Consider the following 56,633-nt stretch of genomic DNA (forward strand, 5'->3'; position numbering starts at 1 on the left):
GCCGGTCCATCCGCCGTACGGTGCGGCAGGCCCCGCCGTTGCTGCGCTGCCGGTCGTGGACCGGCAGTTGCAGATGCAAGTTCAGCGACCGTGCTGCCAGCGGTACACATCAGCGTGTATTTGACGTGAACGTGGTTGGTCTGGGATTCTCCCGCGCTGCTTTCGCACATCGGACGTGCATGTCTTCCACCGAACCCAGGAATCCCGCATGAGCGTAGACACCGCCGCGAAATCCGTTCCCGAACCGGCGTTGCCGGAGTTCAAGACCACGCTGGGCCATCCGCGCCCGTTGTGGATGCTGTTCATGACCGAATTCTGGGAGCGCTTCGCGTTCTACGGGATCCGCTGGGCGCTGGTGCTGTACATCGTCGCGCAGTTCTTCGAAGGCGACTCGGCCGGCCAGGCCGCAGCCAGCCGGACCTATGGTGCCTATCTGGCGCTGGTCTATGCGGCGGCGATCTTCGGTGGCTACGTTGCCGACCGGGTATTGGGTTACCAGCGCTCGATCCTGACCGGCGCGGTGATCATGGCTGCGGGCCTGTTCATGGTCGCGATGCCCAACAAGGAAATCTTCGAGCTGGGCCTGGCCACGATCATCATCGGCAACGGCCTGTTCAAGCCCAACATCTCCACCATGGTCGGCAAGCTGTACGGCCTGAAGGATGAGCGCCGCGACTCGGGCTTCACCATCTTCTACATGGGCATCAACATCGGCGCGATGATCGCTCCGGTGCTGACCCAGTACCTGGCCGAGAGCGTGTTCGGCACCAAGGCGATGCCGTCGTACAAGATGGTCTTCATCGCCTCGGGCATCGGCATGCTGATCAGCCTGGCCTGGTTCTACGTCGGCCGTGCCGGCCTCAAGGGCATTGGCGCCCCACCGGCCGGTGCCGAGGGCTATGGCCGCATCGTGATGGTGTTCATCGGTGCCATCGTGGCGATCCCGGTCGCCTTCTTTCTGCTCTCCACCGGCGCCACCGCGCTGGCCTGGATCCTGGGCGTGATGTTCATCGCGCTGGCAGTGCTGCTGCTGGTGGAGGGCATCCGTGAAGGCAAGGTCCAGCGTGACCGCGTCATCGCGATGCTGATCATCTTCACCTTCAACGTGATGTTCTGGATGTTCTTCGAACAGGCCGGCAGCTCGTTCACCTTCCTGGCTGACAACATCGTCAACCGCAACCTGGGTGGCTGGGAATTCCCGACTGCCTGGTTCCAGTCGGTCAACTCGGTGGCGATCATCACCCTGGCCCCGATCATTGCCTGGATCTGGATCAAGCTGGGTCGCGCCAACCCGTCGATCCCGCGCAAGTTCGGCCTGGGCCTGCTGTTCAACGGTGCGGCCTTCGCGCTGCTGATGGTGGCGCTGTCGAGCATGGTCGTGGACGGCAAGATTCCGTTCTGGACGCTGTTCATGGTCTACGTCATCCAGTCCGTGGGTGAGCTGTGCCTGTCGCCGATCGGCCTGTCGATGGTGACCAAGCTGGCGCCGGTGCGTCTGGTCGGCTTCGGCATGGGCGGCTGGTTCCTGTCCACCGGCATCGGCAACAACATGTCCGGCATCTTCGCCGGTGTGGTCAGCGGCGAAGGCGGCATGACCGTGGAATCAGCCCTGAAGGGCTACACCTTCGGCTTCTGGGCGTTGATCATTTCCGGCGTGGTGCTGTTCCTGGTCGCCCCGCTGATCAACAAGCTGATGCACGGCGTCAAGTGAGGTCTGCGATGCGCATGAAAGCAGCGGCAATGTCGATGATCGCGGCCGGCCTGCTGGCCGCCTGTTCGCCGTCGTCGGCGCCCACCGCTGCGCCTGCGCAGCCGCTGGATACCTCCGAGCAGAAGCCCCCGGTCGCCGATCCCGGCGAACCGGTGGCCTCGGGCAACACCCCGGCCGCGGCGGACATCGCCGCGATCGCGGCGCTCAACGCCCAGTTCGATCCCGCCCGCGATCCGGTCGCCGATCTGGCCACGGCCAAGGTCGAGGCCCAGCGCGGCGGCAAGCGGATCATCCTGGACGTGGGCGGCGAGTGGTGCCCGTGGTGCCATCTGATGGACGGTTTCATCGAGGGCGATGCGGAGATCCGCAGCTTCCGCGATGCGAACTATGTCTGGATGAAGGTCAACTACAGCGAAGACAACGAGAACGCGGCGTTCCTGTCGCAGTTCCCGGCAGTGAAGGGCTACCCCCACCTGTTCGTGCTCGATGCCGACGGCACGCTGCTGCATTCGCAGTTCACCGGGGAGCTGGAGGCGGACAAGGGGCAGAAGAAGGGCTACGACCGTGGCCGCTTCTTCGCCTTCATGAAGCAATGGGCGCCACCGAAGGCGTCATGATCGAAAAAGCCGCGGATTCCGCGGTTTTTTTTGCGCTCAATTTCTGCGCAGCCCTGCCGCTACCTCCAAGGACCTCATGCCGCGCTGTTCGTGGCGGACAACCGACGGAATCCACGCATGCAGCCGGGCACCAGCGACAGCACCACCGAAGTTTCCCTTGATGCGCCGGCCGGCGTGAGCCTGCCGCCGGTCGATGTGCTGCTCGACGATCAAACCGCGCCGGATGCGCTGGATGCCGAGGCGGAGACCCCGGCGCCGGGCGCTATCCGCTACCGCCTGCCGATGGTGTCCGTGCCGGACAACGTGCTGCTCAAGGCGGCCGTGCAGAAACTGGTCGAGCAGAAGGCGCAGCTGGACGCGCTCGCGCGCCAAGGCACGCTGCCGGGCCTGATTCCCGCCGAGTGGCCGGGCAGTGGCATCCGGGGCGTGGACCTGCAGGGCTTCGTGCTGAGCGTGGTGCCGTTCCTGCAGAACGCAAGCAAGGACGAGACCGCGCCCGCGCGTCTGCCGCTCAAACACGTGCTCGGCGATGCCGGGCGCTGGGATCAGCACGATGTCGCCGAGCCCAAGTCGCTGGCGTTCTTCCTGGCCAGCGATGATCGCGCCAGTGCCGGTGTGAAAGATCCTGCCGAGGCCTACCTGGTCGGTGCGCTCGGCCTGGCGTGGGCACACGAGGGACGCACCCGTCCTGGCTTCCTGCGCGCGATGGGCTACGACAGCATGGCTGCGCGCGTGCATATGCTGCCGTACCCGGCTGCAGCGCAGCTGGCGCTGTACAGCGTCACCGCGCATGGTGTGACCCAGATCTGGTGCGTGATGGACCGCCGCAAGGTGCGGCCCTTGCTGGCGCCCTGGATCAGCGTGCCGCTGCTGACCGCCTATGGCGTGAGCGCCCCCCAGACCTGGCCGACCAGCTTCCCGGCGGTGGATGAGGTGGCCGCGATGCTGGCCACCGCGCGCACCGGCAAGGGGCCGGTGGAGGCGGACCTGACCAAGGTCGCGGCCAAGGTCGCGCAGGATGCATCGGCAGAGACGTGGATGCCGGTCAGTCTGCTCCAGGTCGGGACCTGGTCACCGCGCTGGCGCTACTTCATGGCCGTGTTCATCGGCCTGCCGTCACTGCTGCTGGTGGTCGCTGCACTGGCCCTGCCAGGCGCGATCGAGGCGGCCGCAGTGGCCGCCTCGCTGGGCTTTGCCGCCGGCGCCATCGGCGCCCTGGCCGCGCCGTGGGTGCATGCACGGCGCAAGCACCTCAGCTGAGCCGCAACGACCAACGGTCGTTGCCTACTCGTCCATCCGCTGCAGGCCTTCCCCGGCCAGGCGCAGGATCAGCGTTTCCAGCAGCTGCTCCTCTTCTTCGCTGAGCACGGACATCAGCTTGCGGGTGATATCGATCACCAGCGGGGCGATGGTCTCATACACCTCGAACCCGGCGGCCGACAGCGCCAGCACCGAGCGGCGGCGGTCATCGCCGTGGGTTTCACGCTTGATGAAGCCGCGTTCGAGCAGTCTGGCAACGGCGCGGCTGACCGCGACCTTGTCCATCGCGGTGCGATCGGACACCTCGCTGGCCGACGAGCCCGGATACAGCGCCAGGACCGTGATCACCCGCCACTCGGGGATCGCCAGGCCATAACGGTCCCCGTACAGCTTGGCGATGTTGCCGCTGACGCGGTTGGACAGCACGCTCAGCCGGTAAGGCAGGAACTGCTCCAGATCGAGCAGGGCGTGCGAGGCGCGGATGCTGTGACTGCTGGGATCGGGCGGGCTCATGTTGCGGTGCACCTTGATGGTGGTTTCATGTGAAACTATAACCTACGTTCCGGACTCCGCATTCTCGCGGGTCTGTCTTCCTACCGCACCTGGTTTTTTCCGATGCGGACTGCTTTGGAGCCACAGCATGACCAGCCAAACGAGCACCGCGTCCTTCGCACCCGATCCGGGCATGCAGGTCACCACCTTCGAAAACCCGATGGGCATCGATGGTTTCGAGTTCGTCGAGTTCGCCGCCCCGGCCGGCCGTGGCGCGGAACTGCACGACTATTTCCGCAAGATGGGCTTCACCGCGGTGCTGCGCCACAAGCAGCGTGCGATCACGGTCTATCGCCAGGGCGACGTGAACTTCCTGGTCAATGAGGAGCCGGATTCGTTCGCCTCGGACTTCGCCGAGAAGCACGGTCCGTGCGCCTGCGGCTTCGCCATCCGCTTCAAGAAGCCGGGCGATGAGGTCTACCAGATGGCGCTGGGCAACGGTGCCGAAGCGATCGACTTCAAGCCCGACACCCGCGCCGTCGCCGCCCCGATCATCAAGGGCATCGGCGACTGCATGCTGTACTTGGTCGACCGTTACGGCGCCAGCGGCAGCATGTTCGATACCGACTACGCGCCGATCGAAGGGGTGGACCCGCGCCCGAAGGGCTTCGGGCTGACCTTCATCGATCACCTGACCCACAACCTGTACTTCGGCAACATGCAGCAGTGGTCGGATTACTACGAGCGCCTGTTCAACTTCCGCGAGATCCGCTACTTCGACATCAAGGGCCTCAAGACCGGCCTGGTGTCCAAGGCGATGACCGCCCCGGATGGCATCGTGCGCATCCCGCTCAACGAATCCTCCGATCCGAAGAGCCAGATCAACGAATACCTCGATGCCTACAAGGGCGAGGGCATCCAGCACATCGCCTGCTTCACCGAGAACATCTACGACACCGTGGAAGCGATGCGCGCCCAGGGCGTGGAGTTCCTGGATACACCGGACACGTACTTCGATGTGATCGACATGCGCGTACCCAACCACGGTGAAGACGTCGCGCGCCTGGCCAAGAACAAGATCCTGATCGATGCCGACCCGGAGACGCACCAGCGCAAGCTGCTGCAGATCTTCACCACCAACTGCATCGGCCCGATCTTCTTCGAGATCATCCAGCGCAAGGGCAATGAAGGCTTCGGCGAGGGCAACTTCACCGCGCTGTTCGAGAGCATCGAGCGCGATCAGATCAAGCGCGGCGTGCTGTAAGACGCCTGCGGTAAAGCGTCCGGCATCCGTCGGCGTTACGCTTCAACGGTGGCATCCGCGTTCGCGTGGGTGCCACTGGCTGTACTCCCTTGCCATCCACGCCTCCGGCGGAGCAGGACCATGAACAACCCGATGTCATCGCGCGGCTATCAGACCGGTTTCGGCAACGAGTTCGCCACCGAGGCGGTGCCCGGTGCGCTGCCGGTGGGGCAGAACTCCCCGCAGCGTGTCGCCCATGGCCTGTACGCCGAACAGCTGTCCGGCACCGCATTCACCGCGCCACGCGGCAGCAACCGCCGCAGCTGGGTGTACCGCATCCGCCCGGCGGTGACCCACGGTGAGTTCACCCCCTTTACCCAGCCGCATCTGCACGGCGATTTCGCGCACGGCGCGGTGTCGCCCAATCAGCTGCGCTGGGATCCGTTGCCACTGCCCACCACGCCCACCGATTTCATCGACGGGCTGTACACGATGGGGGGCAACGGCTCGCCCGACGCCCACCATGGCGTGGGTATCCACCTGTATGCCGCCAACCGCGACATGCAGGGCCGCTATTTCTACAACGCCGATGGCGAGCTGCTGATCGTGCCGCAGCTCGGCCGCCTGCGTCTGCTCACCGAAATGGGCGTGATCGAGGTCGAACCGCAGCAGATCGCGGTGATCCCGCGCGGCGTGCGCTTCCGTGTCGAGCTGCCTGATGGCGATGCCCGTGGCTACGTCTGCGAGAACTTCGGGGCGCTGCTCAAGCTCCCCGACCTGGGGCCGATCGGGTCCAACGGCCTGGCCAATCCGCGCGACTTCGAAACCCCGCATGCGGCGTTCGAGAACATCGACGGCGCGTTCGAACTCATCGCCAAATTCGAGGGCCAGCTGTGGCGTGCGGATATCGATCACTCGCCGCTGGACGTGGTCGCCTGGCACGGCAACTACGCGCCGTACCGCTACGATCTGCGCCGCTTCAACACGATCGGTTCGATCAGCCACGATCATCCCGATCCCTCGATCTTCCTCGTGCTGCATTCGCCCAGCGACACCCCGGGGACCAGCAACATGGATTTCGCGATCTTCCCGCCGCGCTGGCTGGTCGCGCAGAACACGTTCCGCCCGCCGTGGTTCCACCGCAACATCGCCAGCGAATTCATGGGCCTGATCCATGGCGCCTACGATGCGAAGGCCGAAGGTTTCGTGCCCGGCGGTGCCTCGCTGCACAACTGCATGAGCGGCCACGGCCCGGACGCGGCGACCTTCGAGAAGGCCTCCGCCGCCGACCTGAGCAAACCGGACGTGATCAAGGACACCATGGCCTTCATGTTCGAAACCCGCGGCGTGATCCGCCCCACCGCACAGGCGATGGACGCGGCGCATCGCCAGCGCGGGTACCAGCAGTGCTGGCAGGGGTTGAAGGCGAATTTCTCGGGCTGACGCGGGCTCAAACCACCGCGATCTGGAACCGCTCGGCATGTTCCTTCGGCAGCACCTCCAGCAACCGCTGCCGCACCCGCTCGGCGTAGCCGGTGGAGGTCAGGCCCGGCAGCGCATCCAGTGAGGCCTGCAGCGCGGCCATGACCGTCTCGTCGCTGCGCGATTGCTGCACGGTGTGGAACAGCGCCGCCGCCTGCGGATGACGCTGCAGTTCCAGGATGTCCAGCAGATAGATGCGGGCGGCCACCAGCGATCGGCGGCGTTCGGTCACCGGCGCCGGCACCGCGGTCGGTGTCACCGCAGGTGCGGGCGCGGCCGGCGCGACAACGGCGGCCTCCGCGACCGCACTCGACACCAGATAGCCGCTCTGGATCAGCTGGATCACCATCGCCGGGGTCTCCGGGCCCACCAGCTGGACCAGCTGGACCAGGTCACGCTGGCCGTCGCACAGGATCAACAGCCGGCGCTGGCGCATGTCCAAGGGCGCGCGGTGGGCCTGCAGAGCGGTGCGGGCGAGGTCGGTCTTCTGCGGTTGCATGGGGGCGGGGTCGATGCGGTGCAGGCCGAGCCTGAGCGCGGCACGTGAAACGCGGATGACAGCGACACTGTGCATGTCGCCCACACAGCGCTCGCGCTAGGCTGCGCCCATTCAACGGGAGGATGCAGGCATGAAACAGCTGGGAAGCGTGATGGCAGTGGGGATGGTGCTGGCCTTGGCCGCGTGCGGGCGCGCGCCGGAAACCCCGTCCAGCGATGCCGAGGCGGCCGTGCCTGCACCGGCGGCGGACACCGCGCCGGCAGCGCCCGCCACGGCGGCACCGGGCACGGTGACGCAGGGACCGGCGCGGCTGGATGGCTACGGTCCCGTGGCGCTGGGCAGCACCTTGGACGAGGTCCGGGCAGCCTGGAAGGCACCCCTGCAGGGCGACGTCGCCGACGACTACTGCCATGCCCTGCGGCCCGAAGGCGCGCAGGCCGAGGACGTGATCTTCATGATCGAAGGCAAGCGTCTGGTGCGCTACGACGTGCGCAACGACCGCATCGTCGCCCCCGGTGGCGGCAAGGTGGGGATGTCGCTGGGCCAACTGCAGACGCTGTACCCGGATCGCGGCGACCTGACCCCGCACAAGTACGATGAGAAGGGCCACAACCTGCGCGTGCGCCCGGCCAGCGAGGGCGGTGCGCTGGTCAACTTCGAGATCAACGGCGATGGCAACGTCACCGCCTGGCGCGTTGGCAAGACTCCGCAGGTGGACTACGTGGAAGGCTGCTCCTGAGCCACCGGCACCGCTCCGGCCACAGCGCCGGGGCGGGCCTTCACTGTTTGGCGTGGGCTGGCCCTAGAATCGGCTCACATCTGTCACCGGGGAGCACCAGATGATCGCTGCCACTGTTTGGTTCGTGCTGGGCCTGGTGCTGTTGGCACTAGGCGGTGACTCCATCGTCCGGGCCGCCTCGGGTCTGGCCCAGCGCTTCGGCGCGTCGCCGTTCGTGGCCGGGTTGCTGCTGGTGGCCTTCGGCACCTCGCTGCCGGAGCTGGTGGTCAACGCCCGTGCCTTCGTGGTCGGCGCGGAAGAACTCGCGCTGGGCAATGCGGTGGGCAGCAATATCGTCAACGTCGGCCTGACCCTGGGCCTGGCGGCGCTGGCCGCGCCACTGCTGGTCCGTGCGCGGCTGCTCTCGCCCTTGCTGGTGTGTCTTGCTGCCGCCAGTGCGCTGCTGATCCTGTTCGGCCTGGATGGGGTGATCGCGCGCTGGGAAGGGGCTGTGCTGTTGCTCGCCTTCGTCGCCCTGCTGGTGGTCCTGCTGCGCCGGGCGAAGCTGGAATCCGAGCCGGTGCGCGAGGCCATCGCCGGCTATGCGATGACCCGCACCGGGCTGTTCCTTAACATGCTACGGCTGCTGTTCGCGGGTGTGTGCCTCTACTTCGGCGCGCGCTGGATCGTGCAGACCGCACCGGTGTTCGGCGCGGGGCTGGGCTGGTCGCCGCTGCTGGTCGGCTTGCTGCCGGTGGCGATCGGCACCGCATTGCCCGAAGTGGCGGCAGCCATTGCCGCCGCCCGGCGTGGTCAGGGCGACATGGTGCTCGGCCACGTGATCGGCTCGAGTCTGTTCAACCTGCTGGTGGTGGTCGGTGGCATGGCCGCCCTGGGGCCGCTGGCGCTGCCCGGATCGTTCGTGAAACTGGAGCTGCCGGCGGCGATCGCCTTCGTGCTGGTGCTCTACCCGATGCTGCGCGGCGATCTGACGATCAGCCGGCGCGAAGGCGCGGTGCTGGTGGTGGCCTTCCTCGGCTGGATCGCGCTGGAGCTGGTGTTGATCCGGGGCAGCTGAACGTCGCACTACGTAGAGCCGACCGTGGGTCGGCTGCCCTCCGTCACGATGCATGCAGTCGACCAGCGGCGGGCGTTACTGGCTGTCGCGGGAAACCGGTGCCTCGGCACCCTCGGTGTCGCCCGGATGACGCGGTTCCGGCGGTGGCAGCTGCTCTTCCTTGGCGGTCTTGTGGCCCGGCAGGTCCGGTCGGGTTTCCATCAGCAGCGACAGCGCCGCCTTGGCCATCATGTGCGCGCTGATCGGCGCGGTGATGAACAGGAACACGGTGATCAGCAGCTCGCGCGGCTGCGGGTCTTCGCCGAGGAAGATGTGATAACAGACCGAGCCGACCAGCACGCAGCCCACGCCCAGCGTGCTGGCCTTGGTCGGTGCGTGCAGGCGCTTGAAGAAGGTGGAGAGCTTCACCAGGCCGAGCGCGCCGACCAGGATGAAGAAGCAGCCGAACAGCAGCAGGATCGACAGCACGATCTGGATGAAGGTGATCATTCGACGATGTCCCGGCGCAGCACGAACTTGCTCAGCACCACCGTGCTGCCGAAGCCGAGCATGGCGATGATCAGCGCCGCTTCGAAGTACACCGCCGAGTTGAGGTACATGCCGAACAACATGAGTTCAGCGATGGCCGTCACCGACAAGGTGTCCAGCGCAAGGATGCGATCGGGCACGGTGGGGCCGCGCAGCAGGCGCCAGGTGGCCAGCAGCATGGCCAGGCCGACCACGTGCATGCACACCACCATCGTGGTCTGGATGAACATGTATCCGGTCATGGGAAAATCTCCATCAGCGGGGCTTCGTAGCGGGATTTGATCTGCCGGATCAGTTCATCCGGATCATCCAGATGCAGCACGTGCACCAGCAGATACCTGCGGTCATCGGACAACGCGGCCGAGACCGTGCCCGGGGTCAACGTGATCATGCTGGTCAGCGCGGCGATGCCGTGGATGTTGGCGATATCCAGCGGTAGCCAGATGAAGCCGGGGTGGATGCGGCGCTCCGGCCCCAGCACCTGGATCGCCACCCGGATGTTGGAGATCAGGATGTCCCACAGGGTCACGAACAGCAGTTTGGGGAGGGGCTTGAGCGAGCCGATCCGCGCGAACTCGCGGTCCAGCCGGGCGGCGAACAACGGCACCACCACGCCGAGGATCATGCCGAGCACGAACTGGCCCAGGGTGAAGCTGTCGGACATCAACAGCCAGAACGCCACCACCATCACGCTCAGCGAGGGCGAGGGCAGGATGCGCTTGTACAGGGAAGGCTTGCGCGTCATGGCTGGCGGATCTCCGGCGTGGTGGCGCGCAGTTCACCCACATAGTCCTGGGGCTGCAGCAGCTGGGTGGCCATGGCATCGGTGTGCTGCATCAGCGGGCCGGCGAACACGCTCATCGCGATGCCATAGCTGAGCAGCAGCGCGGCGGCGAACAATTCCACGGTGCGGGTCGGCGCCTTGCGCGGCTTCGGTGCGCCTTCTTCGACCACCGGCACGCGCCAGAACAGGCGGATGCCGCCACGGGTCAGGCCGACGATCACCATCAGGCTGCTACCCAGCACGGCGGCCCACACCGCCCAGGTGTACTGCGCCGGCATGCCGGCCAGCAGCGCGGCCTTGGCCAGGAAGCCGGACAGCGGCGGCAGGCCCGCGACCGAGACGGCGCCGATCAGGAACAGCACCGCAGGCGTCTCCTTGCCCGGCATCGGCGCGATGACTTCCTTGCGATCGCTGGCACCGCCGCGACGGCGGCGGATCAGATCGGCAATGAGGAACAGCGCGGCGGCCACGAAGGTACTGTGCGGCAGGTAGTACAGGCCGGCCGAGAGGACTTCGGGTGTGCGTACCGAGAAGGCGATGAACAGCGTCGCCGCCGAGACTACCACCAGGTAGGAGATCAGCACGCGCAGGCGCGCCGCAGCGAGCACGCCCAGGCCGCCCAGCACGAGGGTGGCCACACCGGCCCAGAGCAGCCATTCGCTGCCATAACCGGCCATCGGGCCGGCACCCTCGCCGAACCACAGCGTGCTGACCCGCAGCACCGCGTACAGGCCGACCTTGGTCATGATCGCGAACAGCGCGGCCACCGCGGCCGGCGCACGCGCATACGCTTCGGGCAACCACAGATACAGCGGCATCAGCGCAGCCTTGCTGCAGAACACCAGCAGCAACAGCCCCATCGTCGCCTTGACCAGGGTCAGGTGCGAGGCCGGCACTTCAGCGATGCGCTGCGACAGTTCGGCCATGTTGAGCGAGCCCAGCGAGGCGTACAGCAGGCCGAGTGCGATCAGGAACAGGGTCGAGGCGGTGACGTTGAACACCACGTAGTGCAGGCCGATGCGCATGCGCAGGCCGCGCCCGCCGCTGAGCAGCAGGCCGTAGGAGGCGATCAGCATCACCTCGAAGAACACGAACAGATTGAAGATATCGCCGGTCAGGAACGCGCCGTTGAGGCCGACCAGCTGGAACTGGAACAACGCATGGAAGTGCGGCGCGCGGCGGTCCCAGCCCGAGCAGGCGTGCAGCAGGCAGGGGATGGCCAGCAGCAGTGTGGTCACCAGCATCCATGCCGAGAGGCGGTCGGCCACCAGCGCGATGCCCAGGCGCGAGGGCCAGTCACCCAGCAGGTACACCGCGATGCTGCCGTCAGCGGTCTGCGCGAACAGCAGCGCGACGGCCGCGGCGAGCGCGGTCAGCGTGGTCCACGCCACCGTGCGCTGCACCTTCGGCCCGTAGCGGCGATGCTCGACGAACAGCGAGCAGGCCGCGCCGAACAGCGGAATCAGGATGGGCAGGATCACCGCATGGTTCATGCGCCGCCCTCCCGGCCCGCCGCGGTATCGGCGGGGAGTTCTTCTTCTTCGTGCGCGTCCACGTGGTCGCTGTGATTGTCGCTGCGGCTGCGCATCGCCAGCACGATGCTGACCGCGGTCATCGCAAAGGCGATCACGATCGCGGTCAGCACCAGCGCCTGCGGCAGCGGATCGGTGTAATTGCCCAGGTCGCTCTCGATGCCCTCACGCAGCACCGGCGCCTTGCCCTGCACCAGACGGCCGCCGGCAAAGATCAGCAGGTTGGTCGCATACGACAGGAAGGTCATGCCGAGGATCACATCGAAGCTGCGGGCGCGCAGCAGCAGGTAGATGCCGATCGCGCTCAGTACGCCGATGGCGCTTGCCAGGGCCAGTTCCATCAGTGCATCTCCCCGGTTTTTGCCGAACGGCGGGTGGGATCGATCTCGCCTTTGCGGGCATTGCGGGTGCGCGAGGGCTTGATCGTGCCCATCATCGAGAGCATCAGCATCACACCGCCGAACACCACCAGGTACACGCCGGTATCAAAGCCGATCGCGCTGGCCAGCGGTACCTCGCCGATCAGCGGAAGGTGCAGGTCCAGATGGCCGCTGGTCAGGAACGGCACGCCGAACAGCATCGACGCGCAGCCACTGAGGATGGCGATCAGCAGACCGGCACCGATGCAGCGGATGTAATCGAAGCCGAAGCGCGATTCCACCGAGGTGGTGCCCTGGATGACGTACTGGATGAGCAGCGGCACGGCCAGCACCAGGCCGGCGATGAAGCCGCCGCCGGGCGCGTTGTGGCCGCGCAGGAACAGGAAGATCGAGACGGTCAGGGTGAGCGGGAACATGATCTGGGCCAGATCGGCCGGCACCGGCAGCTTGATCGGCGGGCCTGGCATGATCTGTTCCGGCGCCATCCGCGAGCGGCGCAGCATGGCGTGCACCACCAGCGCGGCGATGCCGAACACGGTGATCTCACCGAAGGTATCGAAGCCACGGAAGTCGACCAGGATCACGTTGACCACGTTCTGCCCATAGGCCTCCGGCAACGCACGCGCCAGCAGCTCGCCGGCCATGGTGTTGGGCGGCAACGTCATGGCGGTGTAGGCCATCGCGGCCAGCCCGCCACCGGCGATGATCGCGATCACCGCATCGCGCCGCTTGCGCCAGACCGACTTCTCCGGTGGCGACTGGATCGGCAGGTAGTTCATGCCCAGCAGCATCAGCACCAGGGTGACCATCTCCACCAGCAGCTGGGTCAGCGCCAGATCGGGCGCTGACAGGAACACGAAGGTCAGCGAGACCATCAGGCCGACGCCGCCGACTACCAGCACCGCCAGCAGGCGCTGCCGGTAGACAAACAGCGCGCCCAGCGCGCAGGCCATCATCACCAGCCACAGCGCCCAGCCCAGCAGCGGGATCGGTTGCGGCGAGGGCCAGTTGGGCGAGGCCGGGTTGGCCACGAACGGCGCGGCGGCGACGATGATCGCCACCAGCACCAGCGCCATCAGCATGCGCTGCAGACTGCCGTTGGCCAGGCCCTGGGTGAGGCGGTGGGCGAAGCCGAACACCAGGTCCAGCTGCTTGTGGAAAATATTGCGGCCGATGCTGCGACTGACCACCGCATGCAGGTTGATCAGGCGGCGCAGGCCGAAGTACAGCGCGATACCGCCGATCACGCCCGCGATGCTCATCATCAACGGGGTGTTGAAACCGTGCCAGACCGACAGGCTGTAGGCCGGCATCGCCGCGCCCAGGATCGAGGAGGCGGCCGCGTGCAGCACCGGGGCGATGGTGATCGCCGGGGCGACGCCGACGGCCACGCAGACCACGACCAGGATCTCGACGGGAACCTTCATGAAGCGCGGCGGCTCATGCGGGACGCGGTCCAGATCGTGCGGGCCTTTGCCGAAGAAGGTGTCGTGCACGAAGCGCAGGCTGTAGGCCACGCCGAACACGCCGGCCAGCAGCGCGGCGATCGACATCACCACGCGCATGGTTTCCGGGCCGCCCGCGGTCAGCGCTTCGGCGAACAGCATTTCCTTGGACAGGAAGCCGTTGAGCAGCGGAATGCCGGCCATCGCCAGCGAGGCGATGATCGCCAGCGCGCTGGTGATCGGCATCAACCGGCGCAGGCCGCCCAGCTTGCGCATGTCACGGGTGCCGGTCTCGTGGTCGATGATGCCCGCAGCCATGAACAGCGACGCCTTGAAAGTGGCGTGGTTGAGGATGTGGAACACACCGGCCACCACCGCCATCGGCGTGGACAGGCCGAACAGCATGGTGATCAGGCCCAGATGGGAGATCGTCGAATAGGCCAGCAGACCTTTGAGGTCATGCTGGAAGATCGCGTTCCAAGCGCCGATCAGCAGGGTGATCGCCCCGATGCCGCTGACCGTATAGAAGAACAGATCGGTGCCGGCCAGCGCCGGGTGCAACCGTGCCAGCAGGAACACGCCGGCTTTGACCATCGTCGCCGAATGCAGGTAGGCCGAGACGGGCGTCGGCGCGGCCATCGCGTGCGGCAGCCAGAAGTGGAACGGGAACTGGGCGCTCTTGGTGAAGATGCCGGCCAGGACCAGGAACAGGGCATACGGGTACAGCGAACTGGCGCGGATCAGATCGCCGGCGGCGAGCACGGCATCCAGTTCGAAGCTGCCCACGATGCGGCCGATCAGCAGCACACCGCCGAGCAACGCCAGCCCGCCGCCGCCGGTGACCACCAGGGCCATCCGGGCGCCCTCGCGGGCATCCTGGCGGTGCGACCAGAAGCCGATCAGCAGGAACGAGCTGATGCTGGTCATTTCCCAGAACACCATCAACAGCAACAGGTTGCCCGAGAGCACCATGCCCAGCATGGCGCCCATGAACAACAGCAGGTAGCAGTAGAAGCGGTGGGCGCTGTCGCGGGCGCTGAGGTAGTAGTGGGCGTACATCACTACCAGCGCACCGATCGCCAGCACCATCCCGGCGAACATCCAGGCCAGGCCATCCAGGCGCAGCGAGAAGGCCAGGCCGATCTGCGGTATCCACTCCCCGTAACTGCGGACGATCCCGCCGTCGATGATGGCCGGAGTCATCGTCGCCAACAGCGCCAGTCCTCCCAGCGGAGCGGCCGCGGCTACCCAGGCGGCCGTGGAGCGGGAGGTGCGGCGGAATGAAGCGACGGCCACTGCCATCAGGAAGGGCAGGGCGAGCAGCAGGAGCAGACTAGGATTCATGCAGGGAATGCGGGATTCACGAGCAGGTCGTTCAGTCTAACAGGCAGGCAATTGCTGCCGATACACCCGAATACGCCCTCAATTGCATGTAACGTGCACTGATTCATTTTTTCCGGGCAGCGCATGGCCCCATTCGGGTCCGTCGACGGCCGTATGGAGAGCGGTCAACGACTTTGCCGACTGTGGCCTCCCGGCAACGGTCGAAACGGGTCCGGAACCAGTCGTCGCAGGGGCTGCGGGGGCGTAACGGTGTGCACGAAGATGAACGGTGACCGTCGCTCGAAAGGCCACTGCGGACGATGCTGGACGGTGTGGCGTGGACTGCTGGTGAGCGTCCTCACTCGTTCAGGAAAAACCGGTCAGTAGCGCCAACCCATCCGGCGGTAGAGCTTGGCCAGCACCCACAGCGGGCCGATCAGCAGGTAGACCAGATCGGTCAGGAAGCTCGGCTTGCGGCCTTCATGCTTGTGGCCGATGAACTGCGCGACCCAGGCCACGGCGAAGACGCCCAGGGCCAGCCAGAACAGGTTCACCAGGCCGATCTCGGCTTCCAGCAGCCGGCAGACGCAGCCGCTGACGAAGAAGAACGCCAGCATGCCGTAGCCGAGCGTGCGCGAGAGGCGATTGTAGAAGCACCAGGCGGCGAACATCGCCAGGCCGGCCCAGATCCCGTTCTGGAACCAGGTGATCAGCGGCGGCAGGCACCACAGCAGGGCAATCACCGACCATGCGATCGCCGGGACGGCCACGACGTGGATGCGCTGGTTCAGCGCATTGCGGTGGTCGTCGGAATAACTGGCGAAATAGCGGTCGATCGGGCGTGCGACGGTGGTGGTGGCCATGTTCCCTCCTAGGATCTGCAGAGCATACCGCCGGTAGAGCCGACCGTTGGTCGGTTGCCTTCCATCGGCTGCCCGGCATGGCCCCGGCATCGGAAACCGCGTTCCCCGGCGCAGGGCCGGGGAACGCCGTGCCGGTCAGTCGACCGAGATGCCGGCCAGACGCTGCAGCGCCTCGGCGTACTTGGCGCGGGTGCGCTCGATGATCTCGGCCGGGATGCTCGGGCCCGGGGCGGTCTTGCCCCAGTCCAGCGTCTCCAGGTAATCGCGCACGAACTGCTTGTCGTAGCTCGGCGGGCTGGTGCCCACCTCGTACTCGTCGGCCGGCCAGTAGCGCGAGGAATCCGGGGTCAGCATCTCGTCCATGATGTACAGACGGCCATCGGCATCGGTACCGAACTCGAACTTGGTGTCGGCCAGAATGATGCCGCGCTCGCGGGCGTAATCAGCGGCGAAGGCATAGATGCGCAGGGTGGCATCGCGCACGCGCTCGGCCAGGTCCGCGCCGACCGCCTTCACCATCGCATCGAAATCGATGTTCTCGTCATGGTCGCCGACGGCGGCCTTGGTCGAGGGGGTGAAGATCGGTTCGGGCAGTTGTTCGGCCTGGCGCAGGCCGTCGGGCAGCTCGATGCCGCTGATCTTGCCGGTGCGCTGGTAGTCCTTCCAGCCGCTGCCGATCAGGTAGCCACGGGCGATCGCCTCGACCGGAACCGGCTTGAGCTTGCGGGTGACCACGGCGCGCTTGGCGTACAGGGCCGGATCGACACCTTCGGGCAGCACGCTGGCGACATCGATGCCGGTCAGGTGGTTGGGCATCAGGTGCGCGGTCTTGGCGAACCAGAAGTTCGAGACCTGGCAGAGCATCTCGCCCTTGCCGGGGATCGGATCGGGCAGCACCACGTCGAAGGCTGACAGACGGTCGGTGGCGACCATCAGCAGGTAGTCCCCCGGCGGAGTGCCGGCGGGGAGCCGGTCGCGCGGAATGTCGAAAACATCACGCACCTTGCCGCGATGGCGCAAGGGCAGGCCGGGGAGATCGGATTGCAACAACGTGGTCGGCACGGGCACTCCTGAGGCTTCGTCATGACAGCTGTCCAGGGGACCCGGAGGGCCCGCACAGACAGCGGGCGGCCTAGTGTAAAGCGGGTTGGGCCCGCTGTGACGTAAAATGAGGATCCTTTGTCGCCTTGGCTGCCCAGACCACCATGCGCTGGTACGGAAAACTGCTCGGATTCATCGCTGGCGCCCTGTTGTTCAGGCCCAATCCGCTGTTCGGGGCCGTGGTCGGGCTGTTGCTGGGGCATGCCTTCGATGCCGACTGGTTCCGGCTGAACAGGGAAAACCCCTACCGCGAGCTGGGGCTGACCTCCGAGGCGACCGATGCCGAGATCGACCTGGCCTACCGCCGCCTGATGTCCCAGTACCACCCGGACAAGGTGGTCGGCGCGGCGCCGGAGCTGCGCCAGCAGGCCGAGCGCAAGTCGCGCCAGCTCAATGCCGCCTACGACCGCATCAAGACCCTGCGCAAGCGCTGATTCCGCGCGGCGCCCCCTTTCAACCTACTGAAGGCCCCGGCCATGTCCAACTGCATCATTGCTCCCTCCATTCTGTCCGCCGATTTCGCCCGCCTGGGCGAGGAAGTGGACAACGTGCTCGCGGCCGGCGCCGACTGGGTGCATTTCGATGTGATGGACAACCATTACGTGCCGAATCTGACCATCGGCCCGCTGGTCTGCCAGGCGCTGCGCAAGCACGGCGTAACCGCACCGATCGACGTGCATCTGATGGTGGAGCCGGTGGACCGCATCATTCCGGATTTCGCCGAGGCCGGCGCGACGTACATCAGCTTCCATCCGGAGGCGAGCCGCCACGTGCACCGCACCATCCAGCTGATCCGTTCGCTGGGCTGCAAGCCGGGCGTGGTGCTCAATCCGGCCACGCCGGTGGACATCTTGGACTGGGTCCTCGATGACCTGGACCTGGTGCTGGTGATGTCGGTCAATCCGGGCTTCGGCGGCCAGGCCTTCATTCCGTCGGCGCTGGACAAGGTGCGCGCGATCCGCAAGAAAATCGATGCCAGCGGCAAGGACATCCGCCTGGAGATCGACGGTGGCGTGAAGGCCGACAACATCGGTGCCATCGCGGCGGCTGGTGCGGATACATTCGTGGCCGGCTCGGCGATCTTCAATGCGAAGACCAGCTACCAGGACATCATCGCGCAGATGCGCGGCAACGTCGCCGCGGCGCGGGGCTGAGCCATGGAGCCGGTGGCTGCCGTGATCATCCGCGTGGCCACCGCCGAGGATGCGGGGCTGATCCTGCGCTTCATCCGCGAGTTGGCGATCTACGAAAAGGCCGAGTCGTCGGTGCAGACCGACGAAGCGGGCGTCCGCGCGAGCCTGTTCGGGCCCGATGCCAAGGCGCATGCATTGATCTGCGAAGCCGACGGCGTGGCGATCGGGTATGCGGTGTATTTCTACAACTACTCGACGTGGCTGGGCCGTAACGGGATCTATCTGGAAGATCTGTACGTCAGCCCGGAGCGCCGCGGCAGCGGTGCCGGCAAGGCGCTGCTGCAGCACATCGCACGGATCGCGGTGGCCGAAGGCTGCGGGCGGTTCGAGTGGTCGGTGCTGGACTGGAACGAACCGGCGATACAGTTCTACACGGCCGCAGGCGCGAAGCCGCAGAGCGAGTGGACGGTGTACCGGATGGAAGGCGAGGCCTTGCGGGTGTTTGCCGAAGGCTGAGCATCCGCAGCCAACCCAACACGGTAGAGCCGACCGTTGGTCGGCTGCGCATCTGGCGGGTCAAAAAAAGACCGCACCATTGCGGATGCGGCCCTGAGAATAGCGGGAGGCTGATCCTGCCTCCATCCATCTTCCTTGCTATGGCCTTCCATTCTCCGGGCCCTTGGTGACGCTTTGATGACGTTCACCGGCGGCCACGCCGTCCGCTGCTAGCCTTCGCTTCCCCACTCCCTGGAAGTACCGCATGAGCCGTCCCCATTGGCGTTTGATCCTCAACGGCAAGGCCACCGGCAATGAGGATGTGCGCGAGGCGGTGGCCGCGCTGCGTGAGCGCGGGGTGCAGCTGGAGGTACGGGTGACCTGGGAATCGGGCGATGCCGAGCGTTATGTGGCCGAGGCGATCGCCCACGGGGTCGATACGATCATCGCGGCCGGCGGGGATGGCACCCTCAGTGAGGTGGCCGAGACACTGGCGCACCGGGAAGAGGCCGCCGATGCATTGCCGTCCCTGGGATTGTTGCCATTGGGCACCGCCAATGATTTCGCCACCGCAGCGGAGATTCCCGATGAACCGCTGGCGGCGCTGGAGCTGATCGCCCAGGCGCCAGCGCGCCCGGTCGATCTGCTGCGCATCGATGCCGATGGCAAGGTGTGGTGGTGCGCCAACGTGGCCAGTGGCGGCTTCGGCACCGAGGTCACGGTGGAGACCGATGAGGGCCTGAAGAAGGTACTCGGCGGGTTGGCCTATCTGGTCACCGGGGTATCGCGGCTGGGGCGGATCGATCCGATCCAGGCACGGGTCCGGGCGCCGGGGTTCGAATGGGCCGGTGGTTTCATCGCACTGGGCGTGGGCAACGGCCGCCAGGCCGGCGGTGGGCAGGTGCTGTGCCCGGAAGCGTTGATTGATGATGGTGTGCTGGATATCACGGTGATCCCTGAGCTGAGCGGGGAGGTCGCCTCCACCTTTGCCGCACTCGTCAAGGGCGGCAAGCGTGGCGCGCTGGAGCAGGTGGCCGAACGTGTGCAGGCGCCGTGGATGGAGATCGAGGCCGATGCGCCGCTGACTCTCAATCTGGATGGCGAACCGGTCCAGGCCCGGCGCTTCCGCATCGACTGCGTCCCGGGGCGCGTCAACCTGCATGTGGCGCTGGACAGCCCGCTGCTGTCGCGTGCCTGATGCCATGCGCTGCGCCGGGTTCCATCCGGTGCCGTCAATGCGGTACAGTCGCCGGGTGTCCATTCTGACGACCCCGCATACCCTTTCTTCCGCTCGCCGTTGGTGGCGATGGTGGCCTGTTGCCGTCGTCCGTCCCGCCACCGCCGTTTCCCGGAAGGAAAGTCGTCTTGATTACGCTCGAGCAGTTCCAGCAGCAGGCCGCTGAAGGCCACACCCGCATCCCCGTCGTTCGTGAAGTGCTGTCCGACCTGGACACGCCGCTGTCGGTCTATCTGAAGCTCGCCGACGGCCCGCATACCTATCTGTTTGAATCGGTCGAGGGCGGCGAACGCTTCGGGCGCTATTCCATCATCGGCCTGCCGGCGCGCCGGGTGTATGCCTTCCACGGCCATACCCTGACCATCAGCGAGTCCGGCACCGTGGTGGAAACCCGCGAGGTCGCCGACCCGTTCACTGAGGTCGAAGCGCTGCGCAGCGCTCATTCGGTGCCCAAGCTGGCCGGTCTGCCGGGCTTCACCGGTGGCCTGGTCGGCTGGTTCGGCTTTGAGTGCATCGGTTATATCGAACCGCGCTTGGCCCCGCCGCGTGGCCGCGATGAGCTGGGCACGCCGGACATCCTGCTGCTGCACTCCGAAGAGCTGGCGGTGTTCGACAACCTCAAGGGCCGCCTGTACCTGATCGTGCATGCCGACCCGGGTCAGCCCGGTGCATGGGAGGATGCCCAGGCCAAGCTGGATGCGTTGGTCGCCAAGCTGCGTGCCCCCGGCGCCGGCTATCCCGCGCCGATTACCCGCGACGTGCTGGACGAGAACGATTTCGTCTCCGGCTTCACCCGCGAGGGCTTCATCGCCGCGGTCGACAAATCCAAGGAATACATCCGCGCCGGCGACATCTTCCAGGTGGTGCTGAGCCAGCGCCTGAGCGTGCCGTTCAAGGCGCGCCCGGTGGACGTGTACCGCGCGCTGCGTGCGCTCAATCCCTCGCCGTACATGTATTTCCTCGACACCGGCGACGTGCAGGTGGTCGGCTCCTCGCCGGAAATCCTGGTGCGTCTGCAGGACGGTGAAGTCACCGTGCGTCCGATCGCCGGTACCCGCCCGCGTGGCGCGACGGTGGAAGAAGACAACGCACTGGAAGCCGAACTGCTGGCCGATCCCAAGGAACGTGCCGAGCATCTGATGCTGATCGATCTCGGCCGCAATGATGCCGGCCGCGTGTCCAAGGCGGGCACGGTGGAAGTGGGCGAGCAGTTCGTGATTGAACGCTACAGCCACGTCATGCACATCGTCAGCGAAGTCACCGGGCAGCTGCAGCCGGGTCTGAGCTATGCCGACGTGCTGCGTGCAACCTTCCCGGCCGGCACCGTCAGCGGCGCACCGAAGATCCGCGCGCTGGAAGTGATCCGTGAGCTGGAACCGATCAAGCGAAACGTCTACGCCGGCAGCATCGGCTACATCGGCTGGCATGGCGATGCCGATACCGCGATCGCGATCCGCACCGCGGTGATCAAGGACGGCCGCCTGCACGTGCAGGCCGGCGCCGGCATCGTCTACGACTCGGACCCGGGCAAGGAATGGGACGAGACGATGAACAAGGGCCGCGCGCTGTTCCGTGCGGTCGCGCAGGCTGCCAAGGGTCTGTAAGGCCCTGCTGCCCAGATGCATGACACGTGCACGGTTGCGTGCACGCCACTTCCCCATTCAAGACGGACCCTGACCATGTTGTTGATGCTCGACAACTACGACAGCTTCACCTACAACCTCGTGCAGTACCTGCAGACGCTGGGCGCCGAGGTGAAGGTGGTGCGCAACGACGCGTTGAGCGTTGATGAGATCGCCGCGCTTGCCCCCGAGCGCATCGTGATCTCGCCTGGCCCGTGCACGCCGAACGAAGCGGGCGTGTCGCTGGACCTGATCCGCCGGCTCGGCCCGACCACGCCGATCCTCGGCGTGTGCCTGGGCCACCAGAGCATCGGCCAGGTGTACGGCGGCGATGTGATCCGCGCAGGGAACATCATGCACGGCAAGACCTCGCCGATCCGGCATGAGGGCAAGGGCGTGTTCGCCGGCCTGCCGGACCGCTACCAGGCCACGCGCTACCACTCGCTGGTGGTCGACAAGACCACGCTGCCGGCGTGCCTGGAAATGACCGCCTGGACCGAGAACGAGGACGGCTCGATCGAAGAGATCATGGGCCTGCGCCATCGCGAGTATCCGGTCGAGGGCGTGCAGTTCCATCCCGAGTCGATCCTCACCGAGCATGGCCATGCCCTGCTGAAGAACTTCCTGCAGCGCTGAGCGCGCCGCATCTGCATCACAAAGGACCCCGCATGACCTTCTCCGCCCAGGAAGCCCTGCAGCGCACCATCGAGCACCGCGAAATCTTCTTCGACGAAATGGTCGACCTGATGCGGCAGATCATGCGCGGTGAAGTGTCGCCGGTGATGACCGCCGCGATCCTGACCGGCCTGCGCGTCAAGAAGGAAACCATCGGCGAGATCGCCGGTGCCGCCACCGTGATGCGCGAACTCGCGCTGGCGGTGCCGGTGGAGGACAAGACGCATCTGGTGGATATCGTCGGCACCGGTGGCGATGGCTCGCATACCTTCAACATCTCCACCTGCGCGATGTTCGTGGTGTCTGCGGCCGGGGCCAAGGTGGCCAAGCACGGCAACCGCAGTGTCTCCTCCAAGTCCGGCAGTGCCGATGCCGTCGAGGCGCTGGGCGCGATCATCGATCTGCAGCCGGAGGAAGTCGCGCGCGCGATCACCGAGACCGGCATCGGTTTCATGTTCGCGCCGATGCACCACCCGGCGATGAAGGTCGTCGCGCCGGTACGCCGCGAGATGGGTGTGCGCACGATCTTCAACATCCTCGGCCCGCTGACCAATCCGGTGGGCGCGACCAACGTGTTGATGGGCGTATTCCACTCGGATCTGGTTGGCATCCAGGCGCGCGTGCTGCGCGAACTCGGCGCCGAGCGCGCGCTGGTGGTGTGGGGCCGCGACAACATGGACGAGATCTCGCTCGGCGCCGGTACGCTGGTCGGCGAGCTGCGCGACGGCAAGGTGCGCGAGTACGAGATCCATCCAGAAGATTTCGGCATCGCGATGTCGGCCAGCCGCAACCTCAAGGTCGACGGCCCGGAGGAATCCATCGCGATGCTGCGGGGTGTGCTCGACAACCAGCCCGGCCCCGCGCTGGATATCGTGGCGCTCAATGCCGGCGCCGCGCTGTACGTGGCCGGTGTCGCCGACAGCATCGCCGACGGTCTGGCCCGTGCCCGTGCGGTGCTGGCCGATGGCAGTGCGCGATCGCGGATGGAGCAGTACGTCGCCGCCACCCGCCGCATCCGCGGGGCCGTCTGAGCCCGCGTTTTCCGAATTCAGCGGGGCTGGTCGATAATGGCCGGCCTCCAGGACCCCAATGACATGAGCGACATCCTCGATACCATCCTGGCCCGCAAGGCCGAAGAAGTCGCCGCACGCAGGGCCCAGGTGCCGCTTGAAGCACTGATCGCGCGCGTGGAGCAGGCTCCGCCGGTGCGCGGCTTCGCTGATGCGCTGCGCGCCTCGATCACCGCCGGCAACCCCGCCGTGATCGCCGAAATCAAGAAGGCCAGCCCGTCCAAGGGCGTGATCCGCCCGGACTTCCATCCGGCCGACATCGCGGTGAGCTACGAATTCGGTGGGGCCAGCTGCCTGTCGGTGCTGACCGACGTGGATTTCTTCCAGGGCAGCGACGCCTACCTGCAGCAGGCGCGTGAAGCGTGCACGCTGCCAGTGCTGCGCAAGGACTTCGTGATCGATGCCTATCAGGTGTATGAAGCGCGCGTGCTCGGCGCGGACTGCATCCTGCTGATCGTGGCCGCCCTCGACGACCGCCAGCTGGCCGAGTTGTCCGACCTGGCCATGCAGCTGGGCATGGACGTGCTGGTGGAAGTGCACGACATCGACGAGCTCGAGCGCGCCATCCAGGTGCCGGTGCCGCTGATCGGCATCAACAACCGCAACCTGCGCACCTTCGAGGTGTCGCTGCAGACCACGCTGGACATGCGCCAGGCCGTGCCGCGTGACCGCCTGCTGGTCACCGAAAGCGGCATCCTCGGCCCGGCCGATGTCAGCGTGATGCGCGAAGCCGGGGTCAACGCGTTCCTGGTCGGTGAGGCCTTCATGCGCGTGGAAGAGCCCGGCGAGGGCCTGCGTCAGTTATTCTTCAGCGCATGACAGCGATCTACCCAACGCCGCGCGACGACGCCCCGCTGGTGGTCTTCGATTTCGATCACACCCTGTATGACGGCGATTCCGGCAGCCATCTGTTCGCCTGGCTGATCAAGCGCAACCCGCTGCGGCTGCTGGCCGCCCTGATTGCTACGCCGCTGCTCGGCCCGCTGGTGGCCTTCCTGCCCACCCGCCGCCGCGGCATCTCCGGCTATGTCTGGATCGCCACGTTTGGCCTGCATCGGGCGCGCGAGTTCAACAAGGTGATCGACCGCTACGTCCTCAAGCACGAGGCCGATATCCGCCGCCGCCTGCTGCCCGTGGCGCTGGAGGTGTTCGCGCGTCACCGCGCCGCCGGCGACCGCGTGGTGGTCGCTACCGGCGCACCGCCGGAGCTGGCCCGCGCGATCCTGGCCTTCGTGGCGCATCAGGGCGTGCCGGTGATCGGCAGTGAGGTCGGCCCGCTCCTGGGCGCGGTCATCGCCACCCGCCACTGCCACAACGAAGAAAAGATGCGGATGCTGCGCGAGCGCGGCTATGGCGACATCGACGTCGCGTACTCCGACAGCAGCGCCGACCTGCCGCTGCTGCTGGCCGCGGCGGCGCCGGTGGTGGTCAACCCGAAGGCGTCACGGGTGGACTATTTCCGCCAGGTGCTGCCGCCGGGCACCCCCGTGCTCAACTGGGGCTGCGTGGATCGAGCCGGCGATCCGGTCTGATGCCGCGCTGAAATAGCCGGAAAGTGCTTGAAATAGTGTCGCGTCCGGCTCAGCCTGCGCGCCACTGCACGATGGCGTGACCGATCTGGAACAGGCTGATGCTCAGCACCAGCACGCCGACGGCCACCAGCACCCAGCGTTCCTTGACCCTTTTGACCAGGATCGCGGCCACCGGTGCGGCCATCATCCCGCCGATCAGCAGGCCGGCCACGATGTTCAGGTACTGCAGGCCCATGGTCAGCAGGAAGGTGATCGACACGGCGAGGGTCACCACGAACTCGGCGGCGTTGACCGTGCCGATGGTGGTGCGGGCCTGGCCGCCGCGAGCGAGCAGGGTGGATGTCGCTACCGGTCCCCAGCCGCCGCCACCGCTGGCATCCAGCAGGCCGGCCAGGAATCCCAGCAGGGGCACCCGCTTCACTTCCTGGGCCGGCAACAGCCGCCCGGCCGCGCGCAGCAGGATGAAAATCGCCAGCACCAGCAGATACATATAGATAAGCGGGCGGATCACGTCACCGGGTAGCTGGGTCAGCACGTACGCGCCGACCACGCCGCCGACCGCACCGGGCAGGGCAAGGCGCAGGAACAGCCGGCGGTCCACGTTGCCGGCTACCAGGTGCGAGACCCCGGAGGCCCCGGTGGTAAAGACTTCGGCGGTGTGGATGCTGGCGCTGACCGCCGCCGGCGGCAGGCCCATGCTGAGCAGGACCGAGGAGGACACCAACCCGAACGCCATGCCCAGCGCGCCGTCGACCAGCTGCGCGCCAAGGCCGATCAGGATGAACCAATAGAATTCGCTGCCAAGCTCCATGCCAACAGCCTAGCGGCAAATGGGCACGACCCGCGACCGGTCAGCGGGTGCCGTAAAGCACGACGGTCTTGCCGCGGGCATGCAGCAGCCCATCGGTCTGCAGTTTCTTGAGCACGCGGCCGGCCATTTCACGCGAGCAGCCGACCAGCCGGGCCAGTTCCTGGCGCGAGACGCGCAGCTGGGTGCCCTGCGGGTGGCTCATCGCCTCCGGCTCGCGGGAGAGGTCGTGCAGGGTCCGCACGATGCGGTCGGTCACGTCCAGGAAGGCCAGGCGGCTGGCTTTCCTGCTGGTATCGAGCAGGCGCTTGGAGAGCTGCTGGCCGATCGAGTAGAGCAGGCGCGGTGCATCGGCCGAGAGCGGCCCCAGGAACAGCTGATGCAGGCGCTCGTAGCTGATCTCGGCCAGCTCGCACGGGGTGCGGGTGCGCAGGATCACCTCGCGGCGGTCCGATTCAACGAACAGGCCCATCTCACCCACGAACTCACCGGAGCCGAAGTAGCCCAGCACCAGCTCACGATCGTCATCTTCCTCAGCCATTATTGAGACTGAGCCACTGATCACGTAGTACAGGGTGCCGGCTGGATCGCCCGGGCGGAAAACATCAGTACGGGCGGGGTAGCGTCGGCGGTGGCTGTGGGCCAGGAAGCGATCGATTGTTGCGATATCCAGGGCTAATGGACTTGCGGCAAGGCGCACAGTTGACACGTTGAGGCGCTCCGATTGCTCATGAAGAATTCACGGCTATGTGCCGCGAGCTTAACGATCCCAATTGTGAAGGGCAAACCGAACACACCTACTCGTTTCAATGCAAGTTTCGCGTCCGATCACTTTGCCCCATACTTACTTCTTTCCCACCACACACAGGATCGACCGCCGTGGTCAAGCCGTTGCCTCGCCTGAGGTTGCAGGGTTTCAACAACCTCACCAAGGCGCTGAGCTTCAACATCTATGACGTCTGTTACGCCCGCACCGAAGAGGAGCGTCAGCGTTACATCGAATATATTGATGAAGAGTACAACGCCGATAGGCTGACTCAGATCCTGACCGACGTTGCCGAGATCATCGGCGCGAACATCCTGAACGTGGCCCGCCAGGACTACGACCCCCAGGGTGCCTCGGTGACGATTCTGATCTCGGAAGAGCCGGTGATCGACAAAAAGCAGGCCGGCAAGGAGCTGATCTCCGACGCCGTGGTCGCGCACATGGACAAGAGCCACATCACCGTCCATACGTACCCGGAAACCCATCCGCAGGAGGGCATCGCCACGTTCCGCGCGGACATCGATGTGGCCACCTGTGGTGTGATTTCCCCGCTGAAGGCGCTGAACTACCTGATCGAGAGTCTGGAATCGGACATCGTGATCATGGATTACCGCGTGCGTGGCTTCACCCGTGACGTGAAGGGCAAGAAGCACTACATCGATCACAAGATCAACTCGATCCAGAACTTCCTGGCCAAGAACATCAAGTCGCGTTACGAGATGTTCGACGTCAATGTCTATCAGGAAAACATCTTCCACACGAAGATGCACCTGAAGGACTTCGATCTGGACCAGTACCTGTTCGAAGAGAAGGCCAAGAACCTGTCGTTCAAGGAACGCATGAAGATCGAGGCGCTGCTGCGTCGTGAGATCGAAGAGCTGTTCCATGGGCGCAATCTGGCCGAGTAAGGCACTTCGCGATGTCGTCCGGGCCTGGCCCGGGCGGCCTCGTTCAGGCGGGACGGCCCGCCCTGTGGAACCGGCGTTTGCGCAAAACCCGGTTCCACGGCAGCTACCGACGACGGTCCGGTGTGAAAACACCGGGCCGTTTTGCTTTTGTTAACCCTAGGAATTCCCCCATGCCCTGGATCTATCTTCTCGTTGCCGGTCTGTTCGAGATCGGCTTCGCCATCGGAATGAAGTACTCCGACGGCTTCAGCAAGCCGCTTTCCACCCTGGCCACCGTTGGCGCCGCCCTGGTCAGCCTGTACCTGATGAGCCAGGCGATGAAATCCATTCCGGTCGGCACGGCGTATGCGATCTGGACCGGTATCGGCGCGCTGGGCGTGGCGATGCTGGGCATCTTCCTGTTCGGCGACAGTGCCTCGCCGTCGCGGCTGGCGTGCATTGCGTTGATCGTGGCCGGTGTGATCGGCCTGAAGCTGGTCTCGGGGTAACGCCCTCGCATTCGCGCTGGCGCTCCCACGGTTCGCTGAACACCCATACCCCTGCCGCTTCGCGGCGCCCCCTGACTCAGGGGGGAGGCTTTTCACCAGATGCACGCGGCACGGTGGAGGCTTAAAGGCGGTACGCGATGGTCTTCATGACCTTGGAGGCCAGCGCCATCACCGACGGGATCGGTGCGGGCAGCTTCCGGGCGCCGGCATGTTCGGCGTGGTCGGCGTGGCGGGCCTCGTCGATCTTCATTACCTTGATCACCTCACGGCTGCGCAGGTCGGCCGGGGGCAGGGTATCCAGGTGTTCGTCCAGATGCGCTTCGACCTGGCGTTCGGTCTCGACCACGAAGCCGAGGTTCCAGCCATCCCCGCGCAGGCCGGCCAGGGTGCCGATGGTGTAGCTGCCTGCATACCAGATCGGGTTGAACAGGCTGGGGCGGCTGTCCAGCTCGCGCAGGCGCTGGGCGCACCAGGCGAGATGGTCGGTCTCTTCCTGGGCGGCATCGAGCAGGTGGGCACGGGTTTCCGGCTCGCGGGCCACGGCGGCCTGGCCGAAGTACAGGCCTTGGGCGCAGACCTCGCCGACATGGTTGATGCGCATCAGCCCGGCCGCGTGGCGGCGCTCGGGAGCGGCCATCTGCACGTCCGGGGTGGCCTCGGCAGGGTAGGGGCGGCTGGCCGGCGGATTGCCGAACACGGTATCCAGCGCCCGCTGGGCTTCGGTCAGCAGGTGGTCGAGCGGCGTGATCTGGCGGAGCGCGGTCATGGCAGGGGGATGTCGCGACGGGGGACTGTCGATTCTCGCCCCCCGCGGCCGGTGTGCCAAGCCGGGATCAGGGTCAACTTGCATGTGGCGGGGATGGCCAGTACAATCCCGCCTCTTCACAACGCGTGGCAGAGTTCCGGCCGTACTGCGCCGTAATGAGCCCGACCTACTAGAGTTCTTTCATGAGCACTTTCACTGCAAAGTCCGAGACCGTCCAGCGCGACTGGTATCTCGTCGACGCATCCGGCAAGACGCTGGGCCGTCTGTCCACCGAGCTGGCCCGCCGTCTGCGCGGCAAGCACAAGCCGGTTTACACCCCTCACGTTGATACCGGTGATTACCTGGTTGTCATCAATGCAGAAAAGATTGCCGTCACCGGCAACAAGCTGCAGGACAAGCTGTATCACCGTTTCACTGGCTACATCGGCAACCTGAAGACCGAAACTCTGGCCCAGGCGCTTGAGCGCCACCCGGAGCGTGTCATCGAGACCGCCGTCAAGGGCATGCTGCCGAAGGGCCCGCTGGGCCGCGCCATGTACCGCAAGCTCAAGGTGTACTCGGGTTCCGAGCACCCGCACGCCGCTCAGCAGCCTCAGGTTCTGGATATCTAATCATGGCTATCACGCAAAACTACGGCACCGGCCGCCGCAAGTCCTCCACCGCCCGCGTGTTCCTGCGCAAGGGTGCCGGCAACATCACCGTCAATGGCCGTCCGCTGGACGAGTTCTTTGGCCGTGAGACTGCACGCATGATCGTGCGTCAGCCGCTGGAACTGACCAAGAACACCGAAAGCTTCGACATCATGGTCACCGCTGCTGGCGGTGGTACCACCGGTCAGGCCGGTGCGATCCGTCTGGGCATCGCCCGTGCACTGGTCGAGTACGACGAAACCCTGAAGTCCGAGCTGCGCAAGGCTGGCTTCATGACCCGTGACGCCCGTGAAGTCGAGCGTAAGAAGGTCGGCCTGCACAAGGCACGTCGCGCCACCCAGTTCTCCAAGCGCTGATCCATCGCGCCTGGCGTGGGATCCTTCGGGATCCCCCTGGGAGGTATGCAAAAGCCCGGCTTCGGCCGGGCTTTTGTCGTTTCCGGGGGTGGGGGTCCGCCGCGAAGATCAGCTGGCTGTCGGAGGGGGGCTGCGAGGGCTGACGACGCCTCCGGCGGCACTGGCGCGCTCGCCGCTGTTTTATGTGGGGTGTGGCGCGGGTGGTAGTGCCGACCGCTTGCCGGTTGCTTCTGCGGCCCGGTGTCGGCCTGGCGTCGGCCGTGCACCCTCTCTCTGGTGAAACAGCCCCCTTGGAGTACAAGGGGGCGCGCCGTCAGGCGCGGGGATGTGGCAGGGGAGGGCTGGCGCCCACACCTTGCTGCGCAAGGTGTGGGGTCCGGGCGCTTCGCGCCCGGACAAACGCCCAAACAAACAGAAAAGGCCGATCTTTCGATCGGCCTTTTCTGTTTGTTTGGCTGCCCCGGATGGATTCGAACCACCGAATGCCTGAGTCAGAGTCAGGTGCCTTACCGCTTGGCGACGGGGCAAAATGTGCGTGCAATTATTGCACTTTCTCCCTGAAAAACCAAGCGGACTTGGTGGCTATGGGTGGACTCGAACCACCGACCCCAGCATTATGAGTGCTGTGCTCTAACCGGCTGAGCTACATAGCCTCAGGGAGCCGGCAATTCTGGAGATGTATTCGGAATCTGTCAACACTTTTTCACCGCGCTTGTGAGTGGGCAGCGGGCGTGGCACAGTCCCGATCAGTAGATTTTTCTAGGAGTCCGCATCGTGATCGATCCGGACGGCTATCGACCGAACGTCGGTATTGTGCTGATGCGGCAGGATGGGCAGGTTTTCTGGGCACGACGTGTGCGCCGGGATGGCTGGCAGTTCCCGCAGGGCGGCATGAACACCGACGAGACGCCTGTCGAAGCCATGTATCGCGAGTTGCAGGAAGAAACCGGGTTGTTGCCGGAGCACGTTGAAGTGCTCGGGGCGACGCCGGGTTGGCTTCGCTATCGGCTGCCGGCACGGGCCATCCGCCGCAATGAACGGCAGGTCTGTATCGGCCAGAAGCAGGTGTGGTTCCTGCTCCGGCTGGCGGGGGACGAATCCCACGTCACCCTGGACCATACGGACAGCCCTGAGTTCGACCAGTGGCGTTGGGTCGATTTCTGGTACCCGGTCGAACATGTGGTGATGTTCAAGCGGGGCGTCTATGCGCGTGCCCTGCGCCATCTGGCGCCGCTGGCACGGGGGGTGGCCGGGACGGGGGTGGAAACGATGCCCAAGTCCGCCCAGGAAGCCTGGATGCCGGGCAACGCCGCCGGTCACGACCGGCCGCGCAAGCGCACCACGCCCAAGCGCGGTGGCGGCTACTGGCCGCGCAGCAAGGCCAAGGGCGAGCCGGGCGCCGTCTGAGCGATTTCCGGCGGCTCTGAACCGTATCGAGAATGATTCAGGTTCGAAATTGACAACCATTCGCATTTCGATTGGAATAGCAGCAGGCCGATCCGGGCCTGCCTGCCGAGTCCGCACGTGTACGTCTGCATCTGCAACGGGGTTACCGACCATCAGATCCGCGAAGCCGCCCAGAGCGGTGTCGTGAGCGTGTCCGAGTTGACGATGCGCACCGGCTGCGGCGCCACCTGCGGTTCCTGCCTGGACATGGCGGCGGACCTGCTGGCCAAGTTCAGCGCTACCCACGATCTGCCGCTGCCGGTTCTCGGCCTGCAAGCCGCCTGAGCTGGGCCCGCTCCGTTGCGGGCCGCAACTGAGCACGATTCGCGTTCCTTCATGCCTGCGCGCGACGCGCTACAGTGCCCGCGATTCCACGCAGCAGGAGCACGCTCATGAAGGGCGACGCCAAAGTCATCGAATTCCTCAACAAGGTCCTCTACAACGAGCTGACCGCGATCAACCAGTACTTCCTGCACGCCAAGATGCTGAAGAACTGGGGCCTGAAGGAACTCGCCGATCACGAGTACAAGGAATCGATCGAAGAGATGAAGCATGCGGACATCCTGTCCGACCGCATCCTCTTCCTCGAAGGCCTGCCGAACTTCCAGGCGCTGGGCAAGCTGCGCATCGGCGAGAATCCTGCCGAGATCCTGCAGTGCGACCTCAGCCTGGAACGCGATGGCGTGGTCACGCTGCGCGAGGCCGTCGCGTATGCCGATTCGATCGGGGATTACGTCAGCCGCCAGCTGTTCGTGAAGATCCTCGAGTCCGAGGAAGAGCATATCGACTGGCTGGAAACCCAGCTGGATCTGATCGAGCGCATCGGTGAGCCGAATTACCTGCTGACCAAGATCGAAGACTGAGTCAGCCCTGCAGCGGGGCGCGCAGGCGGGCGTGATAGCCGGCCAGCGCGATCCTTGCACGCGCAAACTCGGCGATCAACAGCGCCACCGCCACGGCGGGGCGCTCCAGCGTGCCGGCGCGGGCATCGTGCTCGATCCGCCAGGCCGCGGCCGACAGCGCCATCGCACCTACGTTCGCACTGGCCGATTTGAGACTGTGCGCCAGCGCCCGCAGCTGGTCCAGGTCCGCCGCGACCGAGGCATCCTGCAACTGCCGGATCAACGGCGGGGTGTCATCGAGGAACACTCCGATGATGCGCGCCGTGTCCGCGCCGATCACGTCCAGCAGTTCATCGAGCACGTCTTGGTCGAGTACCGCCGCGGGCGTTTCCTCGCGTGCGGGGGGCGACGGTGCCGGGGTCAACGCCGGTGGCGTGGCCAGTGGCGGCGTCGGAGCGGTGTCATCGGCCATCACGCTGCTCCACCGTGCCAACACGACCTGCAGCGTTTCGCGGTTGATCGGTTTGGACAGGTAATCGTCCATGCCGGCCTGCAGGCAGCGCTCACGGTCGCCGGCCATCGCATTGGCGGTCATCGCCACGATCGGCAGCCGCGCGGCCCCCTGCGCGGCCTCGTGCGCGCGCCAGCGACGGGTGGCGTCGTAGCCATCCACTACCGGCATCTGGCAATCCATCAGCACCAGATCGAACGCCTGGGTATGCAGCGCCTCCAGCGCCTGCTCGCCCTGGGTGGCGGTCTCCACCTCGCAGCCCAGCACCTGCAGCAGCCGCTGTGCGACCAGCAGGTTGACGCTGTTGTCTTCCACGAGCAGCAGGCGCAGCGGGAACTGCGGTAGTGCCGAGGGTGAGCCGGCGTATTCCACCTCGGCCAGCAGGGCGGCCGGGCGCGCACTGGCCACCACCGGGCGCAGCAGCGCGTGCAGCTCGCTATCGGCGGCCAGCCGCGACAGCGCCGGCCCGGGGCCAAGCGCCTCGGGCACGGGTGCCTCATCGCCATACAGCCACAGCAGCTGTGCCTCCGGGTGCCGATCATTGCCGGCCACCGCGTTCTGCAGTGCCTGGGTGCCAAGACGCAGGCCGTCGGTGTCTGCGATCACCCAGGCCAAGACGGGGTCGACGCCGCGGCGCTGCGGTGCGCGCAGGACATCGATCGCCTCGGCGCTGGTCTCCACCGTGTGCAGGCGCAGGTCATGGTGCTGGGTCACCCGCTCGATGCGCTGGACCAGCAACGGGTCGCGCGTGACCAGCAGCGCGCGGCGCGCAGTCAGTGCGGCGGGCAGATCGCCGATCACCTTGAGCAGCGGTATCTCGAACCAGAACGTGGCCCCTTGCCCGGGCGTGGAGTGCACGCCGATGCGGCCATGCATCAGGTCGATGATGCGCTTGCAGATCGCCAGACCCAGGCCCGTGCCGCCATACAGGCGTGTGGTCGAGGCATCGGCCTGGCTGAAGGACTGGAACAGGCGCGCCTGCAGTGCCTCGTCGATGCCGATACCGCTGTCGACGATCTCCAAGCGCAGCAGGTGCTGCGCATTGGTCTCGCCCTGGCGCTGCACGCGCAGCCGGATCTGGCCACGCTCGGTGAACTTGATCGCGTTGACCAGCAGGTTGCTCAGCACCTGGCGCAGCCGCACCGGGTCGCCACGCACCGACAGGCGTACCGCCGGGTCCAGTTCAAGCGAGAGCTGCAGGCCCTTGGGATCGGCGGCGCGCTGCATCAGCTGCACCAGCCCCTCCAGAAGCTCGCGCAGGTTGAAGGTGGTGATCTCCAGGTTCAGGCCCTTGGCCTCGAGCCGCGAGTAATCGAGGATGTCATCTACGATGCGCAGCAGCTGCTGCGAGCTGGTGGCGGCGGTCTGCAGCATCTGCCGCTGGTCGCTGCCGAGCTGTCCGCGGGCGATCAGGTCCAGCATCGGCAGGATGCCGTTGAGCGGCGTGCGGATCTCGTGGCTCATCGTCGCCAGGAACTCACCCTTGGCCAATGCGGCGGCTTCGGCGGCCTGCTTGGCGCCGAGCAGTTCCTGCTCCAGCTGGTTCTGCTGCTGCCGGCGCTGCTGCAGCTGATCGCGCTCGAGCACCAGCGCCTCATTGCGCCGCTGCAGGTTCTCCAGCTGGTCCTGCGCATCACGCCAGCGGCGTACCGCCTGGATACCGGCAATCAGTGCCAGCAGGCCAGTGCCGGCGGCAATGTCGATCCACGGCCCATTGGCACCGATGCGCGCCATCACCGTGGCAGTGGCGCAGACCGCGGCTGATCCGGCAGCGATCCACAGCGCGGCCGGGGTGGGCGAGTGGGCTGGCCGTCCATGGCGCCCCATGCTCAGAGCACCGAGTTCTGGAAGTCGAAGTTCAGTTCGCTGCCGGCGGACTGGACCATGTTGCCCTGGATGAAATCGACCCCGCCGATCCACATCGCGGCCGCTGCCTGCGGGTCTTCGATCTGTTGGCCGATGATGCGCAGCCCGGCGCGGTGCGCCAGATCGATCGCCGCGCGTAGTTCGTCACGCGTCTGCTGGTTGGTGTGGCTGTTGGAGAAGCGCGCGGCCATGCGCACATAGGCCAACGGCAGCTGCGCCATCAACGCATTGGCCTCATCGCCCGGCTCGAACTGGCTCAGGCAGAAGCGCACGCCGGCCGCATGCATGCGGGTGCAGAACTGCTGCAGGGTGACGGTGTGGATCAGCGCATCGGGCAGGCGTACGTCGATGACCAACGCGCTGCCGTCGATCTGCCGGCTCGCCAGCGATTCCAGCAGCCAGTCGCCGAAGGCATCGCGGGCCAGGGTGCGCAGTGACTGCGAGACGAACAGGTGCAGCGGCTGCGCGGCGTGGCGGTACAGATCCAGCAGACCCAACGCGTGATCGAGCACCTGCTGGTCAAGATCGGCGATGCGCCCGGCCGCTTCGGCGGCCGGAATCACCTGCCCGGCGGCCAGCACGCTGCCGTCGGCCTGGCGCAGCCGCAGCAGCACCTGGTACTGCGCCGTGTTGCCACCGGCCACGGCGACGATCGGCTGGTAGGCCAGTTCCAGCTGCCCTTCCAGCAGGGCCAGATGCTCCTGCGCGGCCACATCTTCGCGGCGCACGTAGGCGGCCACGCCCGCGGTCAGCAGGCGGGCCTGCAGGGTGGTGCGTTCGACCGCTTCCAGTGCACTGCCCGCATCGGGGAAGCCCGGCGAAAGCTGGGCATGCCCGACCACGCCGCGCAGGTGGACCGATTCGTCATCGCGGATCACGAAGGCGCGCGTGGACAGCTGCTCGCGCAGCGCATGCGCCATCGCATCCAGGGTGTCCTCGTCGGCATTGCGGGCGAGCACCAGGAAGCTGTTGTCGTTCAGGCGTGCCAACAGGTGGGGCTGGGCGGCATCGGCCAAGCGCTGACCCGCCTGGGTCATCAGCCGCTCGAACGCCGCATACCCATAGCGTTCGCGCAGGCCGAGCGCGCTGGCGATCTCGATGAAGAACAGGCCGCCGCGATCGCGATGGGCGAGCGAGGTGCCGAGCTGCTGCATCACGTGATGGCGCGTGGGCAGGCCGGTCTCGGGGTTGTTCATTGCCGGCGCGCCAGCGTTGCCCGCCTGCGAGGCGGCCTGGGCACGTGCGCGGCGGATCCGGTTGGACACGGCCGCGATCAGATGGCGCGGGCGGATCGGCTTGCTGAGGAAATCATCGGCGCCGCTGTCGAGCACCTCGAACTGGCGCTCCGGATCCGGGTCGCCGCTGAGGAAGACGATCGGCAGCAGCTGCTGGCCGGGTTGCTGGCGGATCAGCGCGGTCAGGCGCATGCCATCCAGGCCGGGCAGATGCAGGTCCATCAGGATCAGATCGGGGCGGTGCTCGGCGATGGCCTGCTGCACGCCCTCGGCATCGCTGTGCACCAGCGCCTCCATGCCGGCACCATGCAGCACGCTCTGCGCGAACAGGGCCTGCGAGCGGTCGTCCTCGACGATCAGTACGCGGTACGGCGAGTCGATCCCGGGCGGGACCATTTGGCTGGCATCGGTGGGCAGCGGCGGCAGCAGCGGTGGCGGGCTGGCCGGTGCTGCATTGAGCGCGATGACATTGCTGGTGGCCACGGGGGCCGGCGCGTCTGGGCGCTGCCAGCGCTGCCAGTGGTCGGCCGGCGGCGTTTCAGCGCGCACGGTGCGCGAGGGTGCAACAACATTGTCGTGAACGGCCATCAGTACTCCCAGTCTGCGCCGCAATTATGCGACGAACGCCCGAGGGCAGGGCGCGCATTACCGCGGCAGGGTTCCCGGTCTGACCTGCGTCTGGCCACTGTCGGCCTGGCGCATCAGCCAGCGCATGCCTTTCCACAACGTCCGCCAGATCATCCACACGATCAAGGCGCCGATCAGGCTGCACGCCACCACCAGGATCAGTGCCAGCCACGGGTGGGCAAGGGCGAGCGCAAGTCCCCCGACCACCACGGTGTCTTCGGCGGCCGAGGCGACCCAGTTGCTGGCCGGTTCTGGCGAGGTATTGAGCAGGGCGCGTGTACCGGATTTGAGCCCGTGGCTGGCCAGCGCGACGCCGGCGCCCGCCACCAGTGCGGTGCCGCTGAGCTCGCCGCTGGGCGAGAGCGTGGCGGCGGCCAGGAACGCACCGGCCGGCACCCTGGCCAGCGTCTGGACCAGATCCCAGGCCGAATCGACCCCGGGAATCTTGTCGGCGAAGAATTCGGCGATGGCCAGCGCCGCCGAGGTGCCCAGCACCCACCAGGACTCCGTGGCCTGCAGTGCGGGTGGCAGATCGACCCAGCCCAGCAGCCCGGCCAGGCCGACGCCGAACACGGTGAGGTACACGCGGATACCGGCCAGCCAGGCCAGCAGAATGCCGATCACGAACAGGTGGGCTTCGGTCATGGCACGCGCTCCGGCTGCAGAATGTGCACAGGCGCACACTATCGGGGATGACGTCCATGAACGCTACTGCCCCGATCCGGGCCCTGCGCGGACAAGGCCTTTCCCCTGACTTACACTAGCAAGTCGTTCCAGACAGGGGCCGTTGCGACATCGCCGTCAGGCGCGGTCGCCCAGGACTGCCATGAGCAAACCCACACCTTCCCGCATCCAGATCCGCCGGCCGGGCGCGCCGCCCGTGCAGGACCGCAAGCGCCTGCTGGTGCTGGGCGGTGCCTGGCTGCTGTCGCTGGTCCTGGCCGCGCTGCTCGGCGCCTGGTTGGGGTCGCCCGGCGGCGACGTCGGCACCCAGCTCAAGGCGGCCGAGACCCGCAATGAACGCCTCCAGCAGCAGCTCATCGAGCTGCAGCAGCATCAGGCGACCCTGCAGGCGTCCGACCGCATCAGCCGCGCTGCCAACACCGAGGTCCAGGCCTCGCTGGGCGAACGCGACGAAGAAATCGCCGGCCTGCGTGCCGACGTGGCCTTCTATGAGCGTCTGGTCGGTGCGACCAGCCAGCGCAAGGGCCTCAATACCCATTCGGTGGAGTTCGCGCCGGAGACCGGCGGCACCTGGCAGTACGCCGTGGTGCTGACCCAGAACCTGAACCGTGGGGCGATCAGCCAAGGGCAGATGCGCTTCACGGTGGAAGGCGTCAAGGACGGCAAGCTGACCTCGGTCAGCTGGGACGAGCTGCACCAGCGCACCAAGGTGCCGGGCCAGGACTATTCCTTCCGGTACTTCCAGCAGCTCACCGGCAGTGTGATGCTGCCGCAAGGCTTCACCCCGCAACGTGTGCGGGTCACGCTGGGATCGGGCGCGGGGGGCGCCACCCAGGTATTCGATTGGAAGCAGGCCGGCGCACCGGCGGCATCGGCAAAAGAAGGGGAATAAGCCCATGTTTGGCAGCAACAAATCCAACCGCGACGGACATCTGGTCGTGGACGCGCTGATCGGCGCGCAGGTGGTGATCCGCGGGGACGTGGAATTCAGTGGTGGCCTGTACGTGGAAGGCACCATCCTGGGCAAGGTGATTGCCCAGGACGGCGCCAGCAACGCCACCTTGACGGTGGCCGAGCACGGCGCCATCGAGGGTGAGATCCGCGCCCAGGTCGTGGTCATCAGCGGCCGCCTGGACGGTGATGTACACGCCACCGAGCGGGTCGAACTGACCCCCAGCGCCCGGGTGACCGGCAACATCCACTACCAGGTGGTGGAAATGCACGCCGGCGCCCAGCTGACCGGCCGCCTGATCCATACCTCGGCGCAGATGGCGCTGCCGCCGCCGTCCGGGGATGCGGACGAGGGCAAGGGCAAGGACACCGCGGCCCGCAAGAAGCTGGCCGAGGCGATGGCCTGAGCTTGAAACCGTGCTCATGCACCCCCATGCTGGGGGCATGAGCACGCTTGTTTCCCTGCCCGGCGCTCCCGCCGCCGCGCCGAACTACCAGTCCCTGGACCGTCCGCTGAACTTCACCGAGGCCGCTGCGGCCAAGGTCAAGGAGCTGATCCAGGATGAGGGCAATGCTGCCCTCGCCCTGCGCGTCTACATCGAAGGCGGCGGTTGTTCCGGCTTCCAGTACGGGTTCGAGTTCGACGAGAACCGCGCTGAGGACGATCTGGCCGTGGATACCGCCGGCGTCACGCTGCTGGTCGATCCGCTGAGCCTGCAGTACCTGATGGGCGCCGAGGTGGATTACACCGAAAGCCTGACCGGCGCGCAGTTCGTGATCCGCAATCCGAACGCGAAGACCACCTGCGGCTGCGGCAGCAGTTTCAGCATGTGATGTGCGCGCAACCGGCCAAACGGTCGGTTGCCGCTTGCCAGCCCCGCCGAATGTGGGCAGGCTCTTGCGATGTCCACATTTACTTCGCAGCTTTCCGGTTTCGCCTTCGTCAGCGAGCCGTTGGAGCGCGCCGATACCCTGCGCGATGACGCCGATGCGTTGTCGCGGTTGTGGCCGGACGCGCGCGTATTGGTACTCGACCAGGACGGCACCGCCCTGGCCGGCGATGACGGTCAGCCACTGCCATTGACCGGCGCCGATCTCGGCGGCGGGCCCGGCACCGCGATCTTCCTCGGCCTGCGCGGCGAGCAGGCATGGTTCTCGCTGGAGGTCGCCGCCGTGACGGTGGCCGCGCCGCAGCGCGTGGATCTGCGCCAGTCTGCCGCCACCTGGTCCATCGCCGATTCCACCGCCTTCTGTTACGCCCGTGGCATGTCCTACTGGCAGTCGCGCACCCGCTTTTGCGGGGTGTGCGGTGGCGCGGTCACTTTCAGCCGCGGCGGCTTCGTCGGCCGGTGTGGCCAGTGCGCCACCGAACACTACCCGCGCGTGGATCCGGCGGTGATCGTGGCCGTGGAAAACCAGGGCCGGCTGCTGCTGGGCCGCCAGGCCAACTGGGCCCCGCGCCGTTACTCGGTGCTGGCCGGCTTCGTGGAGCCCGGCGAATCGCTGGAGCAGACCGTGGTCCGCGAGGTCTTCGAAGAGAGCCGCGTGCGTGTGCGTGAGTGCCGCTACCTAGGCACCCAGCCGTGGCCGTTCCCGGGCGCGCTGATGCTCGGCTTCGCCGCCACGGCCGAAGACGACGTGCCGACCGTGAACGGCGAGCTGGAAGATGCGCGCTGGTTCACTGCCGAGGACGTGGGCGCGGCGCTGGCCCGGGATGTCGAGGATGACGGCGAAGGCATCCGTCTGTCCCCGCCCATCTCGATCTCGCGCAGCCTGATCGAACACTGGTACCGCCAACAGGTCGCCTGAGGGTCGCCTGCCGTTGCCGCCGGCTGAACACGCGGCGCGGTACATTACCAACGGCCCGGGGAATTGCCGGGCCGCAAGGCATAGTAGCGGCGCGTTCCACGTCCCGAGCCGGAGGCTTACATGTTCACCACCCTGGTCGCCGTGCTGGTTGCCTTGGCCCTGGGCCATGTCGCACCGGGCGTGGCCGTCGCGCTGCGGCGGTTCGGCCTGTACCGGCGCTGGCTGCAGTGGCTGGACCGGCACGCTGCCGAAGATGGATTCTGGCGCGGCCGCAAGGGCGGCTGGCTGGCCGTGCTGCCGTTCGTGGCGGTGCTGGGCCTGCTCCAGTGGCTGTTCGATGACCGCGTCTACGGCCTGCCGTCGCTGCTGCTGGGCGTGCTGGTACTGGTGATGTGCTGGGGCCCACGTGATCTGGACCGCGATGTCGAGGCGGTGATCGACGCCGATGACGCCCACGCCCGCCACCTGGCGATCGCGCAGTTGCAGTCCGCCGGTGGCAGCCTGCAGGAAGACGTTCCCTCGTTGGTTGAAGCCACCGTGCTCAACGCGCTGCGGCGCTGGTTCGCAGTGCTGTTCTGGTTCCTGCTGCTGGGCCCGGTCGGCGCGCTGCTGTATCGCCTGCTGGCCTTGCTGGCGATTGGCCCGATGCGCTCGCTGGCCAGCGTGGAAGCGGTCGCCGGGGCGCGCGTGGTGCTGTCCTGGCTGGAGTGGCCGGTCGCGCAGCTGATGTCACTGTCGATGGCGCTGGTCGGCAACTTCGACACCGCGTTCAAGGCCTGGCGTGAGGCGCACGGCAATCAGTGGTCGGCTTCGACACACTTCCTCGGTGCGGTCGCGCGGGCAAGCGTGAGCGCCGAGCTGCGTGAGGACGCGCACGATTACAGTGATGCGGGGATGGTGCCGGTGTGGCGTCGCCTGCCGGAGCTGCGCGATGCGATGAGCCTGGTGTGGCGCATGCTGCTGCTGTGGATGGCGGTGCTGGCGCTGCTGGTGATCGCCGGTTGGGTCACCTGATGGTCCGGGTCAGCCCGGCGCCAACCAGGTAAACGGCACCCACGGCAGGTTGCGTGCGATCCAGTACGTAGGCAGCAGGATCAGCCAGAAAGCAGGCTTCATCAGCAGCGTGATCAACGGTTGCAGCGCGCGTGGCCGCCAGCCCAGTGCCCAACCGAGTACCAGCGGGGCGATGGCCAGCATCAGCATGGCCAGGGGGTTCATCGAAAACGCGGTGGCGACATCGCCGTGGGCCAGCGCGTGCAGTGCACGCGTCAGCCCGCAGCCGATGCAGTAATACCCGGTGACCGCCAGAAAGCTGCACGGCGGGAACGGGCTGCCGGCGCTGTTGGGGTCGTAGTGCCGCAGCACCCAGACCCCCGCACCGGCCGCCAGTGCGGCCGGTGGCAACACCGCCAGCAACCAGCGCTTGCCGTGCAGCGCGATCATCAGCTGTTGCTTTCGATCTGCTGCTGGAACTGCTGCATCTGCTCCATGTAACCGTCCACGCCCATGAAGGCCAGCGAGATCACGAACAGCACGACGCCGGCGATCAGGAAGCCGGTGGTGACCCAGGCCCAGATCTTGGCGTTCTTGGAGGCACGACGTGCGCCTTCCAGGTCACCCTGGTTGAGCAGGCCGTTGACCTTGCTGGCGAACACGATCGCGACCACGCCGGTGACGATGCCCGGGAAGCTCAGGCACGACAGGCAGCACACGAAGAACGCCAGGATGGTGACGACGATCGACCAGATCAGGTGATTCGGGATGCTGCCCGGGGCGGGCGGCAGAGGGGCGGTGGCATTCATCAGCGAAACTCCATTTGCTTGGGTGGGTGGGTGCGTACGAGGTGTCCCGGACGGTAATCTAACCGATGTCCCTGTCTCTATGTATACGGTTACATGCAGGCAGGGCGGGGCTCACGCCTGATCGCCACGGAGCTGCCGCACCTGGCTTTCCAGCATCGGCGCGGTGGCGACCTCGCCTGCGATCGGCGCAGAGGCGACGACCTCGACATGCGCGCGGAAACGGCGTGGCACACGCATGCGGCCCAGGCGCGTGTCGCGGCGGCTCCACATGCTCGACCACATCCCGCGCAGCGCCATCGGCACCACCGGCACCGGGCGACGTTCGAGAATCTTCTCCACGCCCGATTTGAACGCGCCCATCTGCCCATCGCGGGTCAACGCGCCTTCGGGGAAGATGCACACCAGCTCGCCCTCGGCCAGCGCCTTGTCCACCTCATCGAACGCGGCCTGCATCAGCGCGGGATCCTCGCGTGCGCCGGCAATCGGGATCGCCTTGGCGGTGCGGAAAATCCAGCGCATCACCGGGATGTTGAAGATCTTGTAGTACATGACGAAGCGCACGGGGCGCGGCAGGGTCGCCGACAGGATCAGCGCGTCCATGTAGCTGACGTGGTTGCATACGATCAGCGCCGCCCCCTCGTCCGGTACGTTGGCTTCGATGCCGTGCGGGCGCAGCCGGTACAGTGCGCGCACCATCACCCAGCTGAGGAAGCGCATCAGGAACTCGGGCACGATCGTGAAGATGTAGATCGACACCACGGCATTGGCGATCGCCAAGGCCAGGAACAGCTGCGGGATGGTCCAGTCCAGCACGCGCTGGGTGAGCAGGCCCAGCCCCGCCGCCAGCACGATGAAGCCGGAGTTCTGGATGTTGAGCGCGGCGAACACGCGCGACATTTCCGATTTCGCCGTGCGGCTCTGGATCAGCGCGAACAACGGCACCACGAAGAAGCCGGTGAACAGGCCGATGCCGATCAGGTCGATGATGATGCGCGCGCTGCCCGGGGCCTGCACGAACTGCCAGATCGACAGCCCGGCCGTCGCCGCTTCGCCGACGCGGGCGAAGTACAGGTCGAGCATGAAGGCGGTCATGCCGAACGCGCCCAGCGGCACCAGCCCGATCTCCACGGTGCGCCCGGACAGCTTCTCGCACAGCAGCGAACCGGTGCCGGTGCCGAGTGAGAACAGCGCCAGCGCGAAGATGTAGAGCAGGGAGCCGCCACCGAGATTGACCTCGGCATAGGTCGGCAGCTGCGAGGTCAGCATCGTGCCGACGAACCAGAACCAGGACACGCCCAGGATCGCGTTGCGCACGGCTTTCTGCTTCTTGGCCATGCGCAGCACCGCGAGCGACTCGGGCAGCGGGTTCCAGTGAATCTTCAGGTCCGGCGCGCCGGCATCGACCTTCGGGATCATGCGTGCGGTCAGGTTGCCGGCCACGGCGAGCACGATCACCGCGGTGGCCGCCACGATCGGACCATGGCTGCCGGACAGGGCGAAGATCAGGCCGCCGGCGATCATCCCGGTCAGGATCGACAACGAGGTGCCCATCTCGACCAGGCCGTTACCGCCGGTCAGCTCTTCAGGCTTGAGGATCGAGGGCAGCACCGAGTACTTCACCGGCCCGAACAGGGTGGACTGCATGCCGGTGCAGAACAGTGCCACCAGCAGCACCGGCATGCTCTCGGTCAGGAAACCAAGCGCGGCCAGCGACATGATCGCGATTTCCATGGTCGTGGTGATCACGATGAGCCGCGATTTCTCCAGCTTCTCCGCGATCTGGCCGGCCAGCGCCGAGAACAGGAAGTACGGCAGGATGAAGATCGCCGGCGCCAGGTTGGTATACAGCGAGCGCTCTTCGATCGGCGTGCCGAGGAAGAACAGCAGCGCGATGATCGCCTGGCGGTAGACGTTGTCGTTGAACGCGCCCAGCGACTGGACGATGAAAAACGGCAGGAAACGGCGTTGCCTGAGCAGAGCGAACTGACTATGGCCGGACATGGAGACTCCTTGCGAACCGGCGCAGCCTAGCATTCTCCCTGTTGGCGCAGCATGGCAGCGGCGCGCGTCGCCCCGGGGCGGTAGCTCACGACCGGTGGTCGTGAGACGTTCAACATCCGTATCGACCAACGGTCGATACCTACCTCAACGTGCGCGCGGCCTCATTGGCGGCGCCCCGCAGCTTGGGCAGCAGGCGCAGCATCAGCCCCATCTGGGTGCGGATCAGCTGCAGCTTGGGGGGCATGTCATCCGGGATCTGCTCCAGCTGCTCGGCCAGGGCCCGATCGCCCTCGTTGGCGTCTTCGGCCACCGGCTCGCGCTGCTGCAGCGCACTGGCGATCTGCTGCATCGCCTGCTGCACCCGTTCACCGCCAGACAGCGCCAGCGGATCCTGGCCGTAGCTGTCCAGCTGGGTGCGGTGGGCGCCCAGTGCGGAGAGATGGCCGAGCAGGGTGTTGGACAGCGCCAGGAAGCGGAAGCCGGCATCCAGGTTGCGGCGCACGTGACCGGGCTCGCGCAGCATGTTCGACAACGCGGTGGACAGCGCCGCATCGGCGTTGTGCATGTCGCGGCGTGCGATGCGGTAGGCCAGATCGTCCTGCATGCCGCTGCCGTACTGGCCGAGCACCGCGTGCAGGTACTTCGCGCAGTTGTCGAGCACGCGCGCCATCACCAGGTTCAGGCGCCGGCCCTGCCAGTCGGGCAGGATCAGGAACGCAGCCGCCGCGGCGATCGCGCAGCCCAGCAGCGTATCCACCAGCCGCGGCCAGATCAGCAGGAAGCCATCGCCAATCAGGTTGAAGCAGGTCAGCGCCATCACCGTGATCGCCGCCGAGGCCACCAGGTAGCGATCGCTGCGGGTGAAGAAGAACAGCAGTGCCGAGAGCAGGGCGATCAGCAGTTCGATGCGCAGGTCCTGGAACAGCTGCATCAACGCCCAGGTCAGCACCAGACCGATCAGCGTGCCGGCGATCCGTTGCGCCAGCCGCTGGCGGGTCGCACCGAAGTGCGGGCGGCAAACAAAGACGATGGTGAGCAGCACCCACGAGCCGTTCTGGGCGTTGAACAGCCGGATCGCGGCAAAACCGACGATCAGCGCCAGCGCCATGCGCAGGCCATGCCGGAACAGCACCGAGCCGGGCGTGAGCTGCTGGCGGATGCGCACGCCCATCTCGCGCAGGGTGTGCGGGTTGGTATCGCGCAGGCGCGTATCGACGTTGTCCAGGGTGGACTCGGATTTCTCGGCCTCGGACAGGCGCCGCTCGATGCTCTGCAGGTTGTGGCCCAGCAGTTCCAGCGAGGCCAGCAGACGCTGCCACTGCGGGTTGTGCTGGGCGCGCAGCCAGGTCAGCGAATCGGTGAGATCGGCGGTGGCCTGCTTGGTGCGCTCGCCGTACTGGAACGGCTGGCGCAGGCGGATCGCCTGGCCCAGGTTGGCGCAGGCCTCACCCTGCAGCGCGAGCAGGCGCTGGCAGCGGTACAGCACGTCGCTGTGGAAGAACGCCTCGGTGAGCGCGCCGTAGGGGTAGTGCGAGGAGCTGGCGCGCTCGTGGAAGTCCTGGGCCATGTAGTACAGGCGCAGGTACAGGCCGGACTGCACGCCGGGCCGGCCGGAGCGGCCGAAGCGCGCCAGGATCGCGGTCTTGGCGATGTTCAGCGCTTCAACCACGCGCCGGTTCTGCTCGGCCAGGGCCAGCTGGCGCTTCTGCACGTCGGCATCGCGAACCGGTTCGAACAGATCGGCCTTGAGCTGCAGATAGCGGCCCAGTTCCAGGTACAGGCGGGCCACCCGCTCGCGCACGGGCCGGTTGGCGAACAGGGCGGTCCACAGGATCGAGAGCAGCGCGTACCAGACCGCACCGGCCAGCAGGTGGCTGACCGCGTTGATCGCCTGGGGCAGGTCGGTCGCACCGTGCTGTTCCAGCCCGATCATGGTGTAGATGGCGAGCGTCACCGTGGCCTGCGCGATGGAGGCATAGCGCTCGCCGAGCGCGCCGAGCAGGGTCAGCCCGAACGTCGCGGCGGCCAGCGCGGTGATGAACCACCACGGATGCGGGAACAGCACCACCACGGCCGCTGCGGCGGCCACGAAGCACAGCAGTGACAGCGCCACCGATTTGATCCGGCCCCACCAGTTGTCGTCGGTCTCGGCGATCGCGCTGGCGATGATGCCCAGGAACACGCCGGGCAGGGCGGGCAGCTGGTCCAGATACCAGCACAGCCCCATCGCCGCGGACAGCGCGATGAACACCCGCAGGCCATAGCTGGCCTTTTCATGCGCCCACAGGCGGCTGACGCGGGTTTCGAACGAAGGCATGGCGACTCGGCGGAAGGCAGGCCACCATTATTGCCGGAGCGGGGTGAAGGGGACACCTCTGTCTGCGGGGCTGGGTCGGCGTGGGTGGGTTGCCGGGACACGCAGCAAGTACGTCCTTGTAAGCTCGATTCGCGCCATCCATGGCGCGAAACGGTCCCGTCCACCCACCCACGCCGACCCTCCGACAGTGGGTCGGTGCGCATCGAAAAGCGGAACCGGTGCAATTTACATATCGAACCGCACGCTGACCGCGAAGGTGCGCGGCAGGCCCACGCCTGCGTTGGACCAGTACTTTTTGTTGGCCAGGTTCTCCACGCCGGCGCGCCAGGTGACCGGGTGGCCGGCGGCCTGCATGCGGTAGCCGACGCCCGCGTTGACCAGGGTGTAGTCGGGCAGCTTGAGCGTGTTGTCGGCGTCGTAGTAGACGTCACCGTAGTAGCGGGCCAGTGCGTACACGCTCAGGCCCTCGATCTGCGGGATGCTGTAGTCGGCGTGCAGCACGCCCTGCCAGCGGGCGGCGCCGGCGGTGCGGTTGCCTTCCTGGCTGGCGCTGCCCGGGGAGAGTTTGTCGTAGGTCGGGTCCAGCCAGGTCACGCCGCCACCGAGGGTGAAGGCATCGGTCAGGCGCACATCGCCACTGACTTCCACGCCTTCGTACAGGGTGATGCCGTCCTGCACCAGCAGCTTGCCGGCGGACGTAATCAGGTCAATGTTCGCGCCACGCTCCAATCGGAAGGCGGCCGCATTGGCGCTCCAGCGCGGGTACTCGATCTTGGCGCCGATCTCGTACTGCTTGCTGATGGTGGGGTCGAGCACGTCGCCGGCATTGATGTAATCGCTGCCCACGCGGCTGCCGGCTTCCAGCGATTCGACGTAGCTGGCATACAGCGTCACGGCATCGGCCGGCTTGTACATCAGGGCGTAGGTCGGGGTGACCGGATAGGTGTGGTACGCGCCCTTGTTTTCGAAGTCGTTGTAGCGCGCGCCGGCCAGCAGCGACCAGCCATCGGCGAAGCTGACGGTGTCGCTCACGAACACTGCCTGCTGCACGGTTTCGCTGCCGCGGCTGAGCACGCGTGAGCCGACCGCATCGTGGCGCAGCGTCGGACGCTGATAGATGTTGCCGCGGCCGAGGGTGTTCCATTCGTACGGGCGGTCCCAGCCCAGGCCGGTCTGGTGGGAGACGCCGGCAACGACCTGGTGCGACAGCGGGCCGGTCTGGAAGCGGCCCTGCACGATGGCCTGGGCCAGCTTCCACTCGCTCTTGCCGCCGAGCTCGTAGGTGTTGATGTCGTAGTCGCCGTTGACGTCATCGATGTAGGCGAAGATCTTGTTGACGTCATTCCAGGAGGTGGTCACGCCATAGCTCAGGCTGGCCTTCCAGTCGCTGTTGATCTGCCAGTTCAACGCGGTGGAGAGCAGGCTGGAGCGGGTGTCGTAGTAGCTGCCGTCGATGCTGTTGTCGATGTCGCCGGCCAGCGGGCGCGGCAGCTCGGTCAGGCCGATGAAGTAGTACTGCGGGGATTCGTTGCTGAGATCACGCGACTGGAACACGCCGTCGAAGGTCCAGGTGAGGCGGTCGCTCAGGCGTGCATCCAGCGACAGCGCGCCGACCTTGCGGTTCACGTCGCCACCGTTGAAGGTCTCGCCTTTCTCCTGGTACGCATTGAAGCGGTAGCCGAACATGTCTTCGTTGCCGAAGCGCCCGCCCACATCGACCTGGCCGCTGACGATGCCCGCCTCGCGCCAACCGAGCTGCGCCGACAGCGTGGTGACCTCGGTCGGCTTCTTGGTCACGTAGTTGACGATGCCGCCGGGCTGGCCGAAGCCATACATGAAGCCACCGGGACCCTTCAGCAGCTCCACCTGTTCCATCACTTCCAACGGCCACTCGGTGCCCCACGAAGAAACCTGCAGGCCGTTGACGCGGTAGCTGTCGTAGCTCAGATCGATGCCGCGGTTGCGGATCGGCGAGCTCCAGCCGCTGGCGTAGGCGCTGACCTGGGTGACCACGGACGGATCGGTGAGGAAGGCCTCGCCAAGCGAGACCACCTGGCGCTTCTCGATGTCCTCGCGGCCCACTACCGAGATCGCGAAGGGGGTATCGCGTACGGCACGGTCGCCCAGGGCGCCGGTGTCGGTATGGGTGCGTTCGGCGGTGACCTTGATCGCATCCAGATCGGTGGCCGAGCGCGCCCGGACGCCTCCATCCGGGGCGGACTGGGCGTGGGCGGTGCAGGCGGCGGCAAGGGAAAGGGCGAGCAGGGCCGGGCGCAGGGCACGGCGGCCCGGCACCACGGCCGGGAGCGAAGACACAGACTGGCGCATGTTGTGGGGGTCCTCCGCGGACAGCAGCACACCGTCCGCGATCAGAAGAAAGCGGAAAAGAGGGGGTGGCTGAGTCGTCAGGCGTGCCGCGTCAGCGGCAGCGGGGCATCGCGGGGGGCAGTGCAGGACCGTGGCTGATGCGAATTGTTCTCTTTTGGGCCGGAGGCGTCAATCCGGCAGGCGCCGACCCACGGTCGGTACCTGCCGCGCACGCCCCACCCACTCACGGCAGACGCATTGCCTTCATCGCGCGGCGGCGGCCCGCTTCAAGGCGCGTTTCTCGCGGCGACGCGCCCGGCGAGCCACCCAGCGCTCGCGCAGGCACGAGAAGATCACGTACAGCGCCGGGGTGCTGAGCAGGGTCAGGCTCTGCGAGAACAGCAGGCCGCCGATCATCGCGATGCCCAGCGGGCGGCGCAGCTCGGAGCCTTCGCCCAGGCCGATCGCCAGCGGCACTGCGGCCAGGATCGCCACCATGCTGGTCATCATGATCGGGCGGAAGCGCACGATGCTGGCCTCACGGGCGGCTTCCAACGGCGTCTTGCCGTGCTCGCGCTGCGCCACCACGGCGAAGTCGATCATCATGATCGCGTTTTTCTTGACGATGCCGATCAGCAGCACCAGCGCGATCATCGAGATCACCGACAGCTCGGTATTGGTGCCATACAGCGCCAGCAGTGCACCCACGCCCGCCGCCGGCAGCGTGGACAGGATGGTGACCGGGTGGATCAGGCTTTCATACAGCATGCCCAGCACCAGGTAGACGGTGATGATCGCCGCCATCACCAGGATCAACATCGCCATCGGGTCCGAATCGAAGCCGAAGCCTGCGTCCTCGGCCAGACGGATGTCACCGGGCATGCGCATGCCGTTGACCGTGCTGTCGATGATCGCCTTGGCCTCGCCCATGCTGGTGCCGGGGGCGAGGTTGTAGCTCAGTTCCATCGTGGTGTACTGGTTTTCATGGGTGATCTGCGATGGCGCCAGCCCCGGCACCTGCTCGGCCACCGCGGTGATCGGCACCATCTCGCCATTGCCGGCCCGCACGTAGATCTGGTCGAGCGCGCCCGGCGTCGCGGTCTGCTCGGGCAGGGCGTTGACCACCACGCTGTACTGGTTGATGTCCGAGTAGATCGTGGAGATCTGGCGCTGGCCGAAGGCGCCGTACAGCGCGCCATCGATGGCGCCGACCGAGACGCCCAGGCGTGCGGCCTTGGCCCGGTCGATCACGATGTTCTGGCGCAGGCCGGCGGCGTCCACGTCGGTGCCGACGTCGGCCAGCTTCGGGTTCTTCTTCAGCGCGGCCTGCAGTTTCGGCAGCCACTCCTGCAGCTGGGCCAAATCGTTGCCCTGCAGCGACACTCGGTACTGCGCACCCTGGCTGGCACCGCCGCCATCGTTGCTGGGCAGATCCTGGATCGCGCGCAGGCGCAGCTGCAGATCGGGGTAGCGGTCGGCCTTGGCACTCAGCCGGGCCAGGGCCTGCGCGGTGGTTTCGCGGCGGCCGTCCTTGCGTGATTTCAGTTCAACGTTGAACTGCGCGCTGGAGCCCTGGCGGCCACTGCCCAGGCGCACGCCCACGGTCTTCACCGCCGGATCGGCCATCAGCATGTCGGTGATGCGGCGCTGGCGGTTGACCATGTCGTCGAAGGAGACCGTGGCGCTGGAATTCGCGCGGCCCCAGATCAGGCCGGTGTCCTGGGCCGGGAACGCGCCCTTCTTGACCGCACCGAACAGGAAGATGGTCGCGCCGATCAGCAGCAGGGGGGTCAGCGACAGCAGCAGTGCATGACGCAGCGAGAAGTCGAGCAGCTTTACGTAGATCCGCAGCATGCGGTCGTGGCCGGCGTCGAGCAGGCGGCCGAAGCGGCTGGGTGCGCCGGCATCGGCATGTGCGCTCAGGAAGCGGCTGCACAGCGCTGGGGTCAGCGTCAGCGAGATGATCATCGAGACCACGATGGCCGCGACCAGGGTGACGGTGAACTCGCGGAAGAACGCACCCATCATGCCTTCGGCGAACAGCAGCGGAATGAACACCGCCACCAGCGAGGCTGTGATCGAAACGATGGTGAAGCCGATCTCGCGCGCGCCGGTGAGGGCGGCCTGCATGCGCGTCATGCCCTCGTCGAGGTGGCGCATGATGTTCTCGATCACCACGATCGCATCGTCGACCACGAAGCCGATCGCGATCACCAGCGCCAGCAGGCTCAGGTTGTTCAAGGTGAAGCCCAGCACGTACATCACCAGCGCCGCACCGGCCAGCGACAACGGTACGGTCACCGCGGCGATCAGGGTCGGGGCGAGCCGGCGCAGGAACAGCGCCATGGTCAACACCACCATCGCCAGCGCGATCAGCAGGGTGATCTGCACTTCGTGCAGCGAGGAACGGATGGTCGGGGTGCGGTCGAAGTAGGGGGTGAGCGTGGTGCCCGGTTCCAGGTAGTCGCGCAGGGTCGGGATCTGCGCCTTCACCCGGTCCACGGTCTCCACGATGTTGGCGCCGGCGCGGGTGAACACGTACATCACCACCGCCGGTTTGTGGTTGAACCACGCGGCCTGGTAGGCGTCCTGCTGCCCGTCGTAGACGTTGGCGATGTCCTGCAGGCGGATCACGCGGCCGTTGTCGGCGGTCTTGATCACCAGCTGCGCGAAGTCGGCCGCGCGCGCCACCGAGTCGTTGGCGATGATCGCGGTGGTGGTGTTGCCATCGGTGAGGAAGCCGGTCGGCGAGGTCACGTTGGCTGCGCGCACCGCGTTGCGCAGATCGTCGGCGGTCAGGCCGAGGGCGTTCATCAGGCGCAGGTTGACGTCCACGCGCACCGCCGGCGTGGAGGCACCGGCGATATCCACCGAGGACACGCCGGTGATCTGGCGGATGCGCTGGGCCAGCAGCGAGTCGGCCACGTTGTAGAGATCGTCGGCCGACTGCGTTTCCGAGGTCAGCGCGATCGCGATGACCGGGTCATCGTTCGGGTTCGCCTTCTGGAACATCGGCGTGCCCAGCCCGGCGGGCAGGTCGGACTGCGCCGAGTTGATCGCGGTCTGCACGTCCAGCGCGGCCGAATCGATGTCGCGGTCGCTCTGGAAGATCATGAAGACCAGCGAGCTGCCTTCCGAGCTGGACGAGCGCATGCGGTCGATGCCCGGCAGCTGGCCGAGGTGGCGTTCCAGCGGCGCGGTCACCGTGGACGCCATGGTCGTGGCATCCGCGCCGGCCTGGTTGGCGTGCACGAAGATCACCGGGATCTGGATGTTCGGCAGCGCCGACACGCCCAGCTGCAGGTAGCAGATCACGCCGACCACGAACAGGCCGATGGCCAGCAGGGCGGTGCCGATCGGGCGGCGGATGAACGGACCGGAGATGTTCATCGAACGCCTCCGCAACGGCCTGCGGTGCTCATCGTCACGCTTGCGGCTCCTGCACCGGGCCATGGCCATGACGCAGCGCACGCTGTTCGCGGCGCTGGCGCAGGCGCTCGGAGAAGCGCTCCATGTACAGGTAGATCACCGGCGTGGTGTACAGCGTCACCAGCTGGGAAAGCAGCAGGCCGCCGACGATGGCGATGCCCAGCGGGCGGCGCAGTTCCGAGCCGATGCCGGTGCCCAGCGCCAGCGGCAATGCACCGAGCATCGCGGCAGCGGTGGTCATCATGATCGGGCGGAAGCGCAGCAGGCAGGCACGACGGATCGCCTCATGCGCGTTGGCACCGGTGCGCCGGGCCTCGATCGCGAAGTCGACCATCATGATGCCGTTCTTCTTGACGATGCCGATCAGCAGCACGATGCCGACGATGCCGTCCACCGACAACGGCAGCCCGCACACCATCAGCGCCAGCAGGGCGCCGACGCCGGCCGGGGGCAGGGTGGAGATGATGGTGAAGGGGTGGATGTAGCTCTCATACAGCACGCCCAGCACGATGTAGATCAGCACCAGCGAGGCCAGCAGCAGCCACACCACATCGGTCTGGCTGCCGGTGAACTCGGCGGCCTTGCCGATGAACTGTGCGTGCACCTGCGACGGCATCTCCAGGCCCGCCTTGGTCTCTTCGATCGCCTTGACCGCATCGGACAAGGAATAGCCCGGTGCGATGTTGAACGACACCGTGACCGCCGGCAGCTGCTGCTGGTGGCTGACCACCAGCGGGGTGCTGGTGACCTTGCTCTCGGCCAGGGCGGCCAGCGGGATGATGTTGCCGGCGCCGACCGGAATGCCGGTGTTCTGCGCGCCGATGCCGGTGGCGGTGGACGAGTTGGACGAGGTGACCTGGCCGAAGTTGGTGGCGTTGCTGCCGGTCAGCGCGCCGGCGCCATTGGAGGCTACCGCCAGCTGGTTCATCAGCGCGGTGCTGGTGCGGAACTCCGGCGCCACTTCCAGCACCACGCGGTACTGGTTGAGCTCGGTGAAGATGGTGGAGATCTGGCGCTGGCCGAAGGCGTCGTACAGCGTGTCGTCGATGGTCTGCATCGGCACGCCGAGCACGCTGGCCTTGTCACGGTCGATGGTCAGCTCGAGTGCGCGGCCCTGGTTGGACAGGTTGTTGTCCACGTCGGCCAGTTCCGGGCGTTGGCGCAGCGCCTCGGTCAGGCGCGTGGCCTGCAGCGCGACCTGCGCGCTGTCCACGTCCGACAGCGAGTACTGGTACTCGGTCGCGGCCACGCGGGTATCCAGGGTGACGTCCTGCACCGGCTTGAGGTACAGCGCCACCCCGGGAATGCCGGCCACGGCCTTCTGCAGCCGCGGCAGGATCTCATCGAGCCCATCACGGTCGCCGCGCTCCTTGAGCACGATCGACAGCTGGCCCTGGTTGAGCGTGGGGTTCATGGTGCCGGCGCCGATGAAGGCCGAGACACCGGTCACTGCCGGGTCGCTGCGCAGCGCTTCGGCCACGGCCTTGGTGCGCTGCTCCATCTGCGGGAAGGCGATGTTCTGGTCGGCCTGCACGACACCGGTGATCAGGCCGGTGTCCTGCTCGGGCAGCAGGCCTTTGGGAATGACCAGGTACAGCACCACGGTCAGCACCAGCGCGCCGGCAGCGACGGCCAGGGTCAGCGGCTGGTGGTCGAGCACCCAGTCCAGGCTGCGTTCGTACAGGCCCACGGTGCGCGACCACACGGTGGTCTTGCCTGCGGCAGCCGCCCGCTCGTGCGCGTCTTCGCCCTCGGGCAGCGCATCGGGCTTGAGCAGGTAGGCGCACATCATCGGGGTGAGCGTCAGCGAGATCAGCATCGACAGCGTCACCGCGATGCTCAGCACCCAGGCGAATTCATGGAACAGGCGGCCGGTCACGCCGGGCATCAGCAGCAGCGGCAGGAACACCGCCACCAGCGAGATGGTCAGCGAGAGCACGGTGAAGCCGATCTGCTGCGCGCCGATCTCGGCCGCTTCCGGCCCGCTCTTGCCCTGTTCGATGTAACGCACGATGTTCTCGATCATCACGATCGCATCGTCGACCACGAAGCCGGTGGCCACCACCAGCGCCATCAGCGAGAGGTTGTCCAGCGACATCCCGGCGAACGCCATCACACCGAAGGTGCCGGCCAGCGACAGCGGCACCGCCACCGAGGGAATGATGGTCGCCCACAGGCGGCGCAGGAACACGAAGATCACCGCCACCACCAGGCCGATGGTCAGGATCAGGGTGAACTGCACTTCATGCACCGAGGCGCGGATGGTCTCGGTGCGGTCGTTGAAGATGTCCAGATGCACGTCGGCCGGCAGCACGTTCTGCAGCTGCGGCAGCAACGCGCGGATGCGCTCGACGGTCTGCACGATGTTGGCGCCCGGCTGGCGCCGCACTTCCAGCAGCACCGCCGGCTTGCCATCGGCCCACGCAGCCAGCTGGTCGTTCTCCACGCCGTCGATCACGTTGGCCACATCGGACAGGCGCACCGGGCGGCCGTTCTTGTAGCTGATGATGGTGTCGCGGTACTCGGCGGCACTGGTCAGCTGGTCGTTGGTGCCGATCGAGTAGGACTGGGTCTTGCCGTTGAGCGAGCCCTTGGGCGCGTTGACGTTGGCCTGGGTCAGCGCGCTGCGCAGCTCTTCCAGGGTCAAGCCCATGTTGGACAGCTGCGCCGGGTTGACCTGGATGCGCACGGCCGGGCGCACGTTGCCGGCGATGGAGACCAGACCCACGCCCTGCACCTGCGACAGGCGCTGGGCGAGGATGGAGTCGGCGTAATTGTTGACGTCGCGCAGCGGGCGCGTGTCGGAGGTGAGCTTGAGGGTGACGATCGCCGCGTCGGCCGGGTTCACCCGGTTGTAGACCGGCTGGTAGGGCAGCGAGGAGGGCAGGGTGGCCTGGCGGATCGCGGCCTGCACATCCTGCGCGGCGATGTCGATGTCGCGGTCCATCGAGAACTGCAGGATGATCGTGGACAGCCCCGCCGACGAATCGGAGGTCATGATCTCCAGCCCGGAGATCTGCCCGAACTGGCGCTCCAGCGGCGTGGTCACCAGCGACGCCATGGTGACGGCGTTGGCACCGGGGTACTGGGTGGTCACCACCAGGCTGGGCGCATCGATCTCGGGCAGCGCCGACACCGGCAGCTGGCGGTAGCCGAGGATGCCGAGCAGCAGCAGGCCCGCCATCAGCAGCGAGGTGGCGATCGGGCGGCGGATGAAAATCGTCGAAAAGCCCACGGGCGGGTCCTTGCTGGTGCGTCGTGCTGCGTTGGATCAGGCGAACGCCGGCACGTGGGCCGGCGTCAGGTACGTAGGGCGGGCGCGATCAGCGCGGACCGCCACCGCGGCGTCCACCGCCACCCTGCTGCTGGGCGGCCTTGAGCTCGGCTTCGGTCGGTGCGGCCGGGGTTTCGCCCGGCTTGAGCGCGGTCACCTTGGCGCCCGGCTTGAGCCGGAACTGACCTTCGCTCACGACCCGCTCGCCACCTTTCAGGCCCTCGGTGATCTGCACCTGGCTGTCGCCGACTTCCACGCCGCTCTTCACCATCTGCATGGCCACGGTGCTGTCCGGGGTGACGATGTAGACGTACTCACCGTCCGGCCCGCGCATCACGGCCTGGGTCGGGATCACCACGCCGCCGGCGATGGTGCGCAGCTGCATGCGGACGTTGACGAACTGGCCCGGCCACAGCGAATTATCGGCGTTGTCGAACAGGGCGCGCGCGCGGAAGGTGCCGCTGTCGCTGCTGATCTGATTGTCCACCACGTCCAGCTTTCCGCCGTCGGTCAGAACGTGCGCGTCGTTGCGGTCCAGTGCGGCGATATCCACCGCACCAGCGGCCTGGGCCTCGCGCACGGCCGGCAGCTGGCGCTCGGGCAGATTGAACACGACGTGGATCGGGTGGATCTGGGTCAGCGTCACCAGCGCGGTGCCGGCGCTGACGATATTGCCGGCGTCGACCGCACGGATACCGGCGATGCCGGAGATCGGGGCGGTCACCCGGGTGTACTGCAGCTGCACCTGGGCGGCGCGCATGCTGGCCTCGTTGGCGGCCACGGCACTTTCGAACTGGGCCACCTGATTGCGTTGGGTATCCAGGTCGGTCTTGGCCACGTACTGGCGGTATTCGGCCGAATTGGAGCGCTGGTAGTTGGAGCGGGCGGTGGCGAGCTGGGCCTGGTTCTGGCGCTTGGCCGCCGCGGCCTCGTCGTAGCTGGCCTGCAGGGTGCGCGAATCGATCTGCGCGAGCAGGTCGCCCTTCTTCACTTCCTGGCCTTCCTTGAAGTTCAGGCTGATCAGCTGGCCACCGACCTGCGGGCTCACGGTGACGGTGTTCATCGCCGCTACCGTGCCCAACGCGCTGGCGTAGACCGGCACGTCCTGGCGGACTGCATCGATCACCGTGACCGGCACCGGGCCGGCATTGGCCGGATCACCGCCTTGGCGCCCTTCGACTGCCGGGCCGCCTGCATCCCCCTTCTTGCCGCCCATCAGGCGCATACCCACAACGGCAATCACCAGCACTGCGACCACCAGCAGCACGATCTTCCAGAAACGCGACATTCAATAACTCCCGAGGGCTGGCGGAGGGCGGGGGCCCGGTTGGCTAGGCGCAAAGCATACTCGTCGCCCGTGGCCTTTCATGCATGACGGATGGGACGGGCGATCAGACCGGATGTGACGGATGAGGTTCCATGCATGAACGTTTGCCGGGGCAGAAAGTTACAGCGCGACCGGCGCCGATGCCCTACATTCAGGTTCGACCGCCGTTCTGACCCGTGGAGACCTTCAATGCCCCGTCTGTCGCTGTTGATGTCCGCCCTGCTGCTGGCCGCCCCCGGCCTGGCCGCCGCCGCCCCCGCCGAACGCCCGGAAGTGGCCGCCGCTGCGACCCGCCTCAAGGCCCAGGTGATCGACTGGCGCCGTGACTTCCACCAGCACCCGGAGCTGTCCAACCGCGAAGAACGCACCTCGGCCAAGGTGGCCGAGCGCCTGCGCGCGATGGGCCTGAAGCCGCAGACCGGCATCGCCCACCACGGCGTGGTGGCCATCATCAAGGGCGGCAAGCCCGGCCCGCGGATCGCCCTGCGTGCGGACATGGATGCGCTGCCGGTGACCGAACAGACCGGGCTGCCCTTCGCCTCCAAGGCCACCAGCACTTACCGCGGCGAGACCGTCGGGGTGATGCATGCCTGCGGCCACGACGCCCACACCGCCACCCTGCTGGGCGTGGCCGATGCGCTGG

At 66.7% G+C, this 56,633-nt stretch carries 52 protein-coding genes, 2 tRNA genes and 1 pseudogene (1 of these 55 only partly in view); 29 read left to right on the top strand and 26 right to left on the bottom strand.

What is annotated here, in order from left to right; genetic code table 11:
* Nucleotides 1–208: 208 nt before the first annotated feature.
* The 3 genes from ABE463_RS07130 (at nt 209) to ABE463_RS07140 (ending at nt 3,588) form a co-directional block, all read left to right on the top strand.
* Complete coding sequence (locus tag ABE463_RS07130) at nt 209–1,711, top strand: peptide MFS transporter (protein WP_123729945.1); 1,503 nt, start codon at nt 209–211, stop codon at nt 1,709–1,711.
* An 8-nt stretch (nt 1,712–1,719) separates the two neighbouring features.
* Nucleotides 1,720–2,328 (top strand): thioredoxin family protein, encoded by a 609-nt coding sequence (locus ABE463_RS07135; protein WP_259258819.1) that lies wholly within the window; start codon nt 1,720–1,722, stop codon nt 2,326–2,328.
* A gap of 117 nt (nt 2,329–2,445) precedes the next feature.
* Nucleotides 2,446–3,588 carry a hypothetical protein gene (locus ABE463_RS07140; RefSeq protein ID WP_346467676.1) on the top strand — a complete coding sequence of 381 codons (1,143 nt, stop codon included), beginning with the start codon at nt 2,446–2,448 and terminating at the stop codon, nt 3,586–3,588.
* 24 nt (nt 3,589–3,612) lie between these two features.
* Here the strand turns inward: ABE463_RS07140 and ABE463_RS07145 are convergent, their stop codons facing one another.
* Complete coding sequence (locus ABE463_RS07145; RefSeq protein WP_259258821.1) at nt 3,613–4,101, bottom strand: MarR family winged helix-turn-helix transcriptional regulator; 489 nt, start codon at nt 4,099–4,101, stop codon at nt 3,613–3,615.
* Nucleotides 4,102–4,228: 127 nt separating this feature from the next.
* Here ABE463_RS07145 and hppD point away from each other — a divergent pair, with 127 nt between their 5' ends.
* Both hppD and hmgA read left to right on the top strand, forming a co-directional pair.
* Nucleotides 4,229–5,344, top strand: coding sequence for a 4-hydroxyphenylpyruvate dioxygenase (gene hppD / locus ABE463_RS07150; protein ID WP_259258823.1), 1,116 nt, complete (start codon nt 4,229–4,231; stop codon nt 5,342–5,344).
* A 120-nt stretch (nt 5,345–5,464) separates the two neighbouring features.
* Complete coding sequence (gene hmgA, locus ABE463_RS07155) at nt 5,465–6,766, top strand: homogentisate 1,2-dioxygenase (RefSeq protein WP_346467677.1); 1,302 nt, start codon at nt 5,465–5,467, stop codon at nt 6,764–6,766.
* A gap of 7 nt (nt 6,767–6,773) precedes the next feature.
* Here the strand turns inward: hmgA and ABE463_RS07160 are convergent, their stop codons facing one another.
* Nucleotides 6,774–7,304, bottom strand: a complete 531-nt coding sequence (locus ABE463_RS07160; RefSeq protein WP_346467678.1) for a hypothetical protein — start codon at nt 7,302–7,304, stop codon at nt 6,774–6,776.
* A gap of 130 nt (nt 7,305–7,434) precedes the next feature.
* Between ABE463_RS07160 and ABE463_RS07165 the strand changes: the two genes are divergently transcribed.
* The gene (locus tag ABE463_RS07165) at nt 7,435–8,043 is read left to right on the top strand and encodes a hypothetical protein (RefSeq protein ID WP_346467679.1); all 609 of its coding nucleotides are present in this window, start codon (nt 7,435–7,437) and stop codon (nt 8,041–8,043) included.
* A gap of 100 nt (nt 8,044–8,143) precedes the next feature.
* A complete protein-coding gene (locus ABE463_RS07170) occupies nt 8,144–9,100 on the top strand; it encodes a sodium:calcium antiporter (RefSeq protein ID WP_346467680.1) in 957 nt (318 codons plus the stop codon).
* 75 nt (nt 9,101–9,175) lie between these two features.
* On the opposite strand, the gene ABE463_RS07175 is transcribed toward ABE463_RS07170, so the two are convergent.
* From ABE463_RS07175 to ABE463_RS07210, 8 genes are all read right to left on the bottom strand, one after another.
* Entirely contained in the window at nt 9,176–9,589 is a 414-nt protein-coding gene (locus ABE463_RS07175; protein WP_123729953.1) for a Na+/H+ antiporter subunit G, read from the bottom strand.
* Nucleotides 9,586–9,870: a K+/H+ antiporter subunit F gene (locus ABE463_RS07180; RefSeq protein WP_070472350.1), complete on the bottom strand. Its 285-nt coding sequence runs from the start codon at nt 9,868–9,870 to the stop codon at nt 9,586–9,588. The genes ABE463_RS07175 and ABE463_RS07180 overlap by 4 nt, the downstream gene beginning before the upstream one ends.
* Nucleotides 9,867–10,373: a Na+/H+ antiporter subunit E gene (locus ABE463_RS07185; RefSeq protein WP_123729954.1), complete on the bottom strand. Its 507-nt coding sequence runs from the start codon at nt 10,371–10,373 to the stop codon at nt 9,867–9,869. Before ABE463_RS07185 ends, ABE463_RS07180 begins: the two co-directional genes overlap by 4 nt.
* Complete coding sequence (locus ABE463_RS07190; RefSeq protein ID WP_121040638.1) at nt 10,370–11,905, bottom strand: monovalent cation/H+ antiporter subunit D; 1,536 nt, start codon at nt 11,903–11,905, stop codon at nt 10,370–10,372. The genes ABE463_RS07185 and ABE463_RS07190 overlap by 4 nt, the downstream gene beginning before the upstream one ends.
* Complete coding sequence (locus tag ABE463_RS07195) at nt 11,902–12,285, bottom strand: Na+/H+ antiporter subunit C (protein WP_346467681.1); 384 nt, start codon at nt 12,283–12,285, stop codon at nt 11,902–11,904. Before ABE463_RS07195 ends, ABE463_RS07190 begins: the two co-directional genes overlap by 4 nt.
* Nucleotides 12,285–15,113, bottom strand: a complete 2,829-nt coding sequence (locus ABE463_RS07200; protein ID WP_346467682.1) for a monovalent cation/H+ antiporter subunit A — start codon at nt 15,111–15,113, stop codon at nt 12,285–12,287. Before ABE463_RS07200 ends, ABE463_RS07195 begins: the two co-directional genes overlap by 1 nt.
* 359 nt (nt 15,114–15,472) lie before the next feature.
* Complete coding sequence (locus tag ABE463_RS07205) at nt 15,473–15,955, bottom strand: Mpo1-like protein (protein WP_346467683.1); 483 nt, start codon at nt 15,953–15,955, stop codon at nt 15,473–15,475.
* Between the two features lie 135 nt (nt 15,956–16,090).
* Entirely contained in the window at nt 16,091–17,017 is a 927-nt protein-coding gene (locus tag ABE463_RS07210) for a phosphoribosylaminoimidazolesuccinocarboxamide synthase (protein WP_019185298.1), read from the bottom strand.
* A gap of 143 nt (nt 17,018–17,160) precedes the next feature.
* Here ABE463_RS07210 and ABE463_RS07215 point away from each other — a divergent pair, with 143 nt between their 5' ends.
* From ABE463_RS07215 to ABE463_RS07255, 9 genes are all read left to right on the top strand, one after another.
* A complete protein-coding gene (locus tag ABE463_RS07215) occupies nt 17,161–17,490 on the top strand; it encodes a DnaJ domain-containing protein (RefSeq protein WP_123730837.1) in 330 nt (109 codons plus the stop codon).
* Between the two features lie 42 nt (nt 17,491–17,532).
* Nucleotides 17,533–18,210 carry a ribulose-phosphate 3-epimerase gene (gene rpe, locus ABE463_RS07220; protein ID WP_346467684.1) on the top strand — a complete coding sequence of 226 codons (678 nt, stop codon included), beginning with the start codon at nt 17,533–17,535 and terminating at the stop codon, nt 18,208–18,210.
* 12 nt (nt 18,211–18,222) lie between these two features.
* Nucleotides 18,223–18,705, top strand: a complete 483-nt coding sequence (locus ABE463_RS07225; RefSeq protein ID WP_346467807.1) for a GNAT family N-acetyltransferase — start codon at nt 18,223–18,225, stop codon at nt 18,703–18,705.
* Between the two features lie 244 nt (nt 18,706–18,949).
* Nucleotides 18,950–19,882, top strand: a complete 933-nt coding sequence (gene yegS / locus ABE463_RS07230) for a lipid kinase YegS (RefSeq protein WP_346467685.1) — start codon at nt 18,950–18,952, stop codon at nt 19,880–19,882.
* 167 nt (nt 19,883–20,049) lie between these two features.
* Complete coding sequence (trpE, locus tag ABE463_RS07235; RefSeq protein ID WP_319211983.1) at nt 20,050–21,525, top strand: anthranilate synthase component I; 1,476 nt, start codon at nt 20,050–20,052, stop codon at nt 21,523–21,525.
* A 75-nt stretch (nt 21,526–21,600) separates the two neighbouring features.
* The gene (locus ABE463_RS07240; protein ID WP_346467686.1) at nt 21,601–22,179 is read left to right on the top strand and encodes an aminodeoxychorismate/anthranilate synthase component II; all 579 of its coding nucleotides are present in this window, start codon (nt 21,601–21,603) and stop codon (nt 22,177–22,179) included.
* Between the two features lie 32 nt (nt 22,180–22,211).
* A complete protein-coding gene (gene trpD / locus ABE463_RS07245) occupies nt 22,212–23,249 on the top strand; it encodes an anthranilate phosphoribosyltransferase (RefSeq protein ID WP_346467687.1) in 1,038 nt (345 codons plus the stop codon).
* Nucleotides 23,250–23,312: 63 nt separating this feature from the next.
* Nucleotides 23,313–24,107, top strand: coding sequence for an indole-3-glycerol phosphate synthase TrpC (gene trpC, locus ABE463_RS07250; protein WP_019185311.1), 795 nt, complete (start codon nt 23,313–23,315; stop codon nt 24,105–24,107).
* Nucleotides 24,104–24,820 carry a haloacid dehalogenase-like hydrolase gene (locus ABE463_RS07255; protein WP_346467688.1) on the top strand — a complete coding sequence of 239 codons (717 nt, stop codon included), beginning with the start codon at nt 24,104–24,106 and terminating at the stop codon, nt 24,818–24,820. Before trpC ends, ABE463_RS07255 begins: the two co-directional genes overlap by 4 nt.
* Nucleotides 24,821–24,869: 49 nt before the next feature.
* Here the strand turns inward: ABE463_RS07255 and ABE463_RS07260 are convergent, their stop codons facing one another.
* Entirely contained in the window at nt 24,870–25,631 is a 762-nt protein-coding gene (locus ABE463_RS07260; RefSeq protein WP_346467689.1) for a sulfite exporter TauE/SafE family protein, read from the bottom strand.
* Nucleotides 25,632–25,671: 40 nt separating this feature from the next.
* Nucleotides 25,672–26,337, bottom strand: a complete 666-nt coding sequence (gene crp, locus ABE463_RS07265) for a cAMP-activated global transcriptional regulator CRP (protein WP_123729964.1) — start codon at nt 26,335–26,337, stop codon at nt 25,672–25,674.
* 170 nt (nt 26,338–26,507) lie between these two features.
* Between crp and speD the strand changes: the two genes are divergently transcribed.
* Nucleotides 26,508–27,302, top strand: a complete 795-nt coding sequence (gene speD / locus ABE463_RS07270) for an adenosylmethionine decarboxylase (RefSeq protein WP_019185315.1) — start codon at nt 26,508–26,510, stop codon at nt 27,300–27,302.
* A 170-nt stretch (nt 27,303–27,472) separates the two neighbouring features.
* The gene (gene sugE / locus ABE463_RS07275) at nt 27,473–27,790 is read left to right on the top strand and encodes a quaternary ammonium compound efflux SMR transporter SugE (RefSeq protein ID WP_346467690.1); all 318 of its coding nucleotides are present in this window, start codon (nt 27,473–27,475) and stop codon (nt 27,788–27,790) included.
* A 121-nt stretch (nt 27,791–27,911) separates the two neighbouring features.
* Here the strand turns inward: sugE and coq7 are convergent, their stop codons facing one another.
* Complete coding sequence (coq7, locus tag ABE463_RS07280; protein ID WP_123729966.1) at nt 27,912–28,556, bottom strand: 2-polyprenyl-3-methyl-6-methoxy-1,4-benzoquinone monooxygenase; 645 nt, start codon at nt 28,554–28,556, stop codon at nt 27,912–27,914.
* A gap of 182 nt (nt 28,557–28,738) precedes the next feature.
* Between coq7 and rplM the strand changes: the two genes are divergently transcribed.
* Nucleotides 28,739–29,167: a 50S ribosomal protein L13 gene (rplM, locus tag ABE463_RS07285; RefSeq protein ID WP_017354548.1), complete on the top strand. Its 429-nt coding sequence runs from the start codon at nt 28,739–28,741 to the stop codon at nt 29,165–29,167.
* A 2-nt stretch (nt 29,168–29,169) separates the two neighbouring features.
* Nucleotides 29,170–29,562 carry a 30S ribosomal protein S9 gene (gene rpsI / locus ABE463_RS07290; protein ID WP_017354549.1) on the top strand — a complete coding sequence of 131 codons (393 nt, stop codon included), beginning with the start codon at nt 29,170–29,172 and terminating at the stop codon, nt 29,560–29,562.
* A gap of 452 nt (nt 29,563–30,014) precedes the next feature.
* On the opposite strand, the gene ABE463_RS07295 is transcribed toward rpsI, so the two are convergent.
* Together ABE463_RS07295 and ABE463_RS07300 are read right to left on the bottom strand one after the other, a co-directional pair.
* Nucleotides 30,015–30,089, bottom strand: a tRNA-Gln gene (locus ABE463_RS07295).
* Between the two features lie 49 nt (nt 30,090–30,138).
* A tRNA-Met gene (locus ABE463_RS07300) sits at nt 30,139–30,215 on the bottom strand.
* 121 nt (nt 30,216–30,336) lie between these two features.
* Here ABE463_RS07300 and ABE463_RS07305 point away from each other — a divergent pair.
* The 3 genes from ABE463_RS07305 to bfr all read left to right on the top strand — a co-directional run bounded on the left by ABE463_RS07305 (nt 30,337) and on the right by bfr (nt 31,871).
* A complete protein-coding gene (locus ABE463_RS07305; RefSeq protein WP_121040607.1) occupies nt 30,337–30,969 on the top strand; it encodes an RNA pyrophosphohydrolase in 633 nt (210 codons plus the stop codon).
* A 117-nt stretch (nt 30,970–31,086) separates the two neighbouring features.
* Nucleotides 31,087–31,293 (top strand): (2Fe-2S)-binding protein, encoded by a 207-nt coding sequence (locus ABE463_RS07310; RefSeq protein ID WP_088433582.1) that lies wholly within the window; start codon nt 31,087–31,089, stop codon nt 31,291–31,293.
* Nucleotides 31,294–31,400: 107 nt separating this feature from the next.
* Complete coding sequence (gene bfr / locus ABE463_RS07315) at nt 31,401–31,871, top strand: bacterioferritin (protein WP_019185321.1); 471 nt, start codon at nt 31,401–31,403, stop codon at nt 31,869–31,871.
* Nucleotide 31,872: 1 nt separating this feature from the next.
* Here bfr and ABE463_RS07320 read toward each other — a convergent pair whose 3' ends face one another.
* The 3 genes from ABE463_RS07320 to ABE463_RS07330 are packed head-to-tail and all read right to left on the bottom strand — an operon-like array spanning nt 31,873 to nt 36,734.
* Entirely contained in the window at nt 31,873–34,188 is a 2,316-nt protein-coding gene (locus tag ABE463_RS07320) for an ATP-binding protein (RefSeq protein ID WP_346467691.1), read from the bottom strand.
* 2 nt (nt 34,189–34,190) lie between these two features.
* Nucleotides 34,191–36,050: an EAL domain-containing protein gene (locus ABE463_RS07325; RefSeq protein WP_346467692.1), complete on the bottom strand. Its 1,860-nt coding sequence runs from the start codon at nt 36,048–36,050 to the stop codon at nt 34,191–34,193.
* 57 nt (nt 36,051–36,107) lie between these two features.
* Complete coding sequence (locus ABE463_RS07330) at nt 36,108–36,734, bottom strand: DUF4126 domain-containing protein (protein ID WP_346467693.1); 627 nt, start codon at nt 36,732–36,734, stop codon at nt 36,108–36,110.
* Nucleotides 36,735–36,915: 181 nt separating this feature from the next.
* On the opposite strand from ABE463_RS07330, the gene ABE463_RS07335 reads away from it, so the two are divergent.
* The 5 genes and pseudogenes from ABE463_RS07335 (at nt 36,916) to ampE (ending at nt 40,547) form a co-directional block, all read left to right on the top strand.
* Nucleotides 36,916–37,665 (top strand): DUF6776 family protein, encoded by a 750-nt coding sequence (locus ABE463_RS07335; protein WP_259258848.1) that lies wholly within the window; start codon nt 36,916–36,918, stop codon nt 37,663–37,665.
* 4 nt (nt 37,666–37,669) lie between these two features.
* Nucleotides 37,670–38,035 (top strand): annotated as a pseudogene (locus tag ABE463_RS07340) (polymer-forming cytoskeletal protein); the annotation flags it as partial.
* Between the two features lie 133 nt (nt 38,036–38,168).
* On the top strand, nt 38,169–38,558 hold the full coding sequence (erpA, locus tag ABE463_RS07345) for an iron-sulfur cluster insertion protein ErpA (RefSeq protein ID WP_019185327.1): 390 nt from the start codon (nt 38,169–38,171) through the stop codon (nt 38,556–38,558).
* A 69-nt stretch (nt 38,559–38,627) separates the two neighbouring features.
* The gene (gene nudC, locus ABE463_RS07350; RefSeq protein WP_346467694.1) at nt 38,628–39,533 is read left to right on the top strand and encodes an NAD(+) diphosphatase; all 906 of its coding nucleotides are present in this window, start codon (nt 38,628–38,630) and stop codon (nt 39,531–39,533) included.
* 120 nt (nt 39,534–39,653) lie between these two features.
* A complete protein-coding gene (gene ampE, locus ABE463_RS07355) occupies nt 39,654–40,547 on the top strand; it encodes a regulatory signaling modulator protein AmpE (RefSeq protein WP_346467695.1) in 894 nt (297 codons plus the stop codon).
* Between the two features lie 9 nt (nt 40,548–40,556).
* Here ampE and ABE463_RS07360 read toward each other — a convergent pair whose 3' ends face one another.
* From ABE463_RS07360 to ABE463_RS07395, 8 genes are all read right to left on the bottom strand, one after another.
* Nucleotides 40,557–40,976: a DUF2752 domain-containing protein gene (locus tag ABE463_RS07360; RefSeq protein WP_346467696.1), complete on the bottom strand. Its 420-nt coding sequence runs from the start codon at nt 40,974–40,976 to the stop codon at nt 40,557–40,559.
* Nucleotides 40,976–41,335: a CD225/dispanin family protein gene (locus ABE463_RS07365; protein ID WP_123729974.1), complete on the bottom strand. Its 360-nt coding sequence runs from the start codon at nt 41,333–41,335 to the stop codon at nt 40,976–40,978. The genes ABE463_RS07360 and ABE463_RS07365 overlap by 1 nt, the downstream gene beginning before the upstream one ends.
* Before the next feature lie 111 nt (nt 41,336–41,446).
* Nucleotides 41,447–43,336 carry an MFS transporter gene (locus ABE463_RS07370; RefSeq protein WP_346467697.1) on the bottom strand — a complete coding sequence of 630 codons (1,890 nt, stop codon included), beginning with the start codon at nt 43,334–43,336 and terminating at the stop codon, nt 41,447–41,449.
* Nucleotides 43,337–43,475: 139 nt separating this feature from the next.
* Complete coding sequence (gene yccS / locus ABE463_RS07375; protein ID WP_259258858.1) at nt 43,476–45,653, bottom strand: YccS family putative transporter; 2,178 nt, start codon at nt 45,651–45,653, stop codon at nt 43,476–43,478.
* Between the two features lie 225 nt (nt 45,654–45,878).
* Entirely contained in the window at nt 45,879–47,981 is a 2,103-nt protein-coding gene (locus ABE463_RS07380; RefSeq protein WP_346467698.1) for a TonB-dependent receptor, read from the bottom strand.
* Nucleotides 47,982–48,224: 243 nt separating this feature from the next.
* The gene (locus ABE463_RS07385; RefSeq protein ID WP_346467699.1) at nt 48,225–51,350 is read right to left on the bottom strand and encodes an efflux RND transporter permease subunit; all 3,126 of its coding nucleotides are present in this window, start codon (nt 51,348–51,350) and stop codon (nt 48,225–48,227) included.
* 34 nt (nt 51,351–51,384) lie between these two features.
* Nucleotides 51,385–54,624 carry an efflux RND transporter permease subunit gene (locus ABE463_RS07390; RefSeq protein ID WP_123729978.1) on the bottom strand — a complete coding sequence of 1,080 codons (3,240 nt, stop codon included), beginning with the start codon at nt 54,622–54,624 and terminating at the stop codon, nt 51,385–51,387.
* Between the two features lie 88 nt (nt 54,625–54,712).
* Complete coding sequence (locus ABE463_RS07395; protein ID WP_346467700.1) at nt 54,713–55,951, bottom strand: efflux RND transporter periplasmic adaptor subunit; 1,239 nt, start codon at nt 55,949–55,951, stop codon at nt 54,713–54,715.
* A 228-nt stretch (nt 55,952–56,179) separates the two neighbouring features.
* Between ABE463_RS07395 and ABE463_RS07400 the strand changes: the two genes are divergently transcribed.
* Nucleotides 56,180–56,633 carry the beginning of a M20 family metallopeptidase gene (locus tag ABE463_RS07400; RefSeq protein ID WP_259258863.1) on the top strand. It continues 875 nt past the right edge of the window, so the window shows 454 of its 1,329 coding nt (coding positions 1–454); its start codon is at nt 56,180–56,182; its stop codon lies off the right edge, out of view.

It is taken from the genome of Stenotrophomonas sp. TWI819, from assembly GCF_039673075.1.
Taxonomy (GTDB): Bacteria; Pseudomonadota; Gammaproteobacteria; order Xanthomonadales; family Xanthomonadaceae; genus Stenotrophomonas; species Stenotrophomonas rhizophila_B.

Coding starts and splice junctions, on each gene's coding strand:
- ABE463_RS07130 (WP_123729945.1), top strand. CDS start 209: ATGAGCGTAGACACCGCCGCGAAATCCGTTCCCGAACCGGCGTTGCCG.
- ABE463_RS07135 (WP_259258819.1), top strand. CDS start 1,720: ATGCGCATGAAAGCAGCGGCAATGTCGATGATCGCGGCCGGCCTGCTG.
- ABE463_RS07140 (WP_346467676.1), top strand. CDS start 2,446: ATGCAGCCGGGCACCAGCGACAGCACCACCGAAGTTTCCCTTGATGCG.
- ABE463_RS07145 (WP_259258821.1), bottom strand. CDS start 4,101: ATGAGCCCGCCCGATCCCAGCAGTCACAGCATCCGCGCCTCGCACGCC.
- hppD (WP_259258823.1), top strand. CDS start 4,229: ATGACCAGCCAAACGAGCACCGCGTCCTTCGCACCCGATCCGGGCATG.
- hmgA (WP_346467677.1), top strand. CDS start 5,465: ATGAACAACCCGATGTCATCGCGCGGCTATCAGACCGGTTTCGGCAAC.
- ABE463_RS07160 (WP_346467678.1), bottom strand. CDS start 7,304: ATGCAACCGCAGAAGACCGACCTCGCCCGCACCGCTCTGCAGGCCCAC.
- ABE463_RS07165 (WP_346467679.1), top strand. CDS start 7,435: ATGAAACAGCTGGGAAGCGTGATGGCAGTGGGGATGGTGCTGGCCTTG.
- ABE463_RS07170 (WP_346467680.1), top strand. CDS start 8,144: ATGATCGCTGCCACTGTTTGGTTCGTGCTGGGCCTGGTGCTGTTGGCA.
- ABE463_RS07175 (WP_123729953.1), bottom strand. CDS start 9,589: ATGATCACCTTCATCCAGATCGTGCTGTCGATCCTGCTGCTGTTCGGC.
- ABE463_RS07180 (WP_070472350.1), bottom strand. CDS start 9,870: ATGACCGGATACATGTTCATCCAGACCACGATGGTGGTGTGCATGCAC.
- ABE463_RS07185 (WP_123729954.1), bottom strand. CDS start 10,373: ATGACGCGCAAGCCTTCCCTGTACAAGCGCATCCTGCCCTCGCCCTCG.
- ABE463_RS07190 (WP_121040638.1), bottom strand. CDS start 11,905: ATGAACCATGCGGTGATCCTGCCCATCCTGATTCCGCTGTTCGGCGCG.
- ABE463_RS07195 (WP_346467681.1), bottom strand. CDS start 12,285: ATGGAACTGGCCCTGGCAAGCGCCATCGGCGTACTGAGCGCGATCGGC.
- ABE463_RS07200 (WP_346467682.1), bottom strand. CDS start 15,113: ATGAATCCTAGTCTGCTCCTGCTGCTCGCCCTGCCCTTCCTGATGGCA.
- ABE463_RS07205 (WP_346467683.1), bottom strand. CDS start 15,955: ATGGCCACCACCACCGTCGCACGCCCGATCGACCGCTATTTCGCCAGT.
- ABE463_RS07215 (WP_123730837.1), top strand. CDS start 17,161: ATGCGCTGGTACGGAAAACTGCTCGGATTCATCGCTGGCGCCCTGTTG.
- rpe (WP_346467684.1), top strand. CDS start 17,533: ATGTCCAACTGCATCATTGCTCCCTCCATTCTGTCCGCCGATTTCGCC.
- yegS (WP_346467685.1), top strand. CDS start 18,950: ATGAGCCGTCCCCATTGGCGTTTGATCCTCAACGGCAAGGCCACCGGC.
- ABE463_RS07240 (WP_346467686.1), top strand. CDS start 21,601: ATGTTGTTGATGCTCGACAACTACGACAGCTTCACCTACAACCTCGTG.
- trpD (WP_346467687.1), top strand. CDS start 22,212: ATGACCTTCTCCGCCCAGGAAGCCCTGCAGCGCACCATCGAGCACCGC.
- trpC (WP_019185311.1), top strand. CDS start 23,313: ATGAGCGACATCCTCGATACCATCCTGGCCCGCAAGGCCGAAGAAGTC.
- ABE463_RS07255 (WP_346467688.1), top strand. CDS start 24,104: ATGACAGCGATCTACCCAACGCCGCGCGACGACGCCCCGCTGGTGGTC.
- ABE463_RS07260 (WP_346467689.1), bottom strand. CDS start 25,631: ATGGAGCTTGGCAGCGAATTCTATTGGTTCATCCTGATCGGCCTTGGC.
- sugE (WP_346467690.1), top strand. CDS start 27,473: ATGCCCTGGATCTATCTTCTCGTTGCCGGTCTGTTCGAGATCGGCTTC.
- coq7 (WP_123729966.1), bottom strand. CDS start 28,556: ATGACCGCGCTCCGCCAGATCACGCCGCTCGACCACCTGCTGACCGAA.
- rplM (WP_017354548.1), top strand. CDS start 28,739: ATGAGCACTTTCACTGCAAAGTCCGAGACCGTCCAGCGCGACTGGTAT.
- rpsI (WP_017354549.1), top strand. CDS start 29,170: ATGGCTATCACGCAAAACTACGGCACCGGCCGCCGCAAGTCCTCCACC.
- bfr (WP_019185321.1), top strand. CDS start 31,401: ATGAAGGGCGACGCCAAAGTCATCGAATTCCTCAACAAGGTCCTCTAC.
- ABE463_RS07320 (WP_346467691.1), bottom strand. CDS start 34,188: ATGGGGCGCCATGGACGGCCAGCCCACTCGCCCACCCCGGCCGCGCTG.
- ABE463_RS07325 (WP_346467692.1), bottom strand. CDS start 36,050: ATGGCCGTTCACGACAATGTTGTTGCACCCTCGCGCACCGTGCGCGCT.
- ABE463_RS07330 (WP_346467693.1), bottom strand. CDS start 36,734: ATGACCGAAGCCCACCTGTTCGTGATCGGCATTCTGCTGGCCTGGCTG.
- ABE463_RS07335 (WP_259258848.1), top strand. CDS start 36,916: ATGAGCAAACCCACACCTTCCCGCATCCAGATCCGCCGGCCGGGCGCG.
- erpA (WP_019185327.1), top strand. CDS start 38,169: ATGAGCACGCTTGTTTCCCTGCCCGGCGCTCCCGCCGCCGCGCCGAAC.
- nudC (WP_346467694.1), top strand. CDS start 38,628: ATGTCCACATTTACTTCGCAGCTTTCCGGTTTCGCCTTCGTCAGCGAG.
- ampE (WP_346467695.1), top strand. CDS start 39,654: ATGTTCACCACCCTGGTCGCCGTGCTGGTTGCCTTGGCCCTGGGCCAT.
- ABE463_RS07360 (WP_346467696.1), bottom strand. CDS start 40,976: ATGATCGCGCTGCACGGCAAGCGCTGGTTGCTGGCGGTGTTGCCACCG.
- ABE463_RS07365 (WP_123729974.1), bottom strand. CDS start 41,335: ATGAATGCCACCGCCCCTCTGCCGCCCGCCCCGGGCAGCATCCCGAAT.
- ABE463_RS07370 (WP_346467697.1), bottom strand. CDS start 43,336: ATGTCCGGCCATAGTCAGTTCGCTCTGCTCAGGCAACGCCGTTTCCTG.
- yccS (WP_259258858.1), bottom strand. CDS start 45,653: ATGCCTTCGTTCGAAACCCGCGTCAGCCGCCTGTGGGCGCATGAAAAG.
- ABE463_RS07380 (WP_346467698.1), bottom strand. CDS start 47,981: ATGCGCCAGTCTGTGTCTTCGCTCCCGGCCGTGGTGCCGGGCCGCCGT.
- ABE463_RS07385 (WP_346467699.1), bottom strand. CDS start 51,350: ATGAACATCTCCGGTCCGTTCATCCGCCGCCCGATCGGCACCGCCCTG.
- ABE463_RS07395 (WP_346467700.1), bottom strand. CDS start 55,951: ATGTCGCGTTTCTGGAAGATCGTGCTGCTGGTGGTCGCAGTGCTGGTG.